General features: G+C 66.9%; 54 protein-coding genes (1 of these 54 only partly in view). 33 read left to right on the forward strand and 21 right to left on the reverse strand.

Features of this window, described 5'->3' with window-relative positions:
* Positions 1–177 precede the first annotated feature (177 nt).
* The 8 genes from queF (at position 178) to BW38_RS10115 (ending at position 7,254) form a co-directional block, all read left to right on the forward strand.
* Positions 178–996, forward strand: a complete 819-nt coding sequence (gene queF / locus BW38_RS10150; RefSeq protein WP_032976417.1) for an NADPH-dependent 7-cyano-7-deazaguanine reductase QueF — start codon at positions 178–180, stop codon at positions 994–996.
* A gap of 206 nt (positions 997–1,202) precedes the next feature.
* Complete coding sequence (locus BW38_RS10145) at positions 1,203–1,496, forward strand: LysM peptidoglycan-binding domain-containing protein (protein ID WP_025878595.1); 294 nt, start codon at positions 1,203–1,205, stop codon at positions 1,494–1,496.
* A gap of 47 nt (positions 1,497–1,543) precedes the next feature.
* The gene (locus tag BW38_RS10140; protein WP_025878596.1) at positions 1,544–2,047 is read left to right on the forward strand and encodes a hypothetical protein; all 504 of its coding nucleotides are present in this window, start codon (positions 1,544–1,546) and stop codon (positions 2,045–2,047) included.
* A 371-nt stretch (positions 2,048–2,418) separates the two neighbouring features.
* Complete coding sequence (locus BW38_RS10135) at positions 2,419–4,641, forward strand: NADP-dependent isocitrate dehydrogenase (RefSeq protein WP_032976418.1); 2,223 nt, start codon at positions 2,419–2,421, stop codon at positions 4,639–4,641.
* Between the two features lie 303 nt (positions 4,642–4,944).
* A complete protein-coding gene (locus tag BW38_RS10130; RefSeq protein WP_032976420.1) occupies positions 4,945–5,892 on the forward strand; it encodes a hypothetical protein in 948 nt (315 codons plus the stop codon).
* A complete protein-coding gene (locus tag BW38_RS10125; RefSeq protein ID WP_025878599.1) occupies positions 5,885–6,433 on the forward strand; it encodes an ATP/GTP-binding protein in 549 nt (182 codons plus the stop codon). The genes BW38_RS10130 and BW38_RS10125 overlap by 8 nt, the downstream gene beginning before the upstream one ends.
* A complete protein-coding gene (locus BW38_RS10120; RefSeq protein ID WP_032976421.1) occupies positions 6,426–6,842 on the forward strand; it encodes a roadblock/LC7 domain-containing protein in 417 nt (138 codons plus the stop codon). The genes BW38_RS10125 and BW38_RS10120 overlap by 8 nt, the downstream gene beginning before the upstream one ends.
* A gap of 52 nt (positions 6,843–6,894) precedes the next feature.
* Entirely contained in the window at positions 6,895–7,254 is a 360-nt protein-coding gene (locus tag BW38_RS10115; RefSeq protein WP_025878601.1) for a hypothetical protein, read from the forward strand.
* A gap of 63 nt (positions 7,255–7,317) precedes the next feature.
* Here the strand turns inward: BW38_RS10115 and BW38_RS10110 are convergent, their stop codons facing one another.
* Complete coding sequence (locus BW38_RS10110; protein WP_032976423.1) at positions 7,318–8,064, reverse strand: KilA-N domain-containing protein; 747 nt, start codon at positions 8,062–8,064, stop codon at positions 7,318–7,320.
* Positions 8,065–8,241: 177 nt separating this feature from the next.
* On the opposite strand from BW38_RS10110, the gene aceK reads away from it, so the two are divergent.
* From aceK to BW38_RS10095, 3 genes are all read left to right on the forward strand, one after another.
* Positions 8,242–9,972, forward strand: a complete 1,731-nt coding sequence (gene aceK, locus BW38_RS10105; RefSeq protein WP_032976425.1) for a bifunctional isocitrate dehydrogenase kinase/phosphatase — start codon at positions 8,242–8,244, stop codon at positions 9,970–9,972.
* Between the two features lie 62 nt (positions 9,973–10,034).
* A complete protein-coding gene (locus BW38_RS10100) occupies positions 10,035–10,928 on the forward strand; it encodes an energy transducer TonB (protein ID WP_032976426.1) in 894 nt (297 codons plus the stop codon).
* 82 nt (positions 10,929–11,010) lie between these two features.
* Complete coding sequence (locus BW38_RS10095; protein ID WP_327083160.1) at positions 11,011–11,886, forward strand: energy transducer TonB; 876 nt, start codon at positions 11,011–11,013, stop codon at positions 11,884–11,886.
* A 58-nt stretch (positions 11,887–11,944) separates the two neighbouring features.
* Here BW38_RS10095 and BW38_RS10090 read toward each other — a convergent pair whose 3' ends face one another.
* The 3 genes from BW38_RS10090 to trxA all read right to left on the reverse strand — a co-directional run bounded on the left by BW38_RS10090 (position 11,945) and on the right by trxA (position 16,085).
* Positions 11,945–13,519, reverse strand: coding sequence for a sensor domain-containing diguanylate cyclase (locus BW38_RS10090; RefSeq protein ID WP_032976428.1), 1,575 nt, complete (start codon positions 13,517–13,519; stop codon positions 11,945–11,947).
* A 223-nt stretch (positions 13,520–13,742) separates the two neighbouring features.
* Positions 13,743–15,527 (reverse strand): transcription termination factor Rho, encoded by a 1,785-nt coding sequence (rho, locus tag BW38_RS10085; RefSeq protein ID WP_032976429.1) that lies wholly within the window; start codon positions 15,525–15,527, stop codon positions 13,743–13,745.
* Positions 15,528–15,755: 228 nt separating this feature from the next.
* Positions 15,756–16,085, reverse strand: coding sequence for a thioredoxin (trxA, locus tag BW38_RS10080; RefSeq protein ID WP_025878607.1), 330 nt, complete (start codon positions 16,083–16,085; stop codon positions 15,756–15,758).
* A 512-nt stretch (positions 16,086–16,597) separates the two neighbouring features.
* Here trxA and rhlB point away from each other — a divergent pair.
* The 6 genes from rhlB (at position 16,598) to rpoH (ending at position 22,806) form a co-directional block, all read left to right on the forward strand.
* Positions 16,598–18,328 carry an ATP-dependent RNA helicase RhlB gene (gene rhlB, locus BW38_RS10075; RefSeq protein WP_025878608.1) on the forward strand — a complete coding sequence of 577 codons (1,731 nt, stop codon included), beginning with the start codon at positions 16,598–16,600 and terminating at the stop codon, positions 18,326–18,328.
* A gap of 126 nt (positions 18,329–18,454) precedes the next feature.
* Entirely contained in the window at positions 18,455–19,141 is a 687-nt protein-coding gene (gene ftsE / locus BW38_RS10070; RefSeq protein WP_025878609.1) for a cell division ATP-binding protein FtsE, read from the forward strand.
* Positions 19,142–19,143: 2 nt separating this feature from the next.
* Positions 19,144–20,091, forward strand: a complete 948-nt coding sequence (gene ftsX / locus BW38_RS10065; protein WP_025878610.1) for a permease-like cell division protein FtsX — start codon at positions 19,144–19,146, stop codon at positions 20,089–20,091.
* 7 nt (positions 20,092–20,098) lie between these two features.
* Complete coding sequence (locus BW38_RS10060; protein ID WP_032976431.1) at positions 20,099–20,941, forward strand: response regulator; 843 nt, start codon at positions 20,099–20,101, stop codon at positions 20,939–20,941.
* A 9-nt stretch (positions 20,942–20,950) separates the two neighbouring features.
* Positions 20,951–21,676: a uracil-DNA glycosylase gene (gene ung / locus BW38_RS10055; RefSeq protein ID WP_032976433.1), complete on the forward strand. Its 726-nt coding sequence runs from the start codon at positions 20,951–20,953 to the stop codon at positions 21,674–21,676.
* Positions 21,677–21,930: 254 nt separating this feature from the next.
* Entirely contained in the window at positions 21,931–22,806 is an 876-nt protein-coding gene (gene rpoH / locus BW38_RS10050) for an RNA polymerase sigma factor RpoH (RefSeq protein ID WP_025878613.1), read from the forward strand.
* 129 nt (positions 22,807–22,935) lie between these two features.
* Here rpoH and purD read toward each other — a convergent pair whose 3' ends face one another.
* Genes purD through purH form a run of 3 tightly spaced genes read right to left on the reverse strand, consistent with a single transcriptional unit; the run spans position 22,936 to position 26,757 of the window.
* Entirely contained in the window at positions 22,936–24,219 is a 1,284-nt protein-coding gene (purD, locus tag BW38_RS10045) for a phosphoribosylamine--glycine ligase (protein ID WP_032976434.1), read from the reverse strand.
* 58 nt (positions 24,220–24,277) lie between these two features.
* The gene (locus tag BW38_RS10040) at positions 24,278–25,156 is read right to left on the reverse strand and encodes a hypothetical protein (protein ID WP_032976435.1); all 879 of its coding nucleotides are present in this window, start codon (positions 25,154–25,156) and stop codon (positions 24,278–24,280) included.
* 17 nt (positions 25,157–25,173) lie between these two features.
* Positions 25,174–26,757: a bifunctional phosphoribosylaminoimidazolecarboxamide formyltransferase/IMP cyclohydrolase gene (gene purH / locus BW38_RS10035; RefSeq protein ID WP_025878616.1), complete on the reverse strand. Its 1,584-nt coding sequence runs from the start codon at positions 26,755–26,757 to the stop codon at positions 25,174–25,176.
* 213 nt (positions 26,758–26,970) lie between these two features.
* Here purH and BW38_RS10030 point away from each other — a divergent pair, with 213 nt between their 5' ends.
* Genes BW38_RS10030 through BW38_RS10005 form a run of 6 tightly spaced genes read left to right on the forward strand, consistent with a single transcriptional unit; the run spans position 26,971 to position 32,784 of the window.
* Positions 26,971–27,591, forward strand: coding sequence for a CDP-alcohol phosphatidyltransferase family protein (locus tag BW38_RS10030; protein WP_032976436.1), 621 nt, complete (start codon positions 26,971–26,973; stop codon positions 27,589–27,591).
* Positions 27,592–27,630: 39 nt separating this feature from the next.
* Positions 27,631–29,382 (forward strand): bifunctional alpha/beta hydrolase/class I SAM-dependent methyltransferase, encoded by a 1,752-nt coding sequence (locus BW38_RS10025; protein ID WP_032976437.1) that lies wholly within the window; start codon positions 27,631–27,633, stop codon positions 29,380–29,382.
* Positions 29,382–30,716 carry a phosphatase PAP2/dual specificity phosphatase family protein gene (locus BW38_RS10020; RefSeq protein WP_032976438.1) on the forward strand — a complete coding sequence of 445 codons (1,335 nt, stop codon included), beginning with the start codon at positions 29,382–29,384 and terminating at the stop codon, positions 30,714–30,716. The genes BW38_RS10025 and BW38_RS10020 overlap by 1 nt, the downstream gene beginning before the upstream one ends.
* Positions 30,713–31,150: a hypothetical protein gene (locus BW38_RS10015; protein WP_032976439.1), complete on the forward strand. Its 438-nt coding sequence runs from the start codon at positions 30,713–30,715 to the stop codon at positions 31,148–31,150. The genes BW38_RS10020 and BW38_RS10015 overlap by 4 nt, the downstream gene beginning before the upstream one ends.
* Before the next feature lie 12 nt (positions 31,151–31,162).
* Positions 31,163–31,792 carry a lysophospholipid acyltransferase family protein gene (locus tag BW38_RS10010; protein ID WP_025878621.1) on the forward strand — a complete coding sequence of 210 codons (630 nt, stop codon included), beginning with the start codon at positions 31,163–31,165 and terminating at the stop codon, positions 31,790–31,792.
* Positions 31,789–32,784, forward strand: a complete 996-nt coding sequence (locus tag BW38_RS10005; protein WP_025878622.1) for a phosphatidate cytidylyltransferase — start codon at positions 31,789–31,791, stop codon at positions 32,782–32,784. The genes BW38_RS10010 and BW38_RS10005 overlap by 4 nt, the downstream gene beginning before the upstream one ends.
* A 134-nt stretch (positions 32,785–32,918) precedes the next feature.
* Here the strand turns inward: BW38_RS10005 and fis are convergent, their stop codons facing one another.
* The 3 genes from fis to prmA all read right to left on the reverse strand — a co-directional run bounded on the left by fis (position 32,919) and on the right by prmA (position 35,022).
* Positions 32,919–33,194 (reverse strand): DNA-binding transcriptional regulator Fis, encoded by a 276-nt coding sequence (gene fis, locus BW38_RS10000; protein WP_006397198.1) that lies wholly within the window; start codon positions 33,192–33,194, stop codon positions 32,919–32,921.
* A 115-nt stretch (positions 33,195–33,309) separates the two neighbouring features.
* Entirely contained in the window at positions 33,310–34,059 is a 750-nt protein-coding gene (locus BW38_RS09995; RefSeq protein WP_032976440.1) for a DUF3426 domain-containing protein, read from the reverse strand.
* A gap of 42 nt (positions 34,060–34,101) precedes the next feature.
* Positions 34,102–35,022: a 50S ribosomal protein L11 methyltransferase gene (gene prmA, locus BW38_RS09990; protein ID WP_032976482.1), complete on the reverse strand. Its 921-nt coding sequence runs from the start codon at positions 35,020–35,022 to the stop codon at positions 34,102–34,104.
* 150 nt (positions 35,023–35,172) lie between these two features.
* On the opposite strand from prmA, the gene BW38_RS09985 reads away from it, so the two are divergent.
* Positions 35,173–36,138: a hypothetical protein gene (locus tag BW38_RS09985; RefSeq protein ID WP_032976442.1), complete on the forward strand. Its 966-nt coding sequence runs from the start codon at positions 35,173–35,175 to the stop codon at positions 36,136–36,138.
* The gene (locus BW38_RS09980; protein WP_025878626.1) at positions 36,135–36,509 is read left to right on the forward strand and encodes a hypothetical protein; all 375 of its coding nucleotides are present in this window, start codon (positions 36,135–36,137) and stop codon (positions 36,507–36,509) included. Before BW38_RS09985 ends, BW38_RS09980 begins: the two co-directional genes overlap by 4 nt.
* A gap of 145 nt (positions 36,510–36,654) precedes the next feature.
* On the opposite strand, the gene accC is transcribed toward BW38_RS09980, so the two are convergent.
* From accC to aroQ, 4 genes are read right to left on the reverse strand one after another with little or no spacing between them, the layout of a single operon-like run.
* Positions 36,655–38,022, reverse strand: coding sequence for an acetyl-CoA carboxylase biotin carboxylase subunit (accC, locus tag BW38_RS09975; RefSeq protein ID WP_032976444.1), 1,368 nt, complete (start codon positions 38,020–38,022; stop codon positions 36,655–36,657).
* A gap of 12 nt (positions 38,023–38,034) precedes the next feature.
* Positions 38,035–38,526, reverse strand: a complete 492-nt coding sequence (gene accB, locus BW38_RS09970; RefSeq protein WP_025878628.1) for an acetyl-CoA carboxylase biotin carboxyl carrier protein — start codon at positions 38,524–38,526, stop codon at positions 38,035–38,037.
* Between the two features lie 54 nt (positions 38,527–38,580).
* Positions 38,581–39,003, reverse strand: coding sequence for a lysozyme inhibitor LprI family protein (locus BW38_RS09965; RefSeq protein WP_032976445.1), 423 nt, complete (start codon positions 39,001–39,003; stop codon positions 38,581–38,583).
* Positions 39,000–39,452 carry a type II 3-dehydroquinate dehydratase gene (gene aroQ, locus BW38_RS09960; RefSeq protein WP_025878630.1) on the reverse strand — a complete coding sequence of 151 codons (453 nt, stop codon included), beginning with the start codon at positions 39,450–39,452 and terminating at the stop codon, positions 39,000–39,002. Before aroQ ends, BW38_RS09965 begins: the two co-directional genes overlap by 4 nt.
* 268 nt (positions 39,453–39,720) lie before the next feature.
* On the opposite strand from aroQ, the gene BW38_RS09955 reads away from it, so the two are divergent.
* Positions 39,721–41,061 carry an acetamidase/formamidase family protein gene (locus BW38_RS09955; protein WP_200867507.1) on the forward strand — a complete coding sequence of 447 codons (1,341 nt, stop codon included), beginning with the start codon at positions 39,721–39,723 and terminating at the stop codon, positions 41,059–41,061.
* 46 nt (positions 41,062–41,107) lie between these two features.
* Positions 41,108–41,935, forward strand: a complete 828-nt coding sequence (locus BW38_RS09950) for an isocitrate lyase/phosphoenolpyruvate mutase family protein (RefSeq protein WP_200867508.1) — start codon at positions 41,108–41,110, stop codon at positions 41,933–41,935.
* 11 nt (positions 41,936–41,946) lie between these two features.
* Here the strand turns inward: BW38_RS09950 and BW38_RS09945 are convergent, their stop codons facing one another.
* Positions 41,947–42,348, reverse strand: a complete 402-nt coding sequence (locus tag BW38_RS09945) for a response regulator (RefSeq protein ID WP_025878633.1) — start codon at positions 42,346–42,348, stop codon at positions 41,947–41,949.
* A gap of 190 nt (positions 42,349–42,538) precedes the next feature.
* Between BW38_RS09945 and BW38_RS09940 the strand changes: the two genes are divergently transcribed.
* Together BW38_RS09940 and BW38_RS09935 are read left to right on the forward strand one after the other, a co-directional pair.
* The gene (locus BW38_RS09940; RefSeq protein WP_025878634.1) at positions 42,539–43,135 is read left to right on the forward strand and encodes an NAD(P)H-dependent oxidoreductase; all 597 of its coding nucleotides are present in this window, start codon (positions 42,539–42,541) and stop codon (positions 43,133–43,135) included.
* A gap of 9 nt (positions 43,136–43,144) precedes the next feature.
* Positions 43,145–43,747: a TetR/AcrR family transcriptional regulator gene (locus BW38_RS09935; RefSeq protein WP_032976448.1), complete on the forward strand. Its 603-nt coding sequence runs from the start codon at positions 43,145–43,147 to the stop codon at positions 43,745–43,747.
* Between the two features lie 19 nt (positions 43,748–43,766).
* Here the strand turns inward: BW38_RS09935 and BW38_RS09930 are convergent, their stop codons facing one another.
* Positions 43,767–44,300, reverse strand: coding sequence for a hypothetical protein (locus tag BW38_RS09930; RefSeq protein WP_032976450.1), 534 nt, complete (start codon positions 44,298–44,300; stop codon positions 43,767–43,769).
* Between the two features lie 69 nt (positions 44,301–44,369).
* The gene (locus tag BW38_RS09925; RefSeq protein WP_032976451.1) at positions 44,370–45,167 is read right to left on the reverse strand and encodes a D-alanyl-D-alanine carboxypeptidase family protein; all 798 of its coding nucleotides are present in this window, start codon (positions 45,165–45,167) and stop codon (positions 44,370–44,372) included.
* A gap of 84 nt (positions 45,168–45,251) precedes the next feature.
* Here BW38_RS09925 and BW38_RS09920 point away from each other — a divergent pair, with 84 nt between their 5' ends.
* Together BW38_RS09920 and BW38_RS09915 are read left to right on the forward strand one after the other, a co-directional pair.
* On the forward strand, positions 45,252–45,806 hold the full coding sequence (locus tag BW38_RS09920; RefSeq protein WP_032976452.1) for a GIY-YIG nuclease family protein: 555 nt from the start codon (positions 45,252–45,254) through the stop codon (positions 45,804–45,806).
* Between the two features lie 243 nt (positions 45,807–46,049).
* A complete protein-coding gene (locus BW38_RS09915) occupies positions 46,050–46,952 on the forward strand; it encodes a LysR substrate-binding domain-containing protein (RefSeq protein ID WP_032976453.1) in 903 nt (300 codons plus the stop codon).
* Positions 46,953–46,988: 36 nt separating this feature from the next.
* Here BW38_RS09915 and BW38_RS09910 read toward each other — a convergent pair whose 3' ends face one another.
* A complete protein-coding gene (locus BW38_RS09910) occupies positions 46,989–47,705 on the reverse strand; it encodes a transporter substrate-binding domain-containing protein (RefSeq protein ID WP_032976454.1) in 717 nt (238 codons plus the stop codon).
* Positions 47,706–47,818: 113 nt separating this feature from the next.
* Here BW38_RS09910 and BW38_RS09905 point away from each other — a divergent pair, with 113 nt between their 5' ends.
* Positions 47,819–48,190: a VOC family protein gene (locus tag BW38_RS09905; RefSeq protein ID WP_032976455.1), complete on the forward strand. Its 372-nt coding sequence runs from the start codon at positions 47,819–47,821 to the stop codon at positions 48,188–48,190.
* Between the two features lie 32 nt (positions 48,191–48,222).
* Here the strand turns inward: BW38_RS09905 and BW38_RS09900 are convergent, their stop codons facing one another.
* Positions 48,223–49,056 carry an arylamine N-acetyltransferase gene (locus tag BW38_RS09900; RefSeq protein ID WP_032976485.1) on the reverse strand — a complete coding sequence of 278 codons (834 nt, stop codon included), beginning with the start codon at positions 49,054–49,056 and terminating at the stop codon, positions 48,223–48,225.
* A 202-nt stretch (positions 49,057–49,258) separates the two neighbouring features.
* On the opposite strand from BW38_RS09900, the gene BW38_RS09895 reads away from it, so the two are divergent.
* Positions 49,259–51,796: a methyl-accepting chemotaxis protein gene (locus BW38_RS09895; RefSeq protein ID WP_032976456.1), complete on the forward strand. Its 2,538-nt coding sequence runs from the start codon at positions 49,259–49,261 to the stop codon at positions 51,794–51,796.
* An 85-nt stretch (positions 51,797–51,881) separates the two neighbouring features.
* Here the strand turns inward: BW38_RS09895 and BW38_RS09890 are convergent, their stop codons facing one another.
* Both BW38_RS09890 and BW38_RS0120710 read right to left on the reverse strand, forming a co-directional pair.
* A complete protein-coding gene (locus BW38_RS09890; RefSeq protein ID WP_032976457.1) occupies positions 51,882–54,407 on the reverse strand; it encodes a sulfite reductase flavoprotein subunit alpha in 2,526 nt (841 codons plus the stop codon).
* A gap of 906 nt (positions 54,408–55,313) precedes the next feature.
* Positions 55,314–55,785, reverse strand: partial view of a TlpA disulfide reductase family protein gene (locus tag BW38_RS0120710; protein ID WP_032976458.1) — the 3' portion only. It continues 89 nt past the right edge of the window; only the last 472 of its 561 coding nucleotides appear in the window; its start codon lies off the right edge, out of view; its stop codon occupies positions 55,314–55,316.

A 55,785-nucleotide genomic window follows, 5' to 3' on the forward strand; every position in this document is an offset into this window, starting at 1 on the left:
CATGGATGGCGCGGCTAAGCCTCCAAGGATGGATTCACGGCGTCCCCGCCAGCCCCACCCGCCCGGCCCGCACCCGGGAGTCGGGGCTTTCCGCGACCAACCAACCCCACCACGGAGGGGCTCCGCCGTTGGCCGACCCGGCCGAAGGCCCGCTCTGCGCGCGATACAATAAGCACCATGAACACCCCACAGGATTCCAGCCTCGGTCGCGAGGTCAGTTACCCGTCGCAGTACGATCCCGGCCTGCTGTTTCCCATCCCGCGCGTCGGCGCCCGCGCCGAGATCGGTCTGGACGAGGCCGCGCTGCCCTTCGTCGGCCATGACCGCTGGCACGCCTTCGAGCTGAGCTGGCTTGACCCGCGTGGCAAACCGCAGGTCGCCGTCGCCACCGTGCAGGTGCCGTGCACCTCGCCGCGGTTGATCGAATCGAAGTCGTTCAAGCTGTACCTGAACTCCCTCAACAGCACCCGCATCGACAGTGCCGAAGCCCTGCGCGAGCGCCTCGTCGCCGACCTGTCGGCCTGCGCCGGCGCCCCGGTCCAGGTCACGTTCGGCCTGCCGGCGTTGCGCGAATCACCGCTGGGCGAGTCGATCGACGGCCTTGAGGTGGACATCGACTGCTATGGCCCGCCGCAGGCGGACTACCTGTCGGCCAACGCCGATGCGCTGGTGGAGGAGACCCTGGTCTCGGCCCTGCTGAAGTCCAACTGCCCGGTCACCGGGCAGCCGGACTGGGCCACTGTCAGCCTGCGCTACCGCGGCCCGCAGATCGATCGTGCCGGCCTGCTGCGCTACCTGGTCAGCTACCGCGAGCACGCGGAGTTCCATGAGCAGTGCGTCGAGCGCATCTTCAGTGAAGTGTCCGCGCGCTGCCGGCCGCAGTGGCTGGAAGTCGAAGCCCGCTATACCCGTCGCGGTGGCCTGGACATCAACCCGTGGCGCGCCAGCCCTGGCATTGCCGCCCCGGCCGCGACCTACCGCGAACTGCGGCAGTAACCGCCGCAGGCGGTTACAGATAGCGCCGGGCCATGCCCGGCGAGCGCAGCGGCCATATGCAGAGCCCCCCGCCATGGCCCGGCGCTACCGGTTGGGCCCCGATTGTTCAGCCGCCCCGGGGGGCGGCTTCACATCGGCACCATCCCCATTTAACAACCTCTATGACACCGTGCCAGCCATGTAGTCATACAGACGGGAGTGTGTGGATGAGTACCGAGAAGAAAGCCGATTTCTCCGGCGTCAGTGGCAGCGTCGACAGTACCGCCCAGCAGGTCCCCAAGGCGGACTTTTCCGGCGTCAGTGCTTCGGTGGACAGTACCGCCGAGGTGGTCAGCGGTGGCACCTACACCGTGCAGAAGGGTGATTCGCTGTCGAAGATCGCCAAGCAGCACCTGGGCGATGCCAACGCCTGGAAGAAGATCTTCGAAGCCAACCGCGATGTGCTCGACGACCCGGACAAGATCTTCCCGGGCCAGACCCTGAAACTGCCGCCGAAGTAATACCGGCGATCCAATCGCCGTCCGAACAATCCTTGGAGGAACCCCGAATGATCAAGACGACCCCGCTTCAGAATGCCCTGCTGGCCGCGCTGCTGGGCAGCGTCGCCCTGGTGGGCTGCAAGAAGAAGGAAGAAACCGCAGACAACAACGCGGCTCCGGCGGCAACCACGCCGGCCGAGGCGCCCGCGCCGATGACCGGCGCACCGCCACCGATGGCTGCGTCGGCCGTAGCGGTATCGGCGGTCACTGTCGGCAAGACCGCCGCAGCTGACAAGTCGGTGACCACGGCCGCCCTGTTCGCGCCGAAGGACGATGTCATCGTCTCGGTGAAGACCGATGGCGCGGCCAACAATGTCACCGTCGGCGCCAAGCTGACCTTCCAGGATGGCCAGGTGGCCGGTGAGCAGAACGCAACCCTGAACACCAGCGGTGCAGAGACCACCAACATCACCTTCAAGAATGCCAATGGCTGGCCGGCCGGCAAGTACCGCGCCGAAGTCATGGTTGATGGTAAGGCGGCCGGAACGCCGCAGGAGTTCGAGGTCAAGTAAGTCCCGCCGACTCTCTCCCGGTTGGACTCACGATGGACGCAGCCGCGAGGCTGCGTCCTTTTTTGTTGGTGGCGTTGCGGGAAGGCCTCATCCACGCATGGCGTGGATCTACGGGTGCAGACACCTGGCCGTTCCTCGCGCGGCGATGTTTCCGCAGACCCACGCCATGCGTGGATGGATCACAGCGTTGCCGGCGTGCAGTACCGCCGCGTATGGCACTGCTTTGCCCCGCGCGGCTGAAAACGCGACAATGCAGGGGTTTCCCCGGCGCGCGCCCACCCTGACGGCGGCGGGGAAAGTGACACGGTTGCACGTGGCCCGGCGCTGGCGCCGGCCTTCCCCTGAGCACTGCTACAGAGTCCAAGTCCCCCATGTCCAAGATCCTCTACACGCTGACCGACGAAGCACCGTTCCTGGCCACCCAGTCGCTGCTGCCGATCGTCGACGCCTATACCTCCACCGCGGGCATCGCAGTGGAAACCCGTGACATCTCGTTGTCCGGCCGCATCCTGTCGCTGTTCCCGGAACTGCTGAGCGATGCGCAGAAGGTCAACGATGACCTGGCCGAGCTGGGCCAGCTGGCGACCACCCCCGACGCCAACATCATCAAGCTGCCGAACATCTCCGCCTCGGTGCCGCAGCTGAAGGCCGCCATCAAGGAACTGCAGGACCAGGGCTATCCGCTGCCGGATTACCCGGAGACCCCGGCCGACGACCAGCAGCGCGACTACAAGGCGCGCTACGACAAGGTCAAGGGCAGCGCAGTCAATCCGGTGCTGCGCGAAGGCAATTCCGACCGGCGCGCGCCGCTGTCGGTGAAGAACTACGCCCGCAAGCACCCGCACCGCATGGGCGCCTGGGCGTCCGATTCGAAGTCGCACGTTGCGCACATGGACGCGGGTGATTTCTACGGCAGCGAGAAGTCGGCCACCCTGGCCAACGCCGGCGCGCTGAAGATCACCCTGCACGGCAAGGACGGCAGCACCGTCGTGCTGAAGGAAAAGACCGCGGTCAAGGCCGGTGAGATCGTCGACGCGGCAGTGATGAGCCGCAAGGCGCTGGCCGCCTTCATCGATGCGCAGATTGCCGACGCCAAGTCGCAGGGTGTGCTGTTCTCGCTGCACCTGAAGGCGACCATGATGAAGGTCTCCGACCCGATCATGTTCGGCGTGGTCGTCAACGAGTTCTACAAGGACGTGCTCGCCAAGCACGCCGACACGCTCAAGCAGGCCGGTTTCGATGCCAACAACGGCATCGGTGATCTGGTCGCGCGCCTGCCGTCGCTGCCCGAAGCCACCCGTGCCGCCATCGAAGCCGACCTGCAGGCCGAGTACGCTCAGCGTCCGGGCCTGGCCATGGTCAACTCGGACAAGGGCATCACCAACCTGCACGTGCCGAGCGACGTGATCGTCGACGCCTCGATGCCGGCGATGATCCGCGACTCCGGCAAGATGTGGAATGCCGAAGGCAAGCTGCAGGACACCAAGGCGGTCATTCCGGACCGCTGCTATGCCGGCGTGTACCAGGCTGTCATCGACGACTGCCGCAGCAACGGTGCCTTCAACCCGGCAACCATGGGCTCGGTGCCCAACGTCGGCCTGATGGCGCAGAAGGCTGAAGAGTACGGCTCGCACGACAAGACCTTCCAGATCGCTGGCGACGGCGTGGTCAAGGTCACCGACGAGGCCGGCAACGTGGTGTTCGAACACGCCGTGGAAGCCGGTGACATCTGGCGCATGTGCCAGACCAAGGACGCGCCGATCCAGGACTGGGTCAAGCTGGCCGTCGAACGCGCGCGCCTGAGCAGCACCCCGGCCGTGTTCTGGCTGGACGCCGCCCGCGCCCACGACGCGCAGGTCATCGCCAAGGTCGAGACGTACCTGAAGGACCACGACACCACCGGCCTGGATATCCGCATCCTGCCGCCGGTGGAAGCGACCACCTTCTCGCTGGCCCGCATCCGCAAGGGCGAGGACACCATTTCGGTGACCGGCAACGTGCTGCGCGATTACCTCACCGATCTGTTCCCGATCATGGAGCTGGGCACCAGCGCCAAGATGCTGTCGATCGTGCCGCTGATGGCCGGTGGCGGACTGTTCGAGACCGGTGCTGGCGGTTCGGCACCGAAGCACGTGCAGCAGTTCGTCGAAGAGGACTACCTGCGCTGGGATTCGCTGGGTGAGTTCCTGGCCCTGGCCGCGTCGCTGGAGCATCTGGGCAACCGCTACGACAACGCTGCCGCCCGCGTGCTGGCCAAGGCGCTGGACGAGGCCAACGGCCAGTTCCTGGACAACGACAAGTCGCCGTCGCGCAAGCTCGGTGGCATCGACAACCGTGGCAGCCACTTCTACATCGCCCTGTACTGGGCGCAGGCCCTGGCAGCGCAGAACGAAGATGCCGCACTGCAGGCACGCTTCGCTCCGCTGGCCAAGGCGCTGGCCGACAACGAGCAGAAGATCGTTGACGAGCTGATCGCGGTGCAGGGCAAGGCCGTGGACATCGGCGGCTACTACCGTCCGGATGTGGCCAAGGCCGCTGCCGCGATGCGTCCGAGCGCGACCTTCAATGCCGCGCTGGAGCAGCTGCGCGGCTGATTCATCGCCGCCCGGTTGAGACCTGGAAAGAAACCCGCGCCTCGGCGCGGGTTTCTTTTTGCCCGCATGCCGCTGGTGCCTGTCCACGCGCGGACGGGAGCTGCACAAAACCGTGAAATCCGTCATCTGTCGGAACGCCGTCAACACGGCATGAAACTTGCCCGCGATGGCCGTCGCAGAACGGACGCATGCATGTTCACCACTGCCACCAATATGAGCAGTCGATCACGACGATGGCGGCAAGCCATGGCCTAGCCTTGGCGATGCGAGACCGCCGGGGAGGTGGTCGCACGGGGAACACGGATGGCACGCGTGCTCGTAGTGGGAACCGACATCCAGGGCGAACAGGCCCTGCTGCAGAGGCTGCGGATGGCCTCGGCGCTGCCGGACGGACAGATCCGCCGCAGCCAGGACCTGGACGACTGCGATCTGCTGGTGATTCGCGATACGCCTGCGCTGCGCAACGCGGCACTGCGCATGCGCCAGCAGCGCCCGCGCCTGCACTGCTGGATCGAAGACCTCGGCGGCCAGTTGCGCGAGGGCGATGGCGGCCAGGACGTACTGGATGATGGCGCGATAGGACGGGCGCTGCGCGGCATGCAGACCGGCACCGATGCGACACCGATCCGCCTGGCTGACGGCGCGCATGCGATCACCCGCCTGCTGCGCGAGCGGCTGCCATCGCGGCAGGGCCAGGCGCTGCTGGGCGAGGGTGGAGAGCCGCTGCTGCTGCTGGATCTGGAACAGGACCAGGCGGTGCTGCTGCACGAGCCGGCTACCGTGCTGGTGGAACGGCTGGCACACGGCTTCGAGCACCTGTATCTGGATGCGCTGCTGCCGGCGCAGCTGCAGGCACTGGCGGGTGACCGCACGCGACTGCCGTTGCGTCCGTTGCTGTGGCAATGGGCGCAGCGCAGCCGTCACTGGCAGGCGTTGGATGAGCGCCTGCGCGGGGCGTCGGTGAAGCTGCTGCGCTGGCCGGACTTCCGCGTGCTCGGCCACGATCACGATGGCTTCCGTCTATGTTCGCTGCTGCTCAAGCGTGCCTGCACGGTGGACGAGTGCGCGATGCTGCTGGATCTTCCCGCCGCCGCCGTGCGCGATTTCATCCACGCCGCCTACCTGTGCGGTTATGCGCAGCTGCAGGTCGCACCTGCAGTACCGCTGGTGGGGGCGCGTGCCAGCACTGCCGACAACGGCCTGCTCGCACGCCTGTGGCGCACGCTGCGCGGGAGTGATCGCGATGCGTGAGCACAAGGTGGTGGTGCTCGGTGGCATGGGCAGCGGCAAGTCGACATTGGTACGCAGCATCGCCGCCGGTGCGGTGGTCGACACCGACGTAGCCAACAGTGACCGCGCGGGTGCCGACAAGGCTTCGACCACGGTGGCGCTGGACTACGCCGATATCGACCTGCCCAACGGCGAGAGGCTGCGCCTGTATGGCACGCCTGGCCAGCAGCGCTTTGATTTCCTGTGGCCGATCCTGCTGCAGGGTGCGCGCGGTGCGGTGTTGCTGCTGGACGCGCGCCGTGCCGGGGTGGCCGCTGAGCTGGACGCCTACCTGCAGGTGCTGCGCCCGTTCGGTCCGGCATTGGCCCTGGTGGTGGCGGTGACCCATCTTGACCAGGTGCCGGCAGCGGCACTGGATGACTGGGCCGAGCGCGCCCGGCTCGATGGCCAGCCGCTGCCGTTGCTGGCGGTGGATGCCCGTGATCGTGAACAAGGACTGCTGCTGATGGACGTACTGATGAGCGAAATGGAAGCGCATGCACTGGTGGCCGCACATGGCTGATGGACAAGGCGCGCCGTTGCCGGACGCGCAGCAGCGCGAGCGCCTGCAGCCGCTGCTGCAGGACCTGCAGCAGCGGGTGGAAGGGGTGCGGACCGTGGTGCTGGCCAGCGTCGATGGCTTTGCCCTGGTCAGTGCTGGTGCGGAGGGGCGCGGCGAACGCCTGGCGGCGATGACCAGCGCGATGCTGGCCCTGGCCGCAGCAGTGGGACGCGAACTGGCACTGGGCGATCTGCAGACACTGATGCTGGAGGCCGCCGGCGGCAAGGTACTGATGCTGGCCATCCAGGCCGAGGGGCGAGCGCCGCTGCTGCTGATGGCGGCCTGCGACCAGCGCAGCGTGATCGGCCAGGTGCTGTGGCAGAGCAGGGAATGTGGCCAGGCGATCCTGGCCGAACTCAGCGGATCGTGAGCCCGGCCGCAGGGGAACGAGGGGCTCGAACCAACATTGAGAGGGGTGCAACGTGGCTGGATTGAATGATTCGTTGACTGCACTGATGGGTATCGATGGCGCGCAGGCCGTGGCGCTGGTCGACTACGAAAGCGGCATGCTGCTGGGTGAGGCCGGTTCGGGCATGGACATGGAAGTGGCGGCGGCCGGCAACACCGAAGTGATCCGCGCGAAGATGAAAACCGCCGCCTCGCTCAACCTCAACGATGGCATCGAGGACATCCTGATCTCGCTCGGCAAGGCGTATCACATCATGCGCCCGGTGGCGAAGAAGAAGGGCCTGTTCTTCTACATCGTGCTGGACCGGACCAAGTCCAACCTCGCCCTGGCGCGGCGCAAGGTGCAGGACGTGGAGGCCGAACTGGCGATCTGAGCCGGCCCGGTGGGACCGATCCCTGGTGCTGCACGGCAGCCCAGGGATCGGTCCGCTGTGACGTCATGTCGAAGGCAGCAGAAGCGTGCGTACGAAGGTCAGCGCCTGCCTGTCGCGCGCAGCAAAGTATCTGGGCGCATGCAGTGGGAGCCAGGTTTCGTTGAAGTGCCGGCGAAAGTCTTCGTAGAGCTCGTTCGGATAGAGCTTTGCCTGCACGTTGCGGCCGTCTGGATAGCTGTGCTCATAGGTGTCGAAGGTGTTGGGATCGATGCCCTTGTGATCGCGCAGCCACTTGCAGAACAGCCGGCCCTCGGAGATGTCCGGCACCAGCTCCTGCGGCAGCGTATAGCCCGCCTGCTCCAGTGGCGCGATCAGGTTCAGGGTCAGCTCGTTCAACATCGAGAAATGCGTGTAGGGCACTTTCGAGCGGTTCTGCATGTAGCGCTCGATGTGGGCGGGCATGACGGCGTTCGCCCGGCCCTGCTGCCATTCCACCACCCATTGCGACACCTTCACCGCGAATTTGCGTGACGACCATTGGCCGAGATTGATGGCAAGGTAAGGGTGGATCCAGGTGCCCTGCATCGCCGCATTGCCCCCGGACACCACATGGATGAGCTGGTCCTCCGGGAGGCCGGTCTGCAGGGTCAGCTCCTCGATGAACTCACCGGTGGATTTCAGCGACCGATAGTCCGACCAGCGCTTGCCCACTGACTGGCAGAGCGCCGTCGCGCTGATGTAGCCGTCGCGTACCCGTTGCGGGATTACGTTGCCTTCCTCCATGCGTGGGATCAGGGTCATTTGCTGCATGCGTCGCCTCATGCCGTTATGGGCCTGAAAGAGTAGGCAATGCAGTCGCCCGGGGTCTGTAGGAATGGTTGCGTTTGTCTGGTTCTCTGAGGCAGCAGCAGCCGAGCGTGGCTCGGCTCTACACAAGCTACCCCACGCCAGCGTATGGTGAGGTCGGTTTCCCCGGATACGTCGTGCATGTCCGATCCTGTCACTGCAACCGAACTGGCACCGCGCATCGCCGAGGCCATCCGCGATGGTTTCGAGCAGTATCACGCCCGCTTTGCCGCGATCACGGCGCGTGCCCGGCTGCGTTTCCAGCAGCGCGACTGGGCGGCGGCGCGCCACGATGCGGTGGAGCGCATTGCCCTGTACGACCAGTGCATCGCCGAGCAGATGGATGCGCTGCGGCGGCTGGCCGGTGACGCCATCAGCGAACGCGCGCTGTGGCTGCAGGTGCACGCGCACTTCAGTGCCCTGCTGCAGGGCCTGATCGACGCCGAGCTCTACAAGACCTTCTACAACACGTTGTCGCGACGGCTGTTCGCCATCCGCGGTGTGGACCCGGAAGTGGAGTTCATCGCCTTCGATGTCGAGCCCTCCGATGCGATCACCCATCCGGTGGCGCGCCACACCTACGCGGTCTCGCCGACGCGGCCGGTAGAGGCGCTGCAACGGGTGCTGGCCGACTACCGCTTCGGTGTTCCGTATGCGCACCAGTTGCGCTGTGCCGCCGCCATCGCCGTGCGCCTGCAGGACGATCTGGCGCACTGGGGCGACACGCCGGTACGCAGCATCGAACTGCTCGATACCGTGTTCTACCGCGAGCGTCGCGCCTATCTGGTCGGGCGCGTGTTCGGTGAACACCGTTTCTCGCCGTGCGTGATCGCGCTGGTCAACGACGACCAGGGCCTGCGCGCCGATGCCGTGCTGACCCGGCGTCGCGATGTGGCCCATCTGTTCGGCGTGTCGCGCAGCTATTTCCAGGCTGACCTGGGTACGGTTGGCGATGCGGTGGTGTTCCTGCGCAGCCTGCTGCCGGGCAAGCCGATCGACGAGATCTATACCGTGCTCGGACGCGCCAAACAGGGCAAGACCGAGCGCTACCGGACGTTCTTCCGCCACTTCAATGAACACCCGAACGAGCGTCTGGCGCATGCCGAAGGCACGCCGGGCATGGTCATGGCGGTGTTCACCCTGCCCAGTTACCCGCTGGTGTTCAAGCTGATCCGCGATCGTTTCGCTTGGCCCAAGACGATGTCGCGGCAGCAGGTGGAGGAGAAGTACGCCCTGGTGTTCAACCTCGACCGTGTCGGTCGCCTGCTTGACGCACAGCCCTACCGGCATCTGCGTTTCCCGCGCGAACGCTTCGCCCCGGTGCTGCTGGACGAGCTGCTGCAGCAGTGCGCGCAGAGCGTGCGCGTGGATGGCGACGAGGTGGAGATTGCGTTGTGCTACGTGCAGCGTCGCTTCCGGCCATTGAATCTCTATCTGCGCGAACAGGCTGGCGAGGCCGTGCGCGCAGCGGTACTCGACTACGCGCAGGCGATCACCGACATGGCGCGCAACAACATCTTCCCCGGTGACATGCTGCCGAAGAACTTCGGCGTGTCGCGCCACGGCCGTGCCGTGTTCTACGACTACGACGAGTTGTGCCTGGTCAGCGACTGCGTATTCCGGGCCTGGCCCAAGCCAAGCTCTCCGGAAGAAGCGATGGCCGATGAGCCCTGGTTCCATGTCGGTCCGCGCGATGTTTTCCCCGAGCGGTTCGGGCCGTTCATGGGCTTGCCGGCGCAGGAACTGGCAGCGGTGCGCGAGCACTATCGTCATCTGTTCGATCCTGCCTGGTGGCAGGGGCTGCAGGCGCGCTTTGCGGCGGGCGATTATCCGGACACTCCACCGTATTCGGCTGCGCAGCGGTTGGCGTGATTGGCCGCGCCGACTGCGAGGAACTCGGGTAATCTCGGCACTTTCATCACCAAGGATCGGCAATGATGCGTTCTCCCCTGTTTCTCGCCTTCGCGCTTGCGATCGGCTCGGCTGGCGCCCTGCTCAGCACCGATGCGGCAGCGCAGAGCACACGCGCGGTGCGTGCCACCGCCGAAGCCAGCATGGTCTTGACCGGCAACATCGATGTCGCTGCAGATGGCACGGTCAGTGGCCTTATGCTGGACCAGCAGGTGTCGATCGCACCGGCCATCGCCGCGTTCGTGGATGGCACGATCCGCAGGTGGCAGTTTGAACCTACCCTGGTGGACGGAAAGCCGGTGGCGAAACATGCACCGTTGCGCGTACGTCTGCTGGGCAGGCCCGGCGTCGATGGCAGCACGGAAGTGCGCATGACCAGCGTGGATTTCAGCGAGTATGACGACAAGGCCACCGACGCAGTGACCGGAAACCAGATGAGGCCTCCGCGCTATCCGGAGGCGGCATTCCGCGTCGGCGCACAGGGCGAGGTGATGCTGCTGGTCAAGGTCGAGCGTGATGGTGCGGTTGCCGACGTCATCGCCGAACAGGTGAACATGGGCGTGGTGGCACCCGAGCACGCGATGCAGAAGATGCGCGACATGCTGGCCAAGGCCAGCATCAGCCAGGCCCGCAAGTGGACGTTCACTCCGCCGACTTCCGGCGGGGACAAAGGCCTGGCGTTCTGGACCGTGCGCGTGCCGGTCACCTTCGCGCTGAACGACAAGGGTAGCAAGCAACCCCCCACTCCTTACGGCCGCTGGCAGGCCTACATTCCCGGCCCCCGCCAGCAGGCCCCGTGGCGCACCACCGACGATGCCGCGCAGGTCGGTACCGATCTGTTGCCGGCCGGTGGCGTCTACATGGTCGATAGCGCTACCCGCGGGCTGCGTCTGTTGACTCCGCTTGCCGAGCAATGATGCCGGTCAACCGCCCCCACGTTTCATCGGCCCCTGCCCGGGGGGCAGACTTCATCATCTTCATGCACAAGGAGTGGCTGTGATGCGTTCTTCTCTTTTCCTGGCACTGGCCCTTGCGGTGTCTGGCGGTGCCGCCCTGATCGATACCGCCGATGCGCAGACCGCGCGCGAGGTACGCAGGCAGGCCGAGGCCAGCATGACCCTTGGTGGCGTCATCGACATCGGCCGCGAAGGCCAGGTTGAAGGCTTCCAGCTCGATCGTCGCGAGAAGATCGACGTGGGTATTGCCGATTTCGTGGACAAGGCCGTGCAGGGCTGGCGTTTCGACCCGGTGCTGGTCAATGGTGCGCCCGTGCAGGCACGCACTGCGGTGCGCCTGCGGCTGATGGCCGACAATGCTGCCGAGGGCACCATGCGGGTCCGCCTGGTCGATGCCAATTTCAGCAAGGTGGATGGCGAGCGAGAGGTCGGCACCGACAGGGTGACCAGCAATGCACTGCGGGGACCGGATTACCCACCGCAGGCGGTGACCATGCAGGGGGAGGGCACGGTCATGCTGATGGTCAAGGTCGGCCGCGATGGCAGGGTGGCTGATGTGATTGCCGAGCAGACCAATCTGACCGTGATTGGTACCGCGCGCGCGATGAACCAGCTGCGCGATATCCTGGCCAAGGCCAGCGTCAATAGCGCCAAGCGTTGGACGTTCAACCCGCCCACAACCGGTGAGGACAAGGATCGCGATTTCTGGACCGTGCGCGTACCGGTGCGCTTCGCCTTCCAGGATTCGCGTGAGCGTTACGGTCGCTGGACCGCGTACATTCCCGGCCCGCGCCAGCAGGCGCCGTGGAAGACCGGTGAGGAAACCCTGGTCGCCGGAAGCGATCTGCTGCCCGAAGGCGGTGTGTACATGGTGGGTCGTGCGCAGGAAGGCCCGCGCCTGCTCACCCCGCTGGGCTGATGCGTCATTGCGGGATGCGCCGGGCCTGCCCCGGCGCATCCCGCTTGAATCGATGTGCTCAATCGGCGTGCGGGTACACCACCACCCGGTTGCGGCCCTGTTCCTTGGCCAGGTACAGGGCCTTGTCGGCCAAGCGCAGTGCCTGTTCCGGATCGGTATGGAAACTGGGGAAGTGGGCCACTCCCAGTGACACGGTGATGGTGCCCACCGGAGCGAACGGTTCGTCGGCGATGGCCTGGCGCAGGCGCTCGCCGGTCTGCCGGGCCGCTTCGATGCCAACGCCCGGCAGCAGCACCAGGAACTCCTCGCCACCGGCGCGGCACAGCACGTCGGTCTCGCGCGAATGGCGGCGCATCTGTTCGGCGATATGCATGATGGCCGCATCACCGACGTCGTGACCGTGGCTGTCGTTGATCGACTTGAAGCGGTCGATATCCAGCGTCAGGATCGCAAACGGCAGGCCCTGCGCCTGCAGCGCGTCGAGCGCCTGCTGCAGCCCGCGACGGTTGAGCAGGCCGGTCAGCGGATCGGTGCGGCTGGCGCGGTTGAGCGTGCCGATCCGGTCCTGCAGCGCATTGAAGCTGTACAGCACAGCCTGTTTCAGCTGCGCCACTTCGAAGTACCAGGCACGGATGCCATTGACGTGGCTGATCGCATTGCCGGTGTCTTCGCCGTCCTGCACGTTGCGCGCCAGCTGCCACAGCGGTAGCGAAATGCGGCGGGCGAACCACCAGGTGATCAGCAGCGACAGCACGCCCAGCGGAATGGCATTCCAGATCACCGCCGACATCAGGCGTGACAGCGGCTGCAGCGTCGCCTCGGTCGGGCGCTGCGCGACGATGCCCCAGCCGGTTGCCGCCACGGGCGCGTAACCGGCCAGCATCGCCACCTGGTGGTTGTTGCGCACCTGCTGCGCACCGCGCTGGCCGCGCATCACTTCTTTCACCGCCGGGTTGTTCAACGCGTAGGTGCCCACTTCCTTGGGGTTGTTGTGATAGATCAGGCGGCCATGGCGGTCCACCACGTACAGGTAGGAACCGTCGCGGTAGTAGTGCGTACCCAGCAGGGTGTTGAGTGCACTGCGCTGGCGCAGGTACAGGGTGCCGCTCACATAGCCCCGGTACTGGCCGCTGCGGTCGAATACCGGGTGCGAGATCGAAATCAGCAGCTTGCCGGTGGCCGACTGGTAGGGATCGCTGATCATCGGCTGGCGCCGTTCCAACGCTGCCTTGTTGCCAGCGCTGCGCAGGATCTCGCCCTGCAGCTGCAGGCTCTGCGGCGAGGTCGCGATCACCCGCCCGTCGTTGGCCACCACCAGCGAGGAGTTGAAGCTGCTGGACTGCAGCTGCAGGCGACGGGCCTCATCCTGCGCCTGGGCCGGATCCATGTCGTTGTCGCCAAGCCGGGTGGCGGCATAGGCCAGCTGCTGCTGCGCGGCCAGCAGGAAGTTCTGCGTGGTCTCGGCCAGCTTGGTGGCGTACACGCGGTTGGCTTCCAGGGTGTTGCCCACCAGCTGGTCGCGCTGCACGCGATAGCTGGCAAGCAGCGTATTGGCCAGGGCGATGACGGCGCTGAGCAGGGCCAGGGCAAGGATCAGCTTGCCCAGGTTGAGCCGGGGAGACAGTGTGCGCATGCAGTTGAAGGATCGGGCAGGGCTGGACCCGCCGGATCCTCCGGATGGGGCAACAGCGGGAATCGGCGGCCCGGCCAGCGCGGCCGGGGCGGAGAGTCAGGCATTTGTCCCGCAGATTATCGCCAAATCACCGGTCCGCGAAGTGAAGCCGTTTGTCCTGCCGCCACCCAAAGAAAAAGCCCCGCACCGCGGGGCCTTTCCGTATTCCATCAATGCCGCGCGATCAGCGCTTCATCGAACCGAAGAACTCGTCGTTGGACTTGGTGTTCTTCATCTTGTCGAGCAGGAATTCCATCGCCGTCATTTCATCCATCGGATGCAGCAGCTTGCGCAGGATCCAGATCTTCTGCAGCAGCTCCGGCTCGATCAGCAGGTCTTCGCGACGGGTGCCCGAACGGTTGATGTCGATGGCCGGGAACACGCGCTTTTCAGCGATGCGACGGCTCAGGTGCACTTCGCTGTTGCCGGTGCCCTTGAACTCTTCGTAGATCACCTCGTCCATCTTCGAGCCGGTATCGACCAGCGCGGTGGCGATGATGGTCAGGCTGCCGCCTTCTTCCACGTTGCGCGCGGCACCGAAGAAGCGCTTGGGGCGATGCAGGGCGTTGGCGTCCACACCACCGGTCAGCACCTTGCCCGAGCTCGGCACGACGTTGTTGTAGGCACGCGCCAGGCGGGTGATCGAGTCGAGCAGGATCACCACGTCCTTCTTGTGCTCGACCAGGCGCTTGGCGCGCTCGATGACCATTTCGGCCACCTGCACGTGGCGCGCGGCCGGTTCGTCGAAGGTCGAGCTGATGACCTCGCCGCGCACGGTGCGCTGCATTTCGGTCACTTCTTCCGGGCGCTCGTCGATCAGCAGCACGATCAGGTGCACGTCCGCATGGTTGGTGGTGATGGCCGTGGCCACCTGCTGCATCATCATCGTCTTGCCGGCCTTCGGCTGGGACACGATGAGCGAGCGCTGGCCCTTGCCCTGCGGTGCCATCAGGTCGAGGATGCGGCCGGTGATGTCTTCCGACGAACCGTTGCCGCGCTCCAGGGTGAAGCGGCGACGCGGGAACAGGGGGGTCAGGTTCTCGAACAGCACCTTGTTCTTCGACGCTTCCAGCGGCTCACCGTTGATGGTGTCCACGATCGACAGCGCGAAGTAGCGCTCGCCGTCCTTCGGGAAGCGGATGCGGCCGGACAGGTGGTCGCCGGTACGCAGGTTGAAGCGGCGGATCTGGCTGGGCGAAATGTAGGTGTCGTCCGGGCCGGCCAGGTAGCTGGCCTCGGCCGCGCGCAGGAAGCCGAAGCCGTCCGGCAGGATTTCCAGCACGCCGTCGGCGGCAACGCCGTCGCCGTGGCGGGTCAGCACCTTCAGCAGCGCGAAGATCACGTCCTGCTTGCGGGCACGGGCCACGCCTTCGGAAATCTGCAGCTGCTCGGCGATCTCCAGCAGCTTCTGGGCCGGCATGCGCTTGAGGTCGCTCAGCGAATAGACCGGGAAGCCTTCGGGGACGTTGGCGTGCGGACGCGGTACGAACGGCTGCTGTTCGCCGTTGTCGTTGGGCATGCCGTCGTCGCGGAAGCGACCGCCGTTGCCACCACCACCACCACCACCACCGCCGCCATTGCGATCACGGTCGCGGCGGTTGCGGAAACGGTCACGGCGGTTGCCTTGGCCTTGCTGGCCCTGCTGGCCGCCCTGGTTGTAGGGGTTCTGGTTCTGGCCACCGCCCTGGTTGTTCTGCTGCGACTGCCGCGGCTGGCCGGATTCGCGGCCCTCGCCACCTTCGCCGCCGCCACTGCTGGCAGGGGCCTCGGCGGCGGGTGCGCTCGGCGCGGAAGGCGCTGCGGCCGGTGCCGGCGCCTCGGGCGCGGCTGCCAGCGGCAGGGCAGGCTGCGCAGGGGCGGCGCTGGTTTCGGCGGCGGCCGGAGCGGCAGCCTTGGTTACGCGGGCTTTGCGCACGCGCTTTTCGGCGGGCGCATCAGCGCTACCGGTTTCGGGAGTGTTATCGGACAAGAGCGTTATTCCTCGCTTGAAGGTGCGAGCGCCCGGCTGGGGCGGCGAACATTGGGAATGGGTCTGGAAGAAACTGCGTCCAGAAGATGCGGCACGCGAACGCGGCCGGATGTGCCGACACTATCATCGGCCCGCGGCGCCACGCAAGGGTCGCCGGATACGGTATTCAGTCAGGCGCCGGGGCGCCTGCCCGGCAGCCGTCGAAAACGGCTGCCGGAAAGCGCGGGATCAGGCCAGGGCCTTGTCCAGCAGGCCGGCCAGCTGGGCCTTGCCAACGGCACCGATCTGCTCGCCCACCTTCTCGCCGTCCTTGAAGACGACCAGGTAGGGAATCGAACGCACGTGGTACTTGGCGGCCAGGGCGCGGTTGTTGTCCACGTTGACCTTGGCGATCTTGGCGCGGCCCTGGTAGGCATCGGCCAGTTCATCCAGCGCCGGGGCGATCATCTTGCACGGGCCACACCACTCGGCCCAGAAATCGACCAGCACCGGTTCCTTGGAATTCAGTACGGCGCTATCAAAGTCGGCATCGCCGACGTGTACAACCTTGTCGCTCATCTTGGTTTCTCGTCTTGGATTGCACCCGGCCAGGCCGGAGGTGGGTGAACTGGGCCATGCCCGGTGGCGTGACCCTCGTCGTTGCCTCGCGGCGGACTGCCACGGTGCGTTCGGCGGGATGCCTGGACGCTCACGGCCGGCAGTGTACCCCTATCGCAGGGCAGGGACAGATGCTGGCTGGAACCCAGCGTATCGTGATCGATGCTGAGCCCGGTATGTGTCCGATGTCACTGTCCATGGCTGAAATGGGGGTGCTGGCGCGGTAGGCCATGGGAGCCCGCGCCGCTGTTCAAGCGCGGTACTGCGGGGTGAAGAGGCGTGTCTCCGTTGGTCATGAGACGCCCGATTCCGGTTTGCTGGCCCGAGTGCGGTAAACTGGGGCATTGTGCGGCGCGCGGACCCGAGGGGTCCCGGCCAGCCCGACCCGCCGCAGGGGCCGCAGTTTGCGACGGAGCCCCAGACAGATTTCAGTGCCGCCGCCCGCAGGCGCGTGGCCATACCAAGACGGACACATGAGCGACAAACCGCTGACCGATTTGACTTTTTCCTCCTTTGATCTGCATCCGGCCCTGCAGGCCGGTCTTGAAGGAGCCGGATTCACCCGCTGCACGCCCATCCAGGCGCTGACCCTGCCGGTCGCGCTGCCCGGTGGCGACGTCGCCGGCCAGGCCCAGACCGGCACCGGCAAGACGCTGGCCTTCCTGGTCGCTGTCGTGAACCGCCTGCTGACCCGCCCGGCACTGGCCGATCGCAAGCCGGAAGACCCGCGCGCGCTGATCCTGGCCCCCACCCGCGAACTGGCCATCCAGATCCACAAGGATGCGGTCAAGTTCGGTTCGGACCTGGGTTTGCGTTTCGCGCTGGTCTACGGCGGCGTTGACTACGACAAGCAGCGCGAGATCCTGCAGCAGGGCGTGGACGTGATCATCGCCACCCCCGGCCGCCTGATCGACTACGTCAAGCAGCACAAGGTGGTGTCGCTGCACGCCTGCGAGATCTGCGTGCTGGACGAAGCCGACCGCATGTTCGACCTAGGCTTCATCAAGGACATCCGCTTCCTGCTGCGCCGCATGCCCGAGCGCTCCACCCGGCAGACCCTGCTGTTCAGCGCCACCTTGAGCCACCGCGTGCTCGAGCTGGCCTATGAGCACATGAACGAGCCGCAGAAGCTGGTGGTCGAAGCCGAAACCATCACCGCCGCGCGCGTGCGCCAGCGCATCTACTTCCCGGCCGACGAAGAGAAGATCCCGTTGCTGCTGGGCCTGCTGTCGCGCAGCGAAGGCGCACGCACCATGGTCTTCGTCAACACCAAGGTGTTCGTCGAGCGCGTGGCCCGTTCGCTGGAGCGTTCCGGCTACCGCGTCGGCGTGCTGTCCGGCGACGTGCCGCAGAAGAAGCGCGAGAGCCTGCTCAACCGCTTCCAGAAGGGCCAGCTGGAAATCCTGGTGGCCACCGATGTGGCCGCCCGCGGCCTGCATATCGACGGCATCAAGTACGTCTACAACTACGACCTGCCGTTCGACGCCGAAGACTACGTGCACCGCATCGGCCGTACCGCCCGCCTGGGCGAGGAAGGCGATGCCATCAGCTTCGCCTGCGAGCGCTATGCGATGGGCCTGCCGGATATCGAGGCCTACATCGAACAGAAGATCCCGGTCGAAGCGGTCACCAGCGAGATCCTGACTTCGCTGCCGCGCCCTGAGCGTGCCGCCCCGGCACCGGGCGAGGAAGGCGACGAGAACGAAAGCGTCGGCCAGATCTTCCGCGAAGCACGCGAAGCGCGCGCCGCCGAGGAAGAGCGTCGTGGCGGCGGCCGTAGTGGCGGTCGTTCCGGCAGTGGTGCTGGCGCTGGGCGTGGTGGCCGCGATGGCGAGCGCAGCGGCGAACGCCGTCCGCGTGGCCCGCGCAAGCCGCGTGTGGAAGGTGAGCAGGTTGCTGCCGCCGCAGTCGAGGGTGCAGTGACCGCTGAAGCTGCTGCCGTGCAGGCCCCGCGTCCGCCGCGCGCTGAAGCTGCGCCGGAAGGTGCGGTGGACGGCGAGCGCAAGCCGCGCAAGCGTCGTCGTCGTCGCCACGGCCGTCCGGTCGAGGGCGCCGAAGGTGTGGCAAGCAACGCCGGCAACGGCGCCAGCCCGGTTACCCCGGTGCAGGTGGTGGCCAAGCCGGTGCGTACCAGCGCCGATGCCGGCGACTCGTTCCTGACCCGTATCGGCCGCAAGATCCGCCGGATGCTGTCCGGCAATTAAGCCGGTAGCGCCGGGCCACGCCCGGCGAGCGCAGCGGCCTCCGTCCGGGGCCGCGATGCCGGAAGGTTTTCGCCGGGCATGGCCCGGCGCTACCGATCTGTCGCGCCGGTCCTGCATAATCGGGGCATGAGTGTCCTGCGCTTCGACAATGTCAGCAAACAGTACGCCGGTGGCCACGAAGCCCTGACCGATGTCAGCTTCGAGGTCGCGCCGGGCGAAATGCTGTTCGTCACCGGTCACTCCGGGGCGGGCAAGAGCACCCTGCTCAAGTTGATCCACCTGGACGAGCGGCCCAGCCGCGGCGCGGTGATGTTCGACGAGCGCAACCTGCTGAAGGTGCGCGGCGGTGATGTGCCGCGGCATCGACGCGCGGTCGGCGCGGTCTACCAGGACCACCGCCTGCTGATGGACCGCTCCATCGCCGAGAACGTGGCCCTGCCGCTGATCCTGCGCGGCACCCGCCGTGGCGACATCAACAAGCGCGTGCGTTCGGTGCTCGAGCGCATGGGCCTTGGCCACCGCGAGAAGGCGCTGCCCTCGCAGCTGTCGGCCGGTGAGCAGCAGCGCGTCGGCATCGCCCGTGCGATCGTCGGCGAGCCCAAGCTGCTGGTGGCCGACGAGCCGACCGGCAACCTCGATCCCACCCTGGCGGCCGAGATCATGTCCCTGTTCGCCGAGCTGCCCGCACGCGGCACCAGCGTGCTGGTGGTCAGCCATGACCTGCCGCTGCTGCGCCACATGCGCAAGCGCGTGCTGATCCTCGACCACGGCCGGCTGGTGGACGACATCTCGCCGCAGGATCTGGCGGAGTAACCATGGCCAAGAACGAAAACACCGAAGCCGCTGCGCCGTCGCGCCTGGGCGTGTGGTTCCAGCACCACGTGCACAGCGTGGTGTTCAGCCTCGGCCGTGCCTGCCGCAAGCCGTGGGCGACGCTGCTGACCGTGATGGTCATGGCGCTGGCCCTGGCGCTGCCGCTGGGCCTGTCGATCGCGCTGGACAACCTCAAGCAGTTTGCCGGCAGCGTGCAGCAGTCGCGCGACATCAATGTCTTCCTGAAGGCGGACGTCGACGGCCCGGGTGCGCTGCGCCTGGCCGGGGAGCTGCGCGACCGGCCGGACGTGGCCAGTGTCACCGTGCGCACGCCGGAGCAGGGCCTGGAGGAACTGCGCCAGGCCGGCCTCGGCGAAGCCATCGACGCACTCAACGACAACCCGTTGCCCTCGTTGCTGGTGGTCACCCCCGGCCAGGGCCAGGACGATGCACGACTGGCACGCGCGCTGGAAAGCCTGCCCGGTGCCGACCTGGTGCAGCACGACGCCCTGTGGCGGCAGCGCCTGGATGCCTGGCTCGCGTTTGGTGCGCGGCTGGTGCAGGTGCTGTCGGTGCTGCTCGGCGCCGGTGCCGCGCTGGTGGTCGGCAACACCGTGCGCCTGGACATCCAGGCCCGCCGCGAGGAAATCGGCGTGCTGCAGCTGCTCGGCGCCAGCGATGGTTTCATCCGCCGCCCGTTCCTGTACCTGGGCGCCTGGTATGGCCTGGGCGCCGGTGCGGTCGCGCTGGGCCTGATCGGCATTGCCGGTGCCGCCCTGCGCGCGCCGCTGGCCGAGCTGTCGCGCAGCTACGGCAGCCCGTTCGTGCTGCATGGCCTGGACCTGCTGCATGGCAGCCTGGTGCTGCTTGGCACCTTGTTGCTGGGCTGGCTGGGTGCATGGCTGGTGACCGGCCACTTCCTCCGCCAGACCCGCCCGACCGACACCTGAGACCGGCATGCAACCGCAAGCGCTGAAGCACCTTGAAGGGCCCGCGACGCGGGTGATGGTGGTTGACGGCTCCAAGCTGGTGCGCAAGCTGATCGCCGACGTCCTGCAGCGCGATCTGCCGGGCGTGGAGGTGATCGGCTGCGACAGCATCGAAGACGCACAGCATGCGCTGGCGCAGGGGCCGGTCGATCTGGTCACCACCTCGTTGACCCTGCGCGATGGCGACGGCCTGGCGCTGGCGCGGATGGTGCGCGAAGCGGCAGGGCAGGCCTATGTGCCGGTGATCGTGGTCTCCGGCGACGCCCAGCAGCACCTGGAGCAGCGCCGCTTCACCGAGTACGTCACCGACTACTTCGACAAATCGCTGGGCCACGAGGCCCTGGCGACCTTCGTGCGCGGCTACGTGCAGCCGCAGATCATTCCCGGCGCGACCATCCTCTACATCGAGGACAGCCGGGTGGTGGCCGAGGCGACCAAGCGCATGCTCGAGCGCCAGCAGCTCAATGTGATGCATGTGGTCAGCGCCGAAGAAGCGTTTACCCTGCTCACCGCCGAATCGCTCGGGCGCAGCCGCCATCGCATCGATCTGGTGCTGACCGATGTGACCCTGAAGGGAGAGCTGAGCGGCCGCGACGTGGTGCAGCGCGTGCGCGTGGACTTCGGCTACGGCAAGCGCCGCCTGCCGGTGCTGGTGATGACCGGCGATGGCAATCCGCACAACCAGACCGGCCTGCTCAAGGCCGGCGCCAACGATCTGGTGCTGAAGCCGATCGAAGAGCGCCTGCTGATCACCAAGGTGCTGTTCCAGCTGCGGCTGGCCCGGTTGAATGATGGACCCCTGTTGCGATGACGTGTTGCGATGATCGATGAAGTAGTGGACACCCCGGCGATCCAGCTGGAACCGAGCTGGAAACAGCGTGTGGGCGATTACCTGCTGCAGCCGCAGATGCGCGAGCTGTCCAGCTTCCTGCGGCAGCGCAAGGCCAGCGGTGCGGCGGTGTTCCCGCCTGGACCGCAGATCTTCGCCGCCTTTGATGCGACCCCGTTCGATCAGGTGAAAGTGGTCATCCTCGGCCAGGACCCGTACCACGGCCGTGGACAGGCCCATGGCCTGAGTTTCTCGGTGCAGCCGGGCGTGCCGGTGCCGCCGTCGTTGTTGAACATCTACAAGGAAATCGAGGGTGACCTCGGTATTGCCCGCCCGGACCACGGCTGCCTGATCCCGTGGGCGCAGCGCGGCGTGCTGCTGCTCAACGCGGTGCTGACGGTGGAAGAGGGCAAGGCCGGTGCGCACCAGGGGCGCGGGTGGGAAGGCTTCACCGACCATGTGGTGGACGTGTTGAACCGCGAGCGCGAGGGCCTGGTGTTCATGCTCTGGGGTGCCTACGCGCAGCAGAAGGGCAAGGTGATCGATACCGGCCGCCACCGCGTGCTGAAAGCCCCGCATCCCTCGCCGCTGTCGGCCCACCGCGGCTTCCTCGGCTGCCGTCATTTCTCGATGGCCAACGAGTACCTGCAGCGCCGCGGCCAGGCGCCGATCGACTGGTCGCTGCCGCCGCGGGCGATGCTGGCGCCATCGGGCTGAACGGCGAACAACGCTGCCCCCTGTTGAATGGGCGAAACCGCCACCCGTTCAGCTGCCTTTGACCCGGAATAGCCGCGCTTTCCGGGCTAGTGGGTTGAATTCCAAGGGATTGTGTATCCCGAAAAGCGCGCTCGCCACTGTCATCAAATCGCGTTACGGTAGGGTTCTGTTTGGGACCAGTGTTTCATCAGTGGAATGCTGGAACTTTTTCCTCCTTTAGCAGTCCAAATCCCAGACTGCTAAGATGGGTGCCTATGAGCCAGAACACCTCTACTGCCCTTGTGGCAAACAATCTGCCGATTCCCAGTGCGCTCGGTTCGCTGGACGCCTATATCGGTGCCGTGCACCAGATTCCGGTGCTGTCGGTCGATAACGAACAGGACCTGGCCCGTCGCTTCCGCGACGGCAACGATCTGGACGCTGCCCGTGAGCTGGTGCATTCGCACCTGCGCTTCGTGGTGCACGTGGCCCGCGGTTACAACGGCTACGGCCTTGCGCTGGGCGACCTGATCCAGGAAGGCAACATCGGCCTGATGAAGGCGGTCAAGCGCTTCGACCCCGACATGGGCGTGCGTCTGGTGTCCTTCGCCGTGCATTGGATCCGTGCCGAGATGCACGAGTTCATCCTGAAGAACTGGCGCATCGTGAAGGTCGCCACGACCAAGGCGCAGCGCAAGCTGTTCTTCAACCTGCGCAAGTCGAAGAAGCGCCTGGGCTGGATGAACGCGGCCGAAGTCAGTGCGGTGGCCAAGGACCTGAACGTGTCCGAGCGCGAGGTGCTGGAAATGGAATCGCGCCTGTCCGGCCGCGATATCGGTTTCGATGCCCCCACCGATGAAGACAACGACCACGCGCCGCCGTCGCCGGCTGCGTATCTGGTGGCCAATGACGAAGATCCGTCGATGGCCTACGAGCGCGAGGACAGCGAAGACAACCAGATGCAGCTGCTGCGCGAAGGCCTGGCGGAACTGGATGCGCGTTCGCGCGACATCATCCGCCGCCGTTGGCTGGATGCGGACAGCAAGGTGACGCTGCAGGAGCTGGCGGACGAGTACGGCGTATCGGCCGAGCGTATCCGCCAGGTTGAAGCGAACGCGCTGAAGAAGATGAAGGCGCTGTTCACCGCATAAGGCGGCGAAGCGTTTGAGTAATGGAAAGGCCCGGCATTGCCGGGCCTTTTTTTTCCTGCTGGATCCACGCATGGCGTGGATCTACTTCGCGATCCAGTAGATCCACGCCACGCGTGGATCAGCGCGGTCTCAGATTTCCCGCGCGATCGCCCGCCAGCCGATGTCGGTGCGGTGGAACTCGTTGTCCCAGGTCACCTTCGCCACGCCCGCGTACGCGTTCGCCTGCGCGTCGCGCACGCTGTCACCCAGTGCTGCCACGCACAGCACGCGGCCACCTGCGCTGAGCACCTGGCCCTGCGCATCCAGCGTCGTTCCTGCATGGAACACCTTGGCCGTTGCCGGCACATCATCCAGGCCGGAGATCACCTCGCCGGTGATCGGCGATTCCGGATACGGCCTGGCGGCCAGCACCACGCCGAGCGACGGGCGCGGATCCCACTGCGCGTCCACCTCGTCCAAGCGGCCATCGATCGCCGCGTCCACCAGGTCGACCAGGTCCGACTGCAGGCGCAGCATCACCGGCTGGGTTTCCGGGTCGCCGAAACGCACGTTGAACTCGATCACCTTCGGCGCGCCGCTGGCATCGATCATCAGGCCCGCGTAGAGGAAGCCGGTGAATGGGATGCCGTCGGCGATCATGCCCTGCACGGTCGGGTTCACCACCTCGCGCATCACCCGTGCATGCACTTCAGGTGTCACCACCGGAGCCGGCGAGTACGCACCCATGCCGCCGGTGTTCGGACCGGTGTCGCCGTCGCCGACGCGCTTGTGATCCTGCGAGGTGGCCATCGGCAGTGCATGCACGCCATCGACCATCGAAATGAAGCTGGCCTCCTCGCCGTCGAGGAATTCCTCGATCACCACGCGCGCGCCGGCATCGCCGAAGGCGTTGCCCGAAAGCATGTCGCGCACCGCATCTTCGGCTTCGGCGAGGGTCATCGCCACGATCACGCCCTTGCCGGCGGCCAGGCCGTCGGCCTTGACCACGATCGGCGCGCCCTTCTCGCGCAGGTAGGCCAGTGCCGCGTCCACGTCGGTGTGCACCGAATAGAACGCGGTGGGGATGTTGTGGCGTGCCAGGAAATCCTTGGCGTAGGCCTTGCTGCCTTCCAGCTGTGCGGCCGCCGCCGTCGGCCCGAAGATGCGCAGGCCGGCGGCGCGGAAGCGGTCGACCACGCCGGCCACCAGCGGCACTTCCGGGCCGACCACGGTCAGCGCCACGCCTTCGGCCTGGGCCAGGGCGAGCAGGCCATCGATGTCGGTGACCTTCACCGCCACGTTGCGGCACTTGTCTTCGTTGGCGGTGCCGGCATTGCCGGGCGCCACGAGCACTTCAGTGACACGGGAGGACTGGGCCAGCTTCCATGCCAGGGCGTGTTCGCGGCCGCCAGAGCCGATGACAAGTACGTTCATCACGAGATTCCAGATTGCGTGGGAAGGGAAGTTCCAGGTCCCCGGCGGCGCGTGTGCGTCATTCGCAGCCTTCGCGTCGCAGCGATTCGGGGAAGGAGTAGGTCCAGGACCTCGGGTCCAGGGTGAAGCGGTGCTCCTGACGCACCCGCTTGCCGCCGCAGGTGTTGCCGGATTCCTCGATCAGCAGTGGCCAGATGCGCGCACTGCGGTCGCTGTCGTCGAAACGCAGTGCGAAATCGATGCTGAAGCGGCGGGTGCGGCAGTCTTCGGCGGTATCGGGGTCGGCGGCCGCGTCGACGTTCTCGCATTCGTACTGGGCGTCGTTGTCGATGTGGCTGCGCACGTTGCCGGTGCTGGTCAGGCCTTTCGGGCCCGGCAGGACCAGGGTCTGCGAGAGCAGCGAGAAGCCCTGGCCGAACCAGCCATCCTCGACGCGGAAGCCGTAGAAATCGCTGCCGGCGCGGATGATGCTGGCGGTGCCGGGCTGTCCACCACTGCCGAAGCGCTCGCCGGTCAGCTCGCTGGTCACCCCGAAGCCATTGCCCTTGGGCTGCAGCACGAAGAACTCGATCGTTCCCGGGTCGATATGCGCGCCATCGACCAGCGAACCACACACCGCCAGCAGCTGCTGCCAGCTGTCGCCGGTCACCACCGGCTGCTCGGCGCAGACCTGCCAGTCGGTCGCGCGCGTTTCATCGTCCTGGGTCCAGCTGCCGCGCCATTGGCCGGAAAGCTTGGCGTCCTTGCCGTAACGCTCGGTCAGGAACGCCTGCAGCCGCGCGGTGCGGCTGACATGCGTTGCCGGTTCGCTGGCGGCGGGCTTTGCCGCATCTGCCTGCGGGGCAGATGCGGGCTCGGCGGCCGGCTTGCAGCCGGCCAGCAGGGCCGTGCCAGCGAAGGCGAGCACGGCAAGCGGTTTCAAAGAGACTGCAGACATCCGTGTCGCTCCAGGTATCAGTGGCGGAAGTGGCGAACGCCGGTGAACACCATGGCCAGGCCATGTTCATCGGCGGCAGCGATGACTTCAGCATCGCGCATCGAACCGCCCGGCTGGATCACCGCCTTGATGCCGGCGGCGGCAGCGGCGTCGATGCCGTCGCGGAACGGGAAGAACGCATCGGAGGCCATCACCGACCCTTCGACCACCAGGTTCGCGTCGGCGGCCTTGATGCCGGCGATGCGCGCCGAGTAGACGCGGCTCATCTGGCCGGCACCCACGCCGATGGTGCGGTTGTCCTTGGCGTAGACGATTGCGTTGGACTTCACGAACTTGGCGACCTTCCAGGCGAACAGCAGGTCGGTGAACTGCTTGTCGGTCGGTGCCAGCTTGCTGACCACCTTCAGTTCGTCGCGGGTCATGCCGCGGTTGTCCGACGACTGCAGCAGCAGGCCGGAGCCCACGCGCTTGTTGTCGAAGTTGTTCAGGCCATCGCCGTGCGGGATGCGCAGCACGCGCACGTTGGCCTTCTTCTGCGCGTATTCCAGCGCGGCCGGTTCGTAGTCCGGCGCAATCAGGACTTCAACGAACTGGCGGTCCAGGATCACCTGCGCGGTGGCTGCATCGAGCGGCTTGTTGAAGGCGATGATGCCGCCGAAGGCGCTGGTCGGGTCGGTGGCGTAGGCCAGCTCGTAGGCATCGCCGTTGCCGGCGCCAACGGCCACGCCGCACGGGTTGGCATGCTTGACGATGACACAGGCCGGCGCGTCGAACTGGCGCACGCATTCCCAGGCTGCATCGGCATCGGCCAGGTTGTTGTAGCTCAGTTCCTTGCCCTGCAGCTGCTGGAAGGTGGCCAGCGTGCCCGGCACCGGATGCAGGTCGCGATAGAACGCGCCGCTCTGGTGCGGGTTTTCGCCGTAGCGCAGGTCCATCACCTTCACGAAGGTGGAATTCATCTGCGCCGGGTATTCGGCGCGCACCGGCACGGCGGCGTCGGTGGCGGTGACGGCCGACAGGTAGTTGCTGATCGCCGCGTCGTACTGGGCAACGCGGTTGAATGCGGCCACCGAGAAGGCGAAACGGGTGCCGGCCGACAGCTGGCCGTCGTTGGCATCCAGCGAGGCCAGCAGTTCGGCGTACTGCGACGGGTCGGTGGCCACCGCCACGCGGGCGAAGTTCTTGGCCGCCGAGCGCAGCATCGCCGGGCCGCCGATGTCGATGTTCTCCACCGCGTCGGCCAGGGTGCAGTCGGCCTTGGCAGTGACCGATTCGAACGGGTACAGGTTCAGCACCAGCAGGTCGATGGCACCGATGCCGTGTTCGGCCATCACCGCGTCGTCCAGGCCGGAGCGGCCCAGCAGGCCGCCATGCACCATCGGATGCAGGGTCTTGACCCGGCCATCCATCATTTCCGGGAAGCCGGTGACCTCGGCGACATCCTTCACGGCCAGGCCCGCATCGCGGATCGCCTTGGCGGTACCGCCGGTGGACAGCAGCTCCACGCCGCGTGCAGCCAGCGCGGTGGCCAGCTCGACCAGGCCGGTCTTGTCGGAAACGGAGAGGAGGGCCCGGCGGACGGGCAACAGATCAGCAGTCATGGGGACAGGGCAATCGGCAGCGGAGCGGGGCCGATATTGTAGGCGGTGGGGGCCGGTGGCGGGCGCTGGTGGGGGAAATTGGCCGGTGCAGACTCCCTTCCTGATTCGCTCGACAGCACCTGCATGGGCCGGCATTGGGCGCAATTCGATACGTGGCGCTGTCGCAATCAGGTAGGCTGTGCCCGCACTGCCAAGGATTAGCGGGTTCAGATCGTGTCGATCTATGCATTGAAAGGACGTTTCCAGGACCTGCTGCGTCCGGCCGTACACGGCCTGTACCGCATGGGGATCACCGCCAACACGGTGACCGTGGCTGCGGCCGTGGTCTCGCTGCTGGTGGCCGCTGCGGTGTGGTGCTGCGCTCCCACCCAGCCGCTGCTGTATCTGGCCCTGCCGCTGTGGATGCTGCTGCGCATGGCCCTCAACGCCGTCGACGGCATGCTGGCCCGCGAATTCGGCCAGCAATCGCGGCTGGGCGCCTATCTGAACGAGTTGTGCGATGTGATCGCCGACGCGGCGCTGTACCTGAGCCTGCTCAGCGTACCGGGCGTGCGCCCCGAGGCACTGTGGCTGCTGGCCTGGGCCGCCGCGCTGAGCGAGTACGCCGGCGTGCTGGGCCTGATGGTCGGCGCCAGCCGCCGCTATGACGGCCCGATGGGCAAGAGCGACCGTGCGTTCGTGATCGGCGTGCTGGGCCTGCTGCTGGCGTTTGGCTGGACAGGCGCAACCGTGGTCAGCGCGGTCGCCGCACTGGCCGCACTGCTGTGTGGGGTGACGGTGGTCCGTCGCGTACGCCAGGGATTGAAGGAAGCCGCAGCGATATCGCAGCGGTAAGCACAACACGATTACACGCCCTATCCATACGGAGATTGCATGCGTCAGGCGCAGGAACGGGAATTCCACAGCTTCGACCAGGTACCGCTGTTCTACCGGTACTGGCCGAGCACCACGGCAACCACGCCGGCCAAGGCCATCGTGCTGCTGCATCGCGGCCATGAACACTCCGGCCGGGTCACCCATCTGGTCGACGAGCTGGACCTGCCCGACACCGCGTTCTTCGCGTGGGATGCGCGCGGCAATGGTCGCTCGCCCGGCACGCGCGGCGACGCACCGGGCTTCCCGGCGCTGGTGCGCGACCTGGACAGCTTCATCGCCCACATCAGTGCCGAGCATGGCATCGCGGCGGAGGACATCGTGGTGATCGCGCAGAGCGTGGGCGCGGTGGTTGCCGCCACCTGGGTACATGACTATGCGCCGCGGCTGCGCGCGCTGGTGATGGCTTCGCCGGCATTCAAGGTGAAGCTGTACGTGCCGTTCGCACGCGCTGGACTGGCGCTGATGCAGAAACTGCGCGGCAACTTCTTCGTCAACAGCTACGTCAAGCCGCAGTGGCTGACCCACGACCCGGCACGGGTGGAAAGCTACCGCACCGATCCGCTGATCACCCGGCCGATCTCGGTGCGCGTGCTGCTGGGCCTGTACGAAGCGGCCGACCGCATCGTGGCCGACGCGCAGGCGATCAGCGTGCCGGTGCAGTTGCTGGTATCGGGCTCGGACTTCGTGGTGCATCGCGGCCCGCAGGACCGCTTCTACGAACGCCTGTCCAGCCCGATCAAGGAGCGCGTGCACCTGCCGGGCTTCTTCCACGACACCCTCGGCGAGCGTGACCGTGCACCGGCGCTGGCGCGTATCCGCAGCTTCATCCAGGCACGCTTTGCCGAACCGCTGCAGGAGCTGTCGCGGCGCGATGCGCATCGGCATGGCCCGACCTTCGAGGAATCGGAGATCCTGTCGTGGCCACCGGAGCGCAACAGCCTGGCCGACCTGCGTTGGCGCGTGGTGCGCGGTGGCCTGCGTTTCGGCGGCACGCTGTCGGAGGGCATCGCGCTGGGCCTGCAGACCGGTTTCGACTCGGGCAGCACGCTGGACTACATCTACCGTGATGAGGCGCGGGGCAAGGGCCCGCTGGGCCGGATGGTCGACCGCAACTATCTGGATGCGATCGGTTGGCGCGGCATCCGCGTGCGCGGCAAGCACCTGCAGGAACTGCTGCGCGATGCCGCCCAGCGACTGCGCGGGCAGGGCGCGCCGGTGCGCGTGCTGGACGTGGCGGCCGGCCATGGCCGTTACGTGCTGGAAGCACTCGGCCAGGGCGAACAGCGTGCCGACCGCATCGTGCTGCGCGATTTCAGCGAGCTGAACGTAACGCAGGGCAAGACCTTGATCGAGCGCCTCGGCGCGGCCGACATCGCCCGCTTCGAACAGGGCGATGCGTTCGATCCGGCGCAGCTGGCAGCGGTGGAACCGGCGCCGACGCTGGCGGTGGTGTCCGGCCTGTACGAACTGTTCCCGGACAACGATGCGGTGCTGCGTTCGCTGCAGGGCATCGCTGCGACGGTGCCGGTGGGCGGTTACCTGGCCTATACCGGGCAGCCGTGGCATCCGCAGCTGGAGTTCATCGCGCGTGCGTTGACCAGCCATCGTGGTGGCGCGGCGTGGGTGATGCGCCGCCGTACCCAGCACGAGATGGACGAACTGGTGCGCCTGGCCGGCTTCCAGAAGGTGGCCCAGCGCATCGATGACTTCGGCATCTTCACCGTATCGCTGGCACGACGGATCGCGTGATGGCGACGCTGGCGGCAACCGCATCATCCAGCGAGGCGCGCCCCTGGCGGCGCGCCCTGCTGTGGCTGGCCCTGCTCGGTCCGTTCTTCTTCGCCAGCTATGGCTTCGCCAACTGGATGGCCGGCCGCCATGCCCAGCTGCCGGTGATGGCATTTGCCTGGGAGGCGCGGATTCCGTTCGTGCCGTGGACGATCGTGCCGTACTGGTCGATCGACCTGTTCTATGCGATCTCGTTCTTCCTGTGCCGGCGCCGGCTGGAGCTGGACCGGCACGCGCTGCGCCTGCTCAGCGCGCAGGTGATCGCGGTGGCGTGCTTCCTGTTGTGGCCGTTGCGCTTCAGCTTCGAACGGCCGGAAATCGGCGGTGTGTTCGGCTGGTTGTTCGACGTGCTGCTGGGCTTCGACAAGCCATTCAACCAGGCGCCGTCGCTGCATATCGTGCTGCTGATCGTGCTGTGGGTGAAGTTCGCGCAGTACCTGCACGGGGTCTGGCGGCTGGTGCTGCATGTGTGGGCGCTGCTGATCGGCATTTCGGTGCTGACCACGTTCCAGCATCACTTCATCGACATTCCCACCGGGCTGCTGGCCGGCTGGTTGTGCGTGTGGCTGTGGCCGGAGCAGGGCACGCCGCCGTTGCGTGCCTGGCAGGCTGCAGGTGACCCGAAGCGTTGGCGGCTGGCCGCGTTGTATGTGTTGGGTGCCGGCCTGCTGCTGGTGCCGGTGGTGATGCTGCGCGGCACCGCATTGTGGCTGCTGTGGCCCGTGGTGTCGTTGCTGCTGGTGTCGCTGGCCTATGCCGGGCTGGGCACGGCGGTGTTCCAGAAGCGCGCCGATGGCCGGTTGACGATGGCCGCGCGCTGGCTGCTGGCACCGTACCTGGGTGCGGCGTGGATCAACTCGCGGTTGTGGACGCGCCGCGCGCCGCAGCCGGTGCCGGTCGTCGACGCTGTCTGGCTGGGTCGCCTGCCAGGTACCGCACTGCCGGCACCGCTGGTGGGCGTGGTCGACACCTGTGCGGAGCTGTCCTGCCGCGCGCCGGGAGCAGCGTACGCCAGCGTGCCGATGCTGGACCTGGTGGTGCCTTCAGCGGCGCAGCTGCGCGCCGCGGCAGATGCCATTGAACGCCTGCGCGGGCATGGCCCCGTCCTGGTCTGCTGTGCGCTGGGGTACTCACGTAGCGCGGCCAGCGTGGCGACCTGGTTGCTGCGCACCGGCCGTGCGCGCGATGTGGCCGACGCGGTGTCGATCGTGCGTGGCGCGCGGCCGTCGATCGTGCTGCACGACGTTCATCTACAGGTGATCGCGGCCGCTGCCGCGCAGGAGACCATTGCATGAGCGCCGTGCCCGATCTGCCGATGATGCATCTGCTGCTGCGGCAGGGGCGATTGCCTGCCGCGTTGTCGCTGGGCCTGCTGCTGGTGGCCCTGTTGTTGCTGGGCATCGAGCCTGGGCTGGCGATGTTCGCCGCTGGCCTGCTGCTGCTGAGCCTGGTTGCAGGTGTTGTGCAGGCGTACTACGCGGTGCGGGTGCAGTTGGACGCCAGCCTGCTGCAGCTGCTGCAGCAGGAGGGCCTGCAGGGTGAAGACGCAGCACAACGCGTGGACCAGGCGCTGCACACCGCTGGCCTGCGCAGGCTGGACGCAGCGGCGCCGACGCGTGGCTGGGATGCGCGCTGGACCGGCATGCGGCGTCTGCTGATGCGCCAGTACGCCGCCACGCTGCTGCAGTTCGCTGCCCTGCTGCTGGCCGTGCTGTGGCCGCAGACCTGACCGGAGGTGCCGATGTTTGCTGAACTGATCGCCCGCGCCTGCAGCGCGGCCATCCATGTAGTGACCGGCGCACGCGCGCTGTGGGTTGGCTGCGCGCCGTCCAGCGAGCACCGCGTCTACTACGGCAACCATGCCAGTCATGGTGATTTCGTGCTGATCTGGTCGTCGATGCCGCCGGCGCTGCGGCGCCAGGTGCGGCCGGTCGCCGCCGCCGAGTACTGGCAGCGCGACGGTCTGCGTCGTTATCTGATCGACGCGGTATTCAATGGCGTGCTGGTGGAGCGCGAGGCCGGCAACCGCCATCAGGATCCGCTGCAGGTGCTGCGTGATGCGGTGGATGAGGGCTGTTCGTTGATCCTGTTTCCGGAAGGCACGCGCAACATCGGTGATGAGCCGCTGCTGCCGTTCAAGAGCGGCATCTACCACCTGGCCCGGCAACGCCCGGAGCTGGAGTTCGTGCCGGTGTGGATCGACAACCTCAAGCGTGTGATGCCGAAAGGGCGTTTCCTGCCGCTGCCGTTGCTGTGCACGGCAACCTTCGGTACGCCGCTGCGGCTGCAGGCCGATGAGGACAAGGCCGCGTTCCTGGCACGCAGCCGGCAGGCGCTGCTGGCCCTTGCCCCGAACGGAGGCCGTGCATGAGCTTCATGATCGATGTGTCCGGTGATCTTGCCGCACGCAGCGTGGGCCAGCAGACAGGGCTGCTGTTCGCGGGCGTAGGCGCCGTGCTGGTGCTGGCCACGCTGGTGTCCGAAACCCTGCGCTGGCGCCAGCGTGGACAGCCCAGCGCGGTGATCGCCAACCTGGTCTCGCGCATCCGCGCGTGGTGGGTGATGGCCATCGTGGTCGGGCTGGCGCTGTTCTTCGGGCGCGCCGGAGTGATCGTGCTGTTCGCCATCATCTCGCTGTTCGCACTGCGCGAATTCATCACCCTGGCGCCAACACGATCAGGTGACTACTACGCGTTGCTGGCCGCGTTCTACATCGTGCTGCCGTGGCAGTACTACCTGGTGTGGATCGACTGGTATGGCATGTACACGCTGTTGATCCCGGTGTACGCGTTCCTGTTCCTGCCGATCCTGGCCACCATCGGTGGTGACACCACCCACTACCTGGAGCGCACGTCGAAGGTGCAGTGGGGCTTGATGATCTGCGTGTTCTGCATCTCGCACGTGCCGCTGCTGCTGAACCTGCGCGTGCCGGGCTACGATCCGGCGCGCAACGTGCTGCTGTTCGCCTTCCTGGTGATCGTGGTGCAGTCGTCGGACGTGCTGCAGTACATCTGGGGCAAGCTGCTGGGCAAGCACCTGATCGCGCCGAAGCTGTCGCCGTCGAAGACGGTGGAAGGCTTCGTCGGCGGCGTGCTCTGTGCCAGCGCGTTGGGCGCCGCGCTCTGGTGGATCACCCCGTTCACGCCGCTGCAGGCGTTCGGCCTGTCGCTGCTGATCAACCTGATGGGGTTCTGGGGCGGCCTGGTGATGTCGGCGATCAAGCGCGACCGCGGCATCAAGGACTGGGGCAACATGATCGAGGGCCATGGCGGCATGCTCGATCGGCTGGATTCAGTGTGCTTCGCCGCCCCGGTGTTCTTCCACGTGGTGCGTTACTACTGGAAGGCGGGAGGTGGCGGTTGAGCTGCGGGGGAGATTCATCCACGCATGGCGTGGATCTACCGGAGCCGGTAGTGCCGGCCGCTGGCCGGCAACCCCATGAATGATGACAGTGTGTTGCGGTTGCCGGCCAGCGGCCGGCACTACCCATGCTGCGCTTACGCGCTGATGCCGTATTCCTTCAGCTTCTTGCGCAGGGTGGCGCGGTGGATGCCCAGCATCGCGGCCGCGCGGCTCTGGTTGCCTTCGCAGTGGTTGAGCACTTCCACGAACAGTGGAATCTCCATCTCGCGCAGTACGATCTCGTAGACATCGTCCGCATCGCAGCCATCGAGGTCGCGCAGGTAACGGCGCACGGACTGGGCCACATGTTCGCGCAGCGGTGGCCGGGCAGCGCCACGACTGTTGTCAGGACGAGAAAGGACAGCGTTCAAGGGGGTTCCCGATCTGGTTGGTCCATGCACGCGGGGCGCCGGACCGGATGAGGTGATGGCGGTCAGTCTAGCGCGAGCGTGCCCGACCTGCCACGGCCGGACGGTCAGGCCCAGGTCAAAGGAACTCGAAGGTGAATGCGACCGTGGATGCGGCAGGCTCCTGCACGCGGAAGGCGATGCGTGCGCTTTGGCCCGGTTCCAGAGGGGCCGCCCCCGGGTTTTCGCCGAGGTACTGCGCTGGTGCGAACACGCCGGTGCCGATCACACGACCATCGGCATCGGACAGCGACAGGCGCAGGTCCGGCCATGCCTGCGGCCAGCGCGCGTCGTTGCGGATGCTGGCCTGGATCTGCAGCACGCCGGGCTGGGCCGGCAACGGGCGGATTTCACGGCTGGTCATGGTCAATGCAGTGGGCTCGCGCCAGGCGGGCAGCTCGCAGCGCAGCACGCTGCACAGCGCACCGATCCACGGCCGGGTACCGGCATCGGCGGCCAGCCGTGCACGATCGGCAAGCACGCTCTGCAGCAACAGCAGCAGCGCCAGCGCGGCCACCAGCAGCCAATGCCAGCGCGGGGTGGGCAGCGCCCGCGGGCGTACGCCGAGGAAGCTGGGCGCATCGGCGGCGGTGGCAACGATGCCGGGTTTGGCGGTGAAGTCGGGCTCGATGATTGGATCAGCGGCGGCCAGCGGTTCTGTTTCGGTTGCCGCCACGATGTCCGTTGCCGGGTCGATGTCCTCGATCACCGGCGTTGCATCGGTCGGCACCGGTCCGCGCGGTTCGGTGGCTTCAGGCGTGGCATCGCGTCCCGGCGCGGTGCGCAGGAACGTGGCCAGGGGACGGCGCGGTGGGTTCGGCTCGGACATGCTCAGGGCGCGGGCTCGGATCCAGCGGTCATTCAACCACGATCAGGCGCGGCGTACGCCGGTGATGCGCATCCAGTCGCCATCCTGGGTGGCCTGCAGGTCGTCGAACCAGGCCGCATAGCGTTGCAGCAGTTCGTCTTCCTGGCCATGCAGGATGCCCGACAGGGCGATGCGACCACCGCTGGCGACACGGGCGGCCAGCAGTTCGGCCAGTGCATCCAGCGCGGAGGCCAGGATGTTGGCGACCACGATCGGGTAGGTGGCGACCGGTTCGTCCTGCGGCAGGTACACCTGCATGCGTGCCTGTTCGCCGTTGCGCTCGGCATTGTCGGCGGTGGCGATCAACGCCTGCGGGTCGTTGTCCACGCCAATGGCCTGGGCGGCACCGAGCTTCAGTGCGGCCAGGGCGAGGATGCCCGAGCCACAGCCGAAGTCGAGCACGCGCTGGCCCTGCAGCTGGCCATCAATGGCCAGCTGGTCCAGCCAGCGCAGGCACAGCGCGGTGGTCGGGTGGGTGCCCGAGCCGAAGGCCAGGCCCGGGTCGAGGCGCACGATGGCGGCGTCGGCGGCCTGCGCGGCTTCCGGCAGCTCGTGGTTCCACGGCACGATCCAGGTACGGCTGCCGAAGTCCATCGGCTGGAACTGGTCCAGCCACGCGCGCTCCCAGTCTTCGTCTTCCACGGCGCGGAAGCTGCCGTTGCTCCAGTCCAGCTCCGGGTCGAAGGCTTCCAGCGCGGCCAGCAGCAGCAAGGCATTGCTGTCGGCCGGGAACAGCGCGCTGAGCACCAGGGTGTCCCACAGCGGGGTCTCGCCCACGCCGGGTTCGAGGATGGCCTGTTCGTTGCTGGTGTCGGCTTCGGCATCAAGCAGGGTCACCGCCAGCGCGCCCACATCCTCCAGCGCATTCTCATAACGGGGCTGGGTGGCTTCGGTACAACGCAGGGTCAGTTCCAGGAACGGCATGGCGGTGAGGGCAATCGCGGGAAAGGGGGCCATGCTAGACCATCAGGGCGTCTCCGTATGCCTTGAGATGAACGAAGCCGATTCAGACAGGCCTCACGGGCCTTGCTAAACTCGGCGCTTTCCTGTGCGCCGTACCACCGAACGTTGCCGATGGCTTTCGCCCCGACCCTGAAAACCTGGTTGCTCGTCCTGCCGGCCGTGGCCGTGCTGGGCGTGGCCGGTTATCGGGCCAATGGGCACAGCCGGGACATGGACGCGCGCGTCGACGCGCCGCTGGCTGCCCCGGCCGGCGATGTGCAGGGGGCGTTGGCACCGGTGATGCCGGAAGCCCTGGCACGCCGCCTCGCTGCGTTCGAACCCGGCACCGCGCTGCCTTCGGGCCTGCCGCTGGATATCCGCGCCGACATCGAAAGTGCCACCGATCTGTACGCCTACGCGCAGCGCCTGCGCGTGCAGGCCGACCGGGGCAACGATGAGGCGCGCTGGATGCTCAGCCGGGTCTATGACTACTGCGCGCAGTACGCCGTTGATCCGGGTGGCTACCGCCTGGACAACAACGTGCTGTCCGGCCTTGGCCTGAGTGCTGCACCGGAGATGGTGGAGGCGCGCGAACGGGTGGCGCAGCGCTGCGGTGGCTTCGTGCCCGGCGACAAGCTGGGGCCGGCACTGGTGCTCGGTGAGCGTCGTCGTGCGGCCCAGCAGGGCAACCTCGCTGCCGAAGCGGCGCTGTTTGCCGAAGGTGAGCCACTGCAGGACAGCGAGCAGTACCGCCGCGACCTGGTTGAACGCGTACGTACCTCGCGCGATCCGGAGGCCTATATGGCCATCGCGCCGGGCATGGGGTTGCGCGCGGCCGGCGACAAGGCGCTCGTCGGCATGGTCGCCGGTGAACAGCTCAGTGAACTGGCATGGCGGGTTGCGGCCTGCGAACTCGGTCTTCCCTGTGGAGCCGACAGCGTGCTGGTCAACAGTTTTTGTGCGAATGGAGGGATCTGTTCGCCGGATGGAACGCAGGACTTCCGTGAATTTGTGTATGACGCCGCGGTTTCGCGGCAAGGTGCGGGGAAAATGAAGGAATGGATCAAGCGATTGATTGGAACGAGGGACGGGCGATGAACTACCGTCGATTCCTGCATGGGGCCAAGTTCTGGTTCTGGGTGGTGTTGTTCGTGGCCTATTCGGCCGGTGCGGTAGGCCTGCTGATGATCGACACCTACGAGGACCGCTACCGGCGTCTATCGAAGGTGGAGCTGACCTCGGTGAAGACACAGGAAGACGTGCGTCGTGCCGGTGCCAGCCAGGTTGCCGCCGTTTACCGTGCGCAGAGCGGCGTGCCGTTCTCGTCGTTGCCGGCCGGCAGCACCTTCCAGGTGGTGTGGCCCGATGGGTCCAGCGAGACCATGGTGATCGTCGATCCGACCTCGCCGAACGGCGTGCGTCCTCTGGCGAACTCGCAGATTCCGGCGACCGCGGCCGACGCGCGCTGACGCCACGCCGGTAGCGCCGGGCCATGCCCGGCGGGTGGGCGGTGGCGATGGAAGGCCGCCGGGCATGGCCCGGCGCTACCGTAAAAACGCAAAAAGGGCGGGGAAATCCCCGCCCTTTTCGTGTCCGGCGATGGCACTCTGCCGATCAGGTCAACGCGATCGGCTTGCTCTTGCGCTCGGCAAGGCGCTTTTCCAGATAGTGGATGTTCTGCCCACCGGCCTGGAAGCCCTTGTCACGCATGATCCGCTGCTGCAGGGCAATGTTGGTCTTGATGCCATCGACCACCATCTCGCTCAGCGCCACCCGCATGCGGGCAATGGCGGTCTCGCGGTCCGGACCGTGCACGATCAGCTTGCCGATCATCGAGTCGTAGTTCGACGGCACGCGGTAGCCACTGTAGATGTGGGTATCGACGCGCACTCCGGGACCACCCGGTGCGTGGAAGCCGGTGATGGTGCCCGGGCTCGGCACGAAGGTTTCGGCGTCTTCGGCATTGATGCGGCACTCGATCGCGTGACCGGTCAGCACCACATCGCTCTGCTTGATCGACAGCTTCTGGCCGGCAGCGATCTTCAGCTGTTCGGCGACCAGGTCGATGCCGGTGACCATCTCGGTGACCGGATGCTCCACCTGGATGCGGGTGTTCATTTCGATGAAGTAGAAGCGGCCGTCTTCGTACAGGAACTCGAAGGTGCCGGCGCCGCGGTAGCCGATGCGGATGCAGGCTTCCACGCACACCTTGCCGATCTGCTCGCGCTGCTCGGCGGTGATGCCCGGTGCCGGTGCTTCCTCGACCACCTTCTGGTGACGACGCTGCATCGAGCAGTCGCGCTCGCCGAGGTGGATGGCGTTGCCCTGGCCGTCGGCCAGCACCTGGATCTCCACGTGGCGCGGGTTCTCCAGGAACTTCTCCATGTAGACCTCGCCATTGCCGAACGCGGCCTTGGCCTCGCTCTTGGTGGTTTCGATGGAGGTTTTCAGGGAAGCTTCGGCGTGCACCACGCGCATGCCGCGGCCACCGCCGCCGCCGGCCGCCTTGATGATGACCGGGTAGCCGATCTCACGGGCGATCTTGGTGTTGGCGACAATGTCGTCGCCCAGCGGGCCGCCCGAACCGGGCACGCACGGCACACCGGCCGACTTCATGGCACGGATCGCTTCGACCTTGTCGCCCATCAGGCGGATGGTGTCTGCCTTCGGGCCGATGAAGATGAAGCCGGACTCTTCCACGCGCTCGGCGAAGTTGGCGTTCTCGGACAGGAAGCCATAACCCGGGTGGATGGCCTGGGCGTCGGTGACCTCGGCCGCGGCGATCAACGCCGGGATGTTGAGGTAGCTTTCCGCCGACGGCGCCGGACCGATGCAGACCGATTCATCGGCCATGGCCACGTGCTTGAGATTGCGGTCGACCGTGGAGTGCACGGCCACCGTGCGGATGCCCAGGGTGTTGCACGCGCGCAGGATGCGCAGCGCGATTTCCCCTCGGTTGGCGATGACGACTTTGTCGAGCATGGCAGCCGCCCCTTAGCCGATCACGAACAGCGGCTGGTCGAATTCCACCGGCTGGCCGTTCTCGCCGAGGATGGCGACGATGGTGCCCGACGCATCGGCTTCGATCGGGTTGAACATCTTCATCGCTTCGATGATGGCCAGGGTCTCGCCGGCCTTGACCTGCTGGCCGATGCTGACGAACGCCGGCTTGTCCGGTGCGGACGAGGCATAGAAGGTGCCGACCATCGGCGAGCGCAGCACGTGGCCTTCCGGCAGCGCGTTGCCCGGCTTGGCGGTGCCGCCGGTGGAGGCTTCGGTCGGCGATTGCATCGGCATCGCCGGGGTGGCCGGCTGGGCAGCGGCCGGAGCGGCCATCATCATCTGCGGCGGGGCCTGCATCATGCCGTAGCCGGACACCGGAGCGCGCGACAGGCGCACCGACTCTTCGCCTTCCTTGATTTCGATTTCAGCCAGGTTCGACTCTTCCAGCAGGTCGATCAGCTTCTTGATTTTGCGGAGATCCATGGTGGCCTCTTTGCTCTTTGATGTCAGTGTGGTGGGAAGCGCGTTGCGCTCGGGTCAAAGCAGTTCGTAGAAGTCGCGCAGCTGCCGGGTACGGTCGCGCGCGAGGGTGATCAGGCAGCGCATCTGTGCGCCATTGCGCGCGGTGCCGTCGGAATTGAGGGCGTACACCGCTTGGCAGTCGTGGTCGCGCAGCTGCATCCATGCGCGCTGGGCCAGCACCAGTTCCTGTTCGGCGTTGCCGCAGTAGCTGCAGGTGCCGCCGTTGGCCGGCGTGCGCAGCTGCCTGCGTGCCTGGGCGTAGACGGTGTTGAGTTCAACGTCGGCGGCCGCTGCCACGTCCGAGGCGCACAGGTCGCTCTCCATCGTGGTGGTCGGATGCGCGCAGTCGATGCCCTCGTCCTTGCGGTCGAACGCGCTGGCAGCGCCGCACAGGCCGGCCCACAGCACTACGCTGGCGAGGACGCGCGACAGGCTCATGATGCGGCGGCGGCCTGCACGCGTGCCAATGCCGCGTCCATCGCATAGCGGTAACTGTCGGCACCGAAGCCACACACCACGCCCACCGCCTTGTCGCTGAAATAGCTGTGCTGGCGGAAGGGCTCGCGGGTATGCGGGTTGGACAGGTGGATCTCGATGAACGGCACCGCCACCGCCGCCAGCGCATCGCGCAGGGCAACCGAGGTATGGGTGAAGGCGGCCGGGTTGATCAGGATGAAGGCCGTTCCGTCGGTGCGTGCGGCCTGTACACGATCCACCAGGACGTGCTCGGCGTTGGACTGCAGGCTCTCCAGCGCATGACCTGCGGCAGCGGCCTGGGCGGCCAGCGCCTGGTCGATGTCGGCCAGCGTGGTGTGGCCGTAGACCTCCGGCTCGCGGCTGCCGAGCAGGTTGAGGTTGGGGCCATGCAGGACCAGCAGCTTCGCCATGGGATCCGATTGACGGGAAAGGGCGGCAGTCTGGCGGAAGCTGAGGATGCTGTCCAGTTCGGCGAAATTAGTGGTGTTTAAAGCGATCGTTTGAAAAGGCCGTGCGCCGCATGTCTGCTCACTATAGACAGTGGAAACTGCGCGTGCCGACCATCCCTCAGCCCCGGAGACTGCAGCCGGACCGCATTACGTTCGACACTGCGGAGGTTGCCAGGGTGTTCCTACACTGGGTCAACCCGCCATGTCGGCGCTCCTGGATGCTCGCGCCGTGCCCACCCCCATGCGATTGCCTGCAGTGCTGCTGGCGCTGCTGCCCTTGAATGCGCTGGCTGCCGAACAATGGATCGTTGCCACCGACCTGTGGGGCAGCAGGAACTACCAGACCCTGCAGGTGGACGTGCAGGACGGGCGTATCGCCGGCCGTCTGGACGCCGACCCGGTCACCGGCACCCTGGGTGCCGGGCAGATGGTATTCACCGCAACCGACAGCCAGGGCCAGCGCTACCAGTTCGACGGGCGCATTGACGGGGCGCGGATGCAGGGACAGAGCGATCAGCCGGATACCAACAACCGCGAGGCGCGTGCCGTCCACGCCTTCAGCGCCTGGAAAGTACCGGCGCGGGTTTCGACCGCACCTCAGCGCCATGTGTTCACGCCGACCGACTACTCCAATACGTTCAGCGCCGACCGGGCGCCGGTGCTGGTGATCTGGCCGGGGGACTCGGTGCAGACCCGTACGCTGGACTCCGGCGGCGTGGACGAGAAGGGCGTCACCCGCGCGCTGTTCGGCAATCCACAGGTCGGGCCGTTTTTCGTGGTCGGCGCCGAACCCGGCGACACGCTGGCGATCACGCTCACCTCGTTGAAGCTCAACCGTGACTACGCCGACAGCCTGGATGGCCTGGTGGGACGCTTGAAGACGCCGCGGGTGGCTGCCGAAGCCACTGGGCTGGGCAAGCGGGTGCGCTGGCAGCTGGACCGCAGCAGGGGCGTCGCCCGTCCGCAGGGCGCAAGTGGTGGCCTGCGGCATTTCGAAGTGCCGGTGAAGCCGATGCTCGGCGGCCTGGCGCTGGCGCCGGGCTTCGGCTACCCGCCGCTTTCAACCGGCGATACCAGTGACTTCGGCGGCAACATGGACTTCAACGCCGTGGTCGAAGGCAATACGGTCTACCTGCCCGTGCAGCAGCCTGGTGCCCTGATGTACCTGGGTGATGGCCACGCGCTCCAGGGTGATGGCGAAACCACGCAGTGGGCGCTGGAAACGTCGCTGGATGTGGTGGTGAAGGTCGAGCTGCTGAAGCAGCATGCGATCGCAACGCCACGGGTGGAATCGGCAACGCAGATCATGACCCTGGGCCAGGGGGGCTCCAGCGATGATGCGCTGCGCATCGCCACCTCGGGCATGCTGCAGTGGCTGCGCCAGGCCTATGGGTTGACGCTGTCCGAGGCGACCCAGGTGCTGGGCGTGGCGGTGCAGTACCAGGTGGCCAACCTGGCCGGGCGCAGTGTGGGCGTGGCGGCAAAGCTGGATAAGGCACTGTTGCAGGGGCTGCAGTTGCAGACGACAGTGGAACCGGGCCGCGCCGCCGTGAAGCCTGCTGCCAGGTGACCACTGCGCGGGCAGCAGCCGGGGAAGAAGTATCCAGCAGGAGTCCGTGATGAGTGCCGACGCCATCCGAAACCGCCGCGCTGCCTTCAGGGCGCTTCATGCCTCCGGTTGCTTCCTGCTGCCCAATCCATGGGACGTGGGCAGTGCGGTGGCGCTGGCGCGGCTGGGTGCCCAGGCACTGGCTACCACCAGTTCCGGCCATGCCTGGGCCCACGGGCAGCCTGACGGGGCGATGGGCCGCAGCGAGATCCTCGCTCATCTGCAGGCGATGGTGGCGGCGACCGATCTACCGGTGAACGCCGACTTCGAAGATGGTTTTGGCCCCAGCCCGGAGGCGGTGCACGAGAGCGTGTCGATGGCGATCGCTACCGGTGTGGCTGGCCTGTCGATCGAAGATTCCAGCGGCGATGCGGACCATCCGCTGCGCAGCATCGAAGACAGCGTGGCCCGGCTGCAGGCCGCGCGCCGTGCCATTGATGAAAGCGGGCACGACGTGATGCTGGTGGGGCGCGCGGAGAACTTCTTCGTCGGGCGACCCGATCTGGACGATACATTGGCTCGCATCCGCGCCTATGCGCAGGCGGGTGCCGACTGTCTGTATGCGCCCGGCATCCGGACCGCAGAGCAGATCCGCGCCGTGGTGGAGGCCGCCGGTGGCAAACCGGTCAACCTGCTGATCGGTGCGCCCGGCGTGATGACGCTGCAGCAGGCCGCCAGTCTGGGCGTGCGCCGGGTCAGTGTCGGCGGTGCGCTGGCCCGCAGCGCGTGGTCGGGCTTTCTCGACGCCTCCCGGCAGATGCTTGCCAGTGGATCATTCGATGCGCTGCCGGCCACCCCGTCCGGTGCCGAGCTCAACGGGTTGTTCAAGCCGTAGGTGCGTGCAGGCTAGTGCGGCGGCGTCGGCGGGGCGGCCGTCCTGCCGAGCGCTTCTCGCACCGCGCGCTGCAGGCCCTGCACATGGAACGGTTTGGCCAGGAAGGGCGCGCGCCGATGCCGGACCGGCACCAGCTGGTCGTATACCGCTGAAGCGAAAAGATAGGGGATGCCCAGTTCGAGCAGCCGATCGGCCACAGGGAATACCACGCCATCACGAAGTTCCACGTCCAGCACGGCGCCATCGAAGTGGCCACTGTCGAGCATGCCCAATGCCTCGAAGACGCTGTTGGCGTGGGCGATTTCGTTGCCTTCGTCGGTCAGGGCCTGTTCCATCAGATCAGCCAGATCGAGCTGGTCTTCCACAAGGAGCAGGCGGGGTAGCGGTGCGGGTCGTTCGTTGTTGCTCTGCATGGTGTGTTGTCGTGCGAATGCTGCGTTGGTCCGGCAAGCATCCGCTTACCGGCATCAAGGCCGTGGCAGCCCGGTGTGGCTGTGATGTGCACAACAGCGACAGCAGCGCGCAACAGCATTCCACCGATGGTGCTGGTGCTGGCTGCAATCGTAGTTACCATTGGTAACTAGTGAACAGCGGAGCCCCATCATGCATACCCATATTGTCGTGGCACATCCTGACCCGGCCTCGCTCACCCACGCGGTCGCCGCGCGGATCGGTGAGGCCATCGCCAACGCCGATGCCGGCAATACGGTCACCTCGGTGGATCTGATGGCCGAAGGCTTCGATCCACGTTTCAACGCCCAGGACCACGCGTTCTTCCGCAGGACCACGACGCTGCCGGCCGATGTCGCCGCCGAGCACGCCCGGCTGGATGCGGCCGATGCGCTGGTGCTGGTCTACCCGCTCTACTGGTGGTCGTTCCCGGCGCTGCTGAAGGGATGGATCGACCGCGTCTTCACCCAGGGCTGGGCCTATGACGAAGGTGCCGACGGCAAGGTGGAAAAAAAGCTGCAGCGGCTGCAGGTGCATCTGGTCGGGCTGGGCGGCGCGGGCCAGCAGATGATCGACCGGCGTGGCTATGGCGCGGCGATGAAGACCCAGATCGACCAGGGCATCTTCGACTACTGCGGGGCGCCGGTGCTGTCCTCCACGCTGCTGCTGGACGCCGACAGCGGCATGGCCGAAGCGCATCTGCAGACGGCAGTGGACATCGGACGTAAGATCGGAACCCCCGCGCCCTGACGATCTCCCTTGCCTTCCAGACCTGCCGCGCCCGAGCCCCGTCGCCGCCTGACCCGTGAACAGCGCGCCCGGCAGCTGCTGGACGTGGCGTGGGCGCTGGTCGGCGAAGAGGGCACCGATGCGCTGACCTTGGCCCGCTTGGCCGAGGCGGCCGGGGTCACCAAGCCGCTGGCCTACGACCACTTCGAAACCCGCAACGGCCTGCTGGCCGCGCTGTATGCCGACTATGACCACAAGCAGACCGTGGTCTTCGACGACCGCATCGGCAGTGCGAAGGCCCGGTTGAAGGATCGCGCGCATGCCATCGCCTCGGGCTACATCGATTGTGTGCTGTCGCAGGGCAGCGAGATCCAGGACATTCTCGCCGCGTTGGCCGGGTCACCGGAACTGCGTGCGGTACGCCGTTGTTATCAGCAGGATTTCATCGACAAGTGCGCGCGGTGGCTCGGCCCGTTCGCAGTAGGCGAGGCCGTGCCGGCTACCGGGCTGTGGGCCATTCTCGGTGCCGCCGAAACCCTGTCTGAAGCGGTTGCGGCCGGTGCGGTGGAACACACGGCTGCCGAGGCCGAGCTGGAGCGCGTGATCGTCGCCATCGTCAAGCGTGGCAGCTGAATCGTGTGGGCGAAGCGGCCTAGAGTTGCTCGACGCTGACTGATGGCAGTGGCACGTCACGCGGCAGGTCCGGCAACAGCTGTCGCAGCAGCTCCGGCATTGCCTGCATGGCGGCACCATCGATGTAGCGCCACTGCGTACCACCGACCTGCCGGATGGCGACCATGAAGGTGAGGCTTTTCACTGTCTGTGCGTCGGTGGTGAATACCGTGGTCCGCGGCACGAAGCAGACTTCTTCGTCGCCGGCAGCGTAGGTGCGGGTCGGTTCGCCGACATCATCGCTGATGACCTTCAGGCCCATGTCGCCGAGTGCCTTCATCGCATCGCGCGCGGCTTTCGCATACGCCGCGTCGCCGCCAGCGAAGCGCTTCACGCTGGGATGGCTGCGCTCGATCATGGCATCGGTATCGCCACGCGCGAAGGTGGAGAGCAGAGAACGCACATCCTGCTGCAGCGCGTCGGTCTCGGCAGGGCTGAGTTCGCCGGCATGGGTGATTGCAGCGGCGAACATGCAGGACAGCGCAAGCATCCAGCACAACAGTCGTCGATCCATCGGTGGGGGTACTCCTTCGGGCGCTGGACTATAGAGCGCATTGCCCGTGGTGTCTGCCCAGCCTGCCGGTCACGCGCGTTGGGCGTCGGCCATTCCGGCGCTGGCGAAGCCTGCATCAAGCTGCGCACGTACCTGCTCATCGCGCGACGCACGGGAATCAGCACCCAGCACCACGGTGATCAGGCGCAGTGGCAGCGCGTGCCCAGCGCACCTGCGACGGGCGGTGGCTGCCAGGCAGAAGCCTGCAGCCTGTGTGTAACCGGTCTTCAAACCATCCACGCCGTCTTCGCCCAGCAGCGCATTCTGGTTGGCCTTGTGCAGGGTGCGGTGCACGAAGCTGCGCTGTGCGGTGATCGCCAGCAGATCGGGGTAGCGGCCAAGCACCTGCGCGGCCAATATCGCCATGTCGCGTGCGGTCGACAGATGCCCCGGGGTAGTGATGCCGGACACGGAAATGAAGTGCGTATCGTGCAGGCCCAGCGCTCGCGCGTGATCGTTCATGTGCTGCGCGAACGCCGCGTGCGATCCGGCCAGGTGACGGGCCAGGGCGAGCGCGGCATCGTTGCCGGAGACCACCATCAGGCCCTCCAGCAGTCTGCCGAGGACGATGCTTTCGCCGGGCACCAGGCCCATCCGTGTTTCATCGTCGGCCACCTCGTGCACGTCGCGCGGATCGATGGTGATCATGTCCGACCACGAACCGCCCGACTGCGCGAGCAGGTCGTAGGCGGTGTAGGCGGTCATCAGCTTGGTCAGCGAGGCCGGTGGTCGTCGCAGATCCGCGTGCTGCTGCTGCAGGATGTCGAGCGAGACGGCATCGATCGTGATCGATGACACGGGCGGGCGAGGGGCGTGCGATGAAGGCATGGTCGCGCAAGCGTAGCCGGAACTACGCATGCCGTGGGCATTGCCTGCACATCCTGCGAATACCCGCCACGCGATCCTGTGGAAATGGATTCCGACATCCGCATCGATGGCCGCGTGTTCGCCTACGTCTTTCCCTGTGCCTGGGAGGACTACGCGAAGATCGGCTTCTCGCGCGATCCGCTGGGCCGGATCAGTGCGCTGCATCGGCGCTGGTTCGAGTTCTTCGATCTGGAAGCAGGCGCGCTGGTCGAGGCGGAATCAGAGCGGGATGCGCGTGACCTGGAACTGCACTTGCGCCGGCCCTTCAAGCTGCATCGTGCGCCGGCACCGATGACGGTGCAGGACAAGGCCGGTGGGCACACCGAGTGGGTGCGCGGGGCCAACGCTGCATTGGCCGAGGCTGTGCAAGCGCTGGCGCAGCAGGGCTATCACACCTATCCGCTGCGGCTGTGGCTGCGGGCTGCAATGGTCCAGCGCCTGGACCGGTTGCATGACTGGGCTGCAGTGCAGGTGCCGGAAGAGGAAAGCCTGCGTTCGCCCGTCGGCGTGGCCGCACTGCGCGACGCCATCGATGCGTATCGCGCGCTCGCTATCGATCCGCAGCCGTTGTTGCCCGATCACCTGCAGCGCGGGTGGTGACACTGCCCGGGGCGGCCGGGGTGTTGCCCGGACGGGGTGCCCGGCGTGCATCGGGCGCTGCGGGAACGGGGCTGGCCAGGCGCTGGGCCAGGGCAACGTTGGTCACATGACCCTGCAGGAACAACAGACCGCTGAAGATGTTCATGATCGTGCCTCCACTTGAGTGGAATGCACGATACGGGCAGCATGGCGGTGCAAAAAGCGACATTTCCGCAAGGTCGACTTGAGAGGAATTCAAGGCTTATGTCCCGCCCACCGCTGCATGCCCTGCAGGGCTTCGTCGCTGCCGCACGCCTGGGCAACCTGTCCCGCGCCGCCGCGTCGATGAACCTGACGGTCAGTGCGCTCAGCCATCAGATGCGCCAGCTCGAGGAACGCCTGGGCCAGCCGCTGCTGATACGGCAGGCACGCGGTGTTGCCTTGACCCTGGAAGGGCAGCGCCTGCTGGATCAGATCGGCCCCCACCTGGATGCGATCAACGAAGCCTTCCAGCCCTACGCCGCGCGACCGGAGCATGTGCTCACCCTCAGCGCCGTGCCGTCGATGGCCAGCGCCTGGCTGGTGCCACGCCTGGGCAACTTCGTGGCCGCGCATCCGCAGATCGAAATCAATCTGCAGTCGAGCGAGCGACTGATCGACTTCGACCGGCAACTGCAGTTCGACGCAGCACTGCGGCTGGGCAGCGGACAATGGCCGGGGCTGGTGGTGGAACCGTTGTTCGACGAATGGCTGCTGCCCATGGCCAGCCCGGCACTGATCGAGCGCATGGGCGGCATCGGCCACCTGCCGTTGGCACAGTGGCCGCTGCTGGGAGACCCCGACGGCGCGTGGGGTGCATGGTTCGCGCTGACCGGGCAGCGCCCGCCGGCGCGGTACGTGGCGGTGCTGGATGATTCCGAAGCCCACCATCGCGCCGCACTGGACGGCGTCGGTGTTGCCCTGGGACGGGTGACGCGGGCGCGGCTGCTGCTGGATTCCGGCCAGTTGGTTGCGTTGTCGGACCGGCGCCTGAAAACCGCATGGCCGCATTGGCTGGTGTATCCGCAGCGCTCGGTGCGGCACCGTGGTTTCCTGGCCTTCCGCGAATGGTTGCACGCCCAGGCGGCCGAGCATGTGCGGCACATGCAGGCCGCAGACGCGGGGTAGCGCCACGCGGGCAGGCGCGACGCCATGGAGTGTGCGTCACCGCAACAGCGTGACTGCCTGCCCGGCACGCGCGAAGGCCTCGCCCAGCAGCGGCCCGGCCTTGATCGCCTGCACTTCCGCGAACAGCGCCTGCAACGCCGCTGCGGGTCGTGCGACGGGCGCGGCAACCGCCTGCTGGATGACGGTGAAGCGATCGGCCAGCACGCGATGGCCGGGATGTGCCTGCGCCCAGGCCAGCAGGGGCTGGCGTACGCCGGCCGCTGCATCCAGCCGCTGCTGGTCGAACAGCGTGATGGCCGCGGCCGAGGTATCGGCACGTTCAATCGTCGCGTGCCGCAGCTCACGGCTGAGGAACAGATCGTAGGCGGCGCCGCGTCCCACCGCGATGCGCAGCCCGTTGCGATCAAGGTCTGCAACCCGTTGCGCTGGACTGTCATCGCGCACCAGATAGGTGCCTTCGATCTCCACATACGGCGCGCTGAAGGCAATGCGGTCGGCACGTGCCGGGTCCACCGCCAGGAAGGCCAGATCCCATGCATCGTCGCTCGCCGCTGCAACCACCGATGCGGCCGCGTCGTGGCAACTGAAGCGTGCCTGCACACCCAGCCGCTGTGCCAGCGCGGTGGCCAGTTCCACCGACGGCCCACGCGGTGAATTGGCGTCGCCCTGGGCCAGCACCGGGTTGCCCAGGTTGATGGCAACGCGCAGGTGGCCCAACGGGGCCAGGGCATGACGGTGATCGGCCAGGGACATGGGCGCTTCCAGTACGGTGGCAGGCTGTCCAGCATGCCAGTCGGGGCCGTATCGTGCAGTGCACAGGACTGCGATGCTGCCTTTCATCCACCTGCACGCCGAGCACGATCACCATGAATCCCATCCTGCATGTTGAAGTTCCGGTCGCCGATCTCGAACGCGCCGTGATGTTCTACGAGCACTGGCTGCAGGTGCGCATCGAAGCGCCGATCGACCTGCATGACTGCCGGATGGCCTACCTGTCGTTCAACGACGACGCCGCAGGTGCCAGCATGGCGCTGGTGCACGGCGCCGACTACGTGCCGTCGGAGCACGGCCCGCGCATCTACCTGGGCGTGGACGATCTGGATCGGCGCCTGCAGCGTGCCCTGCAGGCCGGCGCGGTGCTGTGCTTTGGCCCGGCCGTGGCCGGTGGCTGGCGGGTAGCCGAGATCCGCGACAGCGAGGGCAACCGGATTGCTCTGCAGGCACCCGTCAACCCATAGCGGCAAGGACGGCAGCCGAGCATGGCGCGGCGCTACACGGACGTGGCCTGTGATCGCTGCAGCCAGTCGGCGATGGCCGGATCCAACCGCGGATCGTCGGGAAGGCGCATGCCGAAGCCCTGCTGCAGCACCTCGCGCACGTCCTGCACATCACGCAGCGGGCGCTTGGCCGGCGCCTGGCCCGGGCGGTATTCGGTGTAGTTGCCGCTGCCGATGGTGCGTCGCCAATCCGGCCCGGTCAGTGATGCACGCAGCTGGCCGGGAAAGCTCGACTGCGGATGCGTGCACACGTACCAGTTGCCTACCTCGTTGTCGATCGGCGCCGGTGGCTGCAGGTCGAAGCGGTAGAGCGCCCGCCAGTCATCCCCCGCCTCGGCGGCGAGCATGAAGTCGCCATCATCCAGCGTCCGCACGCGGTAACGCTCGTGCGGTGTGTCCTGCACTGCGGTCTCGTGCAGGCGCAGCGGTACGGTCGGGGTCAGGCTGCCGAAGCCGGTATCGACCAGCCAATCCTCTTCCTGCAGACGCACCCGCAGGAGCAGATGCGTACGCGCAGTCAGCTCGCCCTCGGTGGCCGACAGCAGCACGCGTGCACTCAGTGGCTGCGCATCGAAGCCCAAGGCCTGCAGCAGCGCCAGGAACGCGCCATTGAGTTCGAAGCAGTAACCGCCGCGCTGCGCGTGCAGCAGCTTGTGCTGGACGCTGTCCAGGTCGATTGCCACCGCGTCGCGCAGCAGGCTGGTCAGGGTCTCGAACGGCAGCAGGGCGTTGTGGCGCTGCTGCAGCAGGGTCAGCCCGGCCAGGGTGAGAGGGGGCGGGGCATCCAGCTGCAGGCGCTGCAGGTAGCGGGGGACGTCGATGGGCATGGCAGGCATCACGGGCGGGGGCCTCCACTGTGATACCGCAACCGGGGTTGAGGTCAAGCGCATCCCGCCGGTGTCATCCCCCGGTCGCCTACGGCCGGTACAACAGCGACAACTGCCCGCCACTCGTGGCTGGAATCAATCCGGGGCTAAAGTTCTGCTGTAACCGGTCGATACAGGTGCGTCCTTCCGCCTGGAGTCTGTCATGTCGGCCGTCGTTCCCCACCTTCGGTCCCTGCGTAGCCGCGTTGCCGGGTTGCGTTCCCGTTTCCCTGGCCTGCTGCGCTGGTTGCAGCCCCATCGGCTGAGCGTCGCCGACAAGCTCAAGGCGACCCTGCTGGTCTGCAGCCTGGGCCTGGTGGCCATTGCCGCCGTCCATGCCTGGACCAGCCATGCGAGCAAGCAGGCGGCGCGCGATCAGGCCAGCTACCAGCACGGCAGTGACCGCGTCGCTTCGCTGGCAGCGCGGGTGGCCGAGGCCCGGCGCCTGCAGACCCAGTATGCGCGAAGTTTCGACGATGCCGACCGCAGCCAGTTGCTGGCCACGCAACGGATGTTGAAGCAGGATCTGCAGGCGTTGCGTGCAATGCCGATGGATGCGGGTCGGCGCAAGGTGCTGCAGGCGATGACTGAAGCCGTCGACGCATTCTCACAGGGCATCGCCGCCTTGTTCGAGCGGGTGGATGAGATGGGGCGCGGCGACGCAGGCCTGGCCACGCAGCTGCAGCAGTCCGCCGACGCACTGCAGGCACAGGTGGACGCGCTGGAGCGCCCTGCGCTTTCCCTGCATGTGCAGCGGATGCGGCGCCAGGAAGCGCTGCTGCTGCTCGACGGCGATTCCACCCACGCCGATCGTGCCAGCGAAGAAAAGCTGCCCTTCGATCTGGCATTGGCGGGCCTGCCAGCCGAGGTGCAGGAGCAGGTGCGCACGGGCATGGAGGCCTACCAGGCCGCGCTGCTGGGCTATACCGCCGCGCGTGTCGGCCTGGACGTGGAAGCACAGTCGCTGCTCGAGACGGCGGCAGCCGTGGGCCCGGCACTGGCCGCATTCCAGCAGGCACAGACTGCAGGACTGGCCCAGGCGCAGCTTCGTCAGCAGTCGGGCGCACGGATGGCCAGCGTGCTGTTTGTGGCCACTCTGCTGCTGGTGGCCGGTGTGCTGATCACCAGCCTGGTGCTGGTCGTCCGCGCGGTGCGTCGACCGATCCAGGACACCCTGCGTTTCGCTGGCGATATCGCCGATGATCGGCTCGACACCACGCTGCGCGTGCACAACGCCAACGATGAGATCGGCCAGCTTGCGCAGTGCCTGGTCGACATGCAGCAACGCCTGCGTGCGCGGATCGAAACCGAGCGCGCGGTTGCGCGCGGCAATACGCGCGTGCGGCAAGCGCTGGACAGCGCGCAGACCGGCTTGATGGTGGTCGACGCGGAAGGGCAGGTGGCCTACGCCAATCCAGCGCTGCTGCAGCTGCTGGATCTTCCTGCAGAGACGTTGCTTGGCAGCGACGCGGTCCGCCTGCACCCGGTACTGGCGGGGCTGATTGGTGTCCGTCAGCGCGAAGAGCGCGAGATCGGCCACGCCGGCACCCGCTACCAGCTGATCGCCAACGCCATCGTCGAGGACGACCACTTCCTCGGCGTGGCGGTGGAATGGCGCAGCCGCGCGCTGGAGACACTGCTGGAAACCGAAGTGGCGGCACTGGTCGACGCGGCGGCGCATGGCGAGCTGCAGGGGCGCATCGTACTGGAGGGCAAGCAGGGCTTCGTGCGCACGCTGTCGACCAGCATCAATCGCCTGCTGTCCACCTTCGAGACCAACCTCGGCGATCTGCAGGCACTGCTGGCCGCACTGGCACGCGGCGACCTGAGCGTGCGCCTGGAGGGCGACCTGCAGGGCGTGTTCGCCCGCATGCGTGACGATGCCAACGCCACTGTCGCGCAGCTGGGCCACATCGTCACCCGCATCCAGCAGGCCACCGTCCGCCTGGATGTGGGGGTGGGCGAAATCGTCGCCGGCCATCACGATCTTTCCCAGCGCACGGAACAGCAGGCCGCCAACCTGGAAGAAACCGCTGCATCGATGCATGAACTGACCGATACCGTAGGCCGCAACGCCGATGCGACGGAGCGCGCCGATGGACTGGTACGTGAGGCCGCCCGGGTTGCCGAGCGCGGCGGCGCCGCGGTCGGCCAGGTGGTGGCCACTATGCAGGGCATCAGTGCGGCGTCGCGGCGCATCGGTGACATCATCCAGCTGATCGATGGCATCGCTTTCCAGACCAATATCCTGGCCCTCAACGCGGCAGTGGAGGCCGCGCGTGCAGGCGAGCAGGGCCGAAGCTTCGCGGTGGTGGCGGCCGAAGTGCGCTTGCTGGCCCAGCGCAGTGCTGATGCGGCCAAGCAGATCAAGGGGCTGATCGAGGATTCGGTGACGCGGGTCGACCAGGGCAGTACGCAGGCCGAGCAGGCGGGTACGACGATGGACGAGATCGTCAGCAGCGTGCAGCAGTTGGCCGGCCTGCTGGCCGGTATCCGCAGTGCCTCGCACGAACAGCATGCGGGCATTGCCCAGGTAAACCAGACGGTCGTACAGATGGAGGCCAGCACGCAGCGCAATGCGAGTCTGGTGGAAGAAGCCGGCGCGTCGACTGCGCAGATGCAGACCCAAGTGCGCGCGCTGGCCGAAGCGGTGGCCGCGTTCCGGCTGCAGCCCGAGCGCCGGTCACGGGCGGCGGCGTGATGGCCTGATTGCCTTCGCCAGGCATGGCCCGGCGCTACCGTTGAACCCATGACGGGTAGCGCCGGGCCATGCCCGGCGAACGGATTCAATACACGTCGCGCCGGTAGCGCCCGTTCTCCAGCAGCAGTTCCACCCTTTCATCGCCCAGTGCCTCGCGCAGCAACTGGTCCACGCCTTCGGCCATGCCGTGCAGCGATCCACACACATGGATCACTGCACCCCGTGCCAACCACGCCTGCAGTTGATCTGTCGCAGCGCGCAATCGATGCTGTACGTAGCTGCCATCGTCCACATCACGCGAATAGGCCTGATCCAAGCGCAGCAGATGCCCGTCAGCCTGCCACTGGATGATCTCGTCGGCGAACAGGAAATCGTGCGCGCGCTGACGCTCGCCGAACAGCAGCCAGTGACCGTGCTCGCCCCGGTGCGCGGCTTCGCGCAGCAGGCTGCGCAGGCCGGCGATGCCCGTGCCGTTGCCGATCAGCAGCATCGGCGCGCCCGGCTGCCGATGGAAGCCCGGGTTGCGATGCACGCGTGCGGCTATCGCACCGTCCAGCGGCGCATGCAGGGCCAGCCAGCCCGAGCCCAGTCCTGCGCGGCCTGCTGCGTCGTGGACCAACCGCACCACCAGCTCCACTTCGCCATCGGCGGCGCATGAGGCGATGGAGTACTCACGCCCAGGCAGTGACGGCAGGCCCGACAACCACAGGCCTGCATCCTGCACCTGCAACGCACGGCCGGGTTCGGGCAGCACGCGTTCGCTGGCCAGTTCCAGCAGGGTCTTCGCAACGCCGTCGATCAGCTGTGGCTGCTGGGGATCCAGGCCATGCGCGCGCAGTACCGCGCTGGCATGCATCGCGTCGTGGCGGGGCGCGATGTGCAGGATGTCGCCGGCCTGCCAATCGACATCGGCCGGCGGTGCCAGGCGGATCTTCCAGATCTGGCCGCCGACGCTGCCAGCGTTGAGCAGGGTGCGGCCGAGCAGGCGCCAGCCGTGCATCACTGTGGCGGCCGGCAACACGCTGTCGTCGGTGTCGATGCCAGTCAGTCCGGTCAGCTGCAGCTGCCACTGGCGCAGCGCCACCACCGAAGCAGCATCGACGTCGATGCGGGCGAACAAGGGTTCCGCGCCCGAGCGCGTCAACCAGTCGTCGATCTGCACGCCGAACCCGCAGAACTGCGCGTACTGGTGATCACCCAGCGCGAGCATGCCGTAACGCAGCCCGGAAAGGTCCGGAAGCTGTGCCAGCAACTGGCGCGCGCTGCGCCGTGCGTTGTCCGGTGGTTCGCCATCACCGAAGGTGCTGAGCACGAACAGCGCTTGCGTGGAGTCCTGCAGCTGCGTGGCAGCTACGCGCGCAAGCGGCAGTACCTGCACCGCGTGGCCGGCCGCCTGCAGCTGCGCCGCCGCACGCCAGGCCAACTGTTCGGCCAGGCCGCTCTGGCTGGCATGCACCACCAGCCACGGCGTGCCTGCGGCATGGGGTGCTGCTGCCGGCACGGTCTGCCGCAGCGCGCGGGCGGCACGCTGGCCGCGGCGGCGGTCCAGGTACAACAGCCAGCCGGTAACGAAGAACAGGCACATGCCCAGGCTGCTGAGCATCACCACGATGCGCCCGGGCATGCCGAAGAAGCTGCCCGAGTGCAGGGCGAACATGCTGGTGGTGAGCTGGCCGCCGGCACCCTGGCGCGCGTAGGGGCGCGCGTCGAGGACCGCGCCGGTGGCCGGATCGAGCTGCAGCAGGTCATGTGCGCGGTCGTGATGGCCGCCCCGTTGTGCGGGATCCGCCGACATCACCCGTACGTTGAGCGCTTGACCGGGCTTCTCCGGCAGGCGCAGGTCGATGAAGCCCTGGCGCACGCCGGGCAGTGCATACAGCGTGGCCTCGACCTTGTGCAGATCCAGGGGCAGATCCGTGGCGACCTTGTGCTTGGCGGGGGGCGCGACACCCAGCAGCTGGGTCAGCCCGTTGCGATACCAGTCGAACGACCACCACAACCCGGTCAGTGCGCTCATCAGGTAGATCAGCAGCACCCAGGTGCCGATCACCGAATGCAGGCTCCACAGGAAGCCCCGGCCCTTGCGCGCCCATTCCACCGCCAGCCAGCTGCGCCAGTGCCACCAGCGGCGTGGCCAGCGCAGGTACAGCCCGGACAGGGTGAAGAACAACAGCGCGATCGCACAGCTGCCGGTGATCCACGAGCCGCGTTCACCGGCGACCATGTGGCGGTGCAGGTCTTCGACGAAATCGAAGAAGGCCTGTCCACGCAGCGCGCTGAAGCGCTCGCCGCTGTAGGGGTCGAAATAGACCCAGTGGTCCTTGCCGCCGGCAAAGCGTGCCACCGACGGCCGCTGGCCGCTGGCATCCACCCGCAGGCGCTGCAGCGGCCGCTCGCTGCCTGCCTGCAGCAATGGCACCAGCTCGCTCAGGGCGAGCGGCTGCTGGTTGTCGGCATGGTGCTCGGCGATCTCGGCGAAGCCGGGATTGGCCGCGCGCAGCAGTTCATCCTCGAACGACAGGACTGCACCACTCAGGCCCATCACGGCCAGGATGGCACCCGCGCTGATGCCCAGCAGCCAGTGCAGTTGGAAGAGGACGTTCTTGAACATCGGGATCGAGGGCCGTCGAGGCTGCCGCCCGCATCCTGCGCAACAGCAAATGAGAATTAATCTCGTAATTCTCCGGGGCGCGGGCCGCTGCGGTCAAGGAGGGTTTGCCGGCAGGGCTGCGCCCTGCACCCGCCGAAGCGGTAGTGCCGGCCGCTGGCCGGCAACCTCAACAGCAACAGCCGAAGCTACAGCCGAATCAAAAGCGAGTTTCCTGAGGGTAGGCGGGGTGGGTCCGGTTGCGGGGGACGCCGTAAACCCGTCCTTGGGGGCTTGGCCGCGGCATCCATGCCGCGGACACCCCCGCAACCGGACCCACCCCGCCTTTGACAGTTTTCCGCGATCTGCTGGAATGGCGTTCTGCGATGCTCTTGGTAGGTGTCGACCTTGGTCGACACGTAGATCCACGCCACGCGTGGATGCTCTTCGTTCAATTGTCCAACTATTCGATTCCGATGAAGATTCATCGCCCCGCCTTCGACAATTCCCCGCCGCTGTTGGTAGGTGTCGACCTTGGTCGACACGTAGATCCACGCCACGCGTGGATGCTCTTCGTTCAATTGTCGAGATATTCGATTCCGATGAAGATTCATCCACGCACGAGGTAGATCCATCAGACACCGGAAATCTGTCAGAGGCGGGGCGGTGTCGGAGTGCGGGGTGTCAGCCGTATGGGCCCGAGGCATGCCTTGGGCGGGCTGGGCAGGACGCCCAACCCCGGTCTTGCCGTGTGCGCAGGACAGCGCACACGAGCAAGCGGCTGCCAAGCCTACAAGGACGTACTTGCGGCGTCCCCGCACTCCGACACCGCCCCGCCATCCCACGCAATGCCGCTTTGGCCGTTGCTTCGGCTGTTGCTGTTGCTGTTGCCTGAAAGTATCTGCAGCTGCAGGGCGCAGCCCTGCCGACCTACTTCGCCCAGCCTTCGATTTCGCCGTGCGCGAACGGTCCGAGCTTGGCCTTCACCATCCGTCCCTGTGCGTCGAACAACACGCTGTAGGGCAGCAGACCCTGCGCGTTGCCCAACTGCACGCTGGCATCGCGTGGGCCGGGGGTATCGAGCACGATGGGATAGTCCACCGGCACTCGCTGCAGGAAATCACGCACGCCGTCCGGCGTATCCAGTGCCAGGCCCAACACCTGCACGCCGTGTGCGCCCTGGCCCTCGGCAAAGCGGGCCAGTTCGGGCATCTCTTCCACGCAGGGGCCGCACCAGCTGGCCCACACATTGACCAGCAATGGGCGGCCCTTGAAGCGTTCGTGGATATCCAGCGCGTGACCTTCAGCATCGGCAAGCACCAGCGCCGGCAGCGGATCACCGGGCCGCAGCATCGGCAGCGCCGGCGGCGATACCGCAACAGGCGCTGCAGCTTCCGTCGCC

Source organism: Stenotrophomonas sp. RIT309, assembly GCF_000632045.1.
Classification (GTDB): domain Bacteria; phylum Pseudomonadota; class Gammaproteobacteria; order Xanthomonadales; family Xanthomonadaceae; genus Stenotrophomonas; species Stenotrophomonas indicatrix.

Excerpts from the sequence above, each read along its gene's own strand:
- queF (WP_032976417.1), top strand. The coding sequence starts at position 178 with ATGAACACCCCACAGGATTCCAGCCTCGGTCGCGAGGTCAGTTACCCG.
- BW38_RS10145 (WP_025878595.1), top strand. The coding sequence starts at position 1,203 with ATGAGTACCGAGAAGAAAGCCGATTTCTCCGGCGTCAGTGGCAGCGTC.
- BW38_RS10140 (WP_025878596.1), top strand. The coding sequence starts at position 1,544 with ATGATCAAGACGACCCCGCTTCAGAATGCCCTGCTGGCCGCGCTGCTG.
- BW38_RS10135 (WP_032976418.1), top strand. The coding sequence starts at position 2,419 with ATGTCCAAGATCCTCTACACGCTGACCGACGAAGCACCGTTCCTGGCC.
- BW38_RS10130 (WP_032976420.1), top strand. The coding sequence starts at position 4,945 with ATGGCACGCGTGCTCGTAGTGGGAACCGACATCCAGGGCGAACAGGCC.
- BW38_RS10125 (WP_025878599.1), top strand. The coding sequence starts at position 5,885 with ATGCGTGAGCACAAGGTGGTGGTGCTCGGTGGCATGGGCAGCGGCAAG.
- BW38_RS10120 (WP_032976421.1), top strand. The coding sequence starts at position 6,426 with ATGGCTGATGGACAAGGCGCGCCGTTGCCGGACGCGCAGCAGCGCGAG.
- BW38_RS10110 (WP_032976423.1), bottom strand. The coding sequence starts at position 8,064 with ATGCAGCAAATGACCCTGATCCCACGCATGGAGGAAGGCAACGTAATC.
- aceK (WP_032976425.1), top strand. The coding sequence starts at position 8,242 with ATGTCCGATCCTGTCACTGCAACCGAACTGGCACCGCGCATCGCCGAG.
- BW38_RS10100 (WP_032976426.1), top strand. The coding sequence starts at position 10,035 with ATGATGCGTTCTCCCCTGTTTCTCGCCTTCGCGCTTGCGATCGGCTCG.
- BW38_RS10095 (WP_327083160.1), top strand. The coding sequence starts at position 11,011 with ATGCGTTCTTCTCTTTTCCTGGCACTGGCCCTTGCGGTGTCTGGCGGT.
- BW38_RS10090 (WP_032976428.1), bottom strand. The coding sequence starts at position 13,519 with ATGCGCACACTGTCTCCCCGGCTCAACCTGGGCAAGCTGATCCTTGCC.
- trxA (WP_025878607.1), bottom strand. The coding sequence starts at position 16,085 with ATGAGCGACAAGGTTGTACACGTCGGCGATGCCGACTTTGATAGCGCC.
- rhlB (WP_025878608.1), top strand. The coding sequence starts at position 16,598 with ATGAGCGACAAACCGCTGACCGATTTGACTTTTTCCTCCTTTGATCTG.
- ftsE (WP_025878609.1), top strand. The coding sequence starts at position 18,455 with ATGAGTGTCCTGCGCTTCGACAATGTCAGCAAACAGTACGCCGGTGGC.
- ftsX (WP_025878610.1), top strand. The coding sequence starts at position 19,144 with ATGGCCAAGAACGAAAACACCGAAGCCGCTGCGCCGTCGCGCCTGGGC.
- BW38_RS10060 (WP_032976431.1), top strand. The coding sequence starts at position 20,099 with ATGCAACCGCAAGCGCTGAAGCACCTTGAAGGGCCCGCGACGCGGGTG.
- ung (WP_032976433.1), top strand. The coding sequence starts at position 20,951 with ATGATCGATGAAGTAGTGGACACCCCGGCGATCCAGCTGGAACCGAGC.
- rpoH (WP_025878613.1), top strand. The coding sequence starts at position 21,931 with ATGAGCCAGAACACCTCTACTGCCCTTGTGGCAAACAATCTGCCGATT.
- purD (WP_032976434.1), bottom strand. The coding sequence starts at position 24,219 with ATGAACGTACTTGTCATCGGCTCTGGCGGCCGCGAACACGCCCTGGCA.
- BW38_RS10040 (WP_032976435.1), bottom strand. The coding sequence starts at position 25,156 with ATGTCTGCAGTCTCTTTGAAACCGCTTGCCGTGCTCGCCTTCGCTGGC.
- purH (WP_025878616.1), bottom strand. The coding sequence starts at position 26,757 with ATGACTGCTGATCTGTTGCCCGTCCGCCGGGCCCTCCTCTCCGTTTCC.
- BW38_RS10025 (WP_032976437.1), top strand. The coding sequence starts at position 27,631 with ATGCGTCAGGCGCAGGAACGGGAATTCCACAGCTTCGACCAGGTACCG.
- BW38_RS10020 (WP_032976438.1), top strand. The coding sequence starts at position 29,382 with ATGGCGACGCTGGCGGCAACCGCATCATCCAGCGAGGCGCGCCCCTGG.
- BW38_RS10015 (WP_032976439.1), top strand. The coding sequence starts at position 30,713 with ATGAGCGCCGTGCCCGATCTGCCGATGATGCATCTGCTGCTGCGGCAG.
- BW38_RS10010 (WP_025878621.1), top strand. The coding sequence starts at position 31,163 with ATGTTTGCTGAACTGATCGCCCGCGCCTGCAGCGCGGCCATCCATGTA.
- BW38_RS10005 (WP_025878622.1), top strand. The coding sequence starts at position 31,789 with ATGAGCTTCATGATCGATGTGTCCGGTGATCTTGCCGCACGCAGCGTG.
- BW38_RS09995 (WP_032976440.1), bottom strand. The coding sequence starts at position 34,059 with ATGTCCGAGCCGAACCCACCGCGCCGTCCCCTGGCCACGTTCCTGCGC.
- prmA (WP_032976482.1), bottom strand. The coding sequence starts at position 35,022 with ATGCCGTTCCTGGAACTGACCCTGCGTTGTACCGAAGCCACCCAGCCC.
- BW38_RS09985 (WP_032976442.1), top strand. The coding sequence starts at position 35,173 with ATGGCTTTCGCCCCGACCCTGAAAACCTGGTTGCTCGTCCTGCCGGCC.
- BW38_RS09980 (WP_025878626.1), top strand. The coding sequence starts at position 36,135 with ATGAACTACCGTCGATTCCTGCATGGGGCCAAGTTCTGGTTCTGGGTG.
- accC (WP_032976444.1), bottom strand. The coding sequence starts at position 38,022 with ATGCTCGACAAAGTCGTCATCGCCAACCGAGGGGAAATCGCGCTGCGC.
- accB (WP_025878628.1), bottom strand. The coding sequence starts at position 38,526 with ATGGATCTCCGCAAAATCAAGAAGCTGATCGACCTGCTGGAAGAGTCG.
- BW38_RS09965 (WP_032976445.1), bottom strand. The coding sequence starts at position 39,003 with ATGAGCCTGTCGCGCGTCCTCGCCAGCGTAGTGCTGTGGGCCGGCCTG.
- aroQ (WP_025878630.1), bottom strand. The coding sequence starts at position 39,452 with ATGGCGAAGCTGCTGGTCCTGCATGGCCCCAACCTCAACCTGCTCGGC.
- BW38_RS09945 (WP_025878633.1), bottom strand. The coding sequence starts at position 42,348 with ATGCAGAGCAACAACGAACGACCCGCACCGCTACCCCGCCTGCTCCTT.
- BW38_RS09940 (WP_025878634.1), top strand. The coding sequence starts at position 42,539 with ATGCATACCCATATTGTCGTGGCACATCCTGACCCGGCCTCGCTCACC.
- BW38_RS09930 (WP_032976450.1), bottom strand. The coding sequence starts at position 44,300 with ATGGATCGACGACTGTTGTGCTGGATGCTTGCGCTGTCCTGCATGTTC.
- BW38_RS09925 (WP_032976451.1), bottom strand. The coding sequence starts at position 45,167 with ATGCCTTCATCGCACGCCCCTCGCCCGCCCGTGTCATCGATCACGATC.
- BW38_RS09920 (WP_032976452.1), top strand. The coding sequence starts at position 45,252 with ATGGATTCCGACATCCGCATCGATGGCCGCGTGTTCGCCTACGTCTTT.
- BW38_RS09915 (WP_032976453.1), top strand. The coding sequence starts at position 46,050 with ATGTCCCGCCCACCGCTGCATGCCCTGCAGGGCTTCGTCGCTGCCGCA.
- BW38_RS09910 (WP_032976454.1), bottom strand. The coding sequence starts at position 47,705 with ATGTCCCTGGCCGATCACCGTCATGCCCTGGCCCCGTTGGGCCACCTG.
- BW38_RS09905 (WP_032976455.1), top strand. The coding sequence starts at position 47,819 with ATGAATCCCATCCTGCATGTTGAAGTTCCGGTCGCCGATCTCGAACGC.
- BW38_RS09900 (WP_032976485.1), bottom strand. The coding sequence starts at position 49,056 with ATGCCCATCGACGTCCCCCGCTACCTGCAGCGCCTGCAGCTGGATGCC.
- BW38_RS09895 (WP_032976456.1), top strand. The coding sequence starts at position 49,259 with ATGTCGGCCGTCGTTCCCCACCTTCGGTCCCTGCGTAGCCGCGTTGCC.
- BW38_RS09890 (WP_032976457.1), bottom strand. The coding sequence starts at position 54,407 with ATGTTCAAGAACGTCCTCTTCCAACTGCACTGGCTGCTGGGCATCAGC.